We start from the raw sequence: 55,029 nt of genomic DNA on the forward strand, positions 1-55,029 counted from the left end.
GAATGCCCGGCGCAAGCAGCGCGTGAGGATGGCGTTGCGCCGCTCCGGAGGCGGTCGTCCGCGTCTGTCGGTGTTCCGCTCGTCGAAGCACATCTATGCCCAGGTCATCGACGACCAGAAGGGCGAGACGCTGGCTTCGGCCTCGTCGCTGGAAAAGGCGATGCGCGACAGCGGCAAGACCGGCGCGAACATTGATGCGGCGAAGGCCGTAGGCAAGCTGCTCGCCGAGCGCGCCGTGAAGAACGGCGTCAAGGAGGTCGTGTTCGACCGCAGCGGCTATCTCTATCACGGCCGCGTCAAGGCGCTCGCGGATGCTGCGCGCGAAAGCGGATTGAGCTTCTAAGGTTTACACGAGGACAGGGGCGCTAGGCCTCTCAAGGATTGGAAAACACCATGGCAGGTGAACGCGAACGCGGCGGACGCGACCGGAAAGATCGCGAGGAGCGTGACAGCGAGTTCGTCGACAAGCTCGTCCACATCAACCGTGTGGCGAAGGTGGTCAAGGGCGGCAAGCGCTTCGGCTTTGCGGCGCTGGTCGTCATCGGCGACCAGAAGGGCCGGGCCGGGTTCGGCCACGGCAAGGCCCGCGAAGTGCCGGAGGCGATCCGGAAAGCAACCGACGCCGCCAAGCGCAACCTGACGCGCGTGGCGCTGCGCGAAGGCCGCACGCTGCATCACGACATTGCCGGCCGCCACGGCGCGGGCCGTGTCTACCTGCGCGCCGCGCCGGCCGGTACCGGCATCATCGCCGGCGGCCCGATGCGCGCCGTGTTCGAGACGCTCGGCGTCCAGGACGTGGTGGCGAAGTCGATCGGCTCGTCGAACCCCTACAACATGGTTCGCGCGACCTTCGATGCGCTGAAGCACCAGGATTCGCCGCGCTCGGTTGCGGCTCGCCGCAATATCAAGGTCTCGACCTTGCAGTCGCGCCGGGTCGGCGGCGACGCCGAAGCGGCTGCTGATTAAACAATCCGCGCTTATCGGCGCGCTACGGAGTTTTAGACGATGGCCAAGGCCGCAAAGACGATCAAGGTCGAGCAGACCGGCAGCCCGATCCGCCGCCACCATTCGCAGCGTGCGACGCTGGTCGGGCTGAATCTCAACAAGATCGGCCGCGTGACCGAACTTCAGGACACCCCTGAAGTTCGCGGCATGATCGCCAAGGTTCAGCATCTCGTTCGCGTCGTCGGCGAGAAGTAAGAGATAAGGAATCACACCATGAAGCTCAGCGATATCGCCGACAACGCCGGCTCCCGCAAAAAGCGGATGCGCGTCGGCCGTGGCATCGGCTCGGGCAAGGGCAAGACTTCGGGCCGCGGCGGCAAGGGCCAGACCGCGCGTTCGGGCGTGCGCATCAAGGGCTTCGAGGGCGGCCAGATGCCGCTGCATCGCCGCCTGCCGAAGCGTGGCTTCAACAACATCTTCCGTCTCGAATTCGTCGAGATCAATCTCGATCGGCTTCAGGAGGCGATCGACGCCAAGCTGCTCGACGCCAAGGACACGGTTACGGCTGAATCGCTGGTGAAGGCCGGCGTGCTGCGGCGTTCCCGGGACGGCGTGCGGCTGCTCGGCCGCGGCGAACTCAAGGCCAAGCTCAATATCGAAGTCCACGGCGCGTCCAAGTCGGCGATCGCTGCGGTCGAGAAGGCCGGCGGTTCGGTGAAGATCCTGGCGCCGGTGGTCAACGACGAAGGCGAGGCGGCGTAACATCTGCGTCATCGCTCGCGCCGGCGTCGCCAAATCGCCGGGCTGGCAATGGACTTATCGCCGCGGAACACCAAATAATGCTGCGCGTCCGGCCTGATCGGGGCGGACGCGGGGCTAAAGGCGGCGGGAGAAAGCCTTAAAGATGGTTTCAGCAGCAGAACAACTGGCGTCCAACATCAACTTCGGCGCCTTCGCCAAGGCCGATGAGCTGAAGAAGCGAATCTGGTTCACGCTCGGCGCGCTGCTGGTCTACCGCCTCGGCACCTACATTCCGCTGCCCGGCATCGATCCCAACATCTGGGATCAGGTGTTCAAGTCGCAGGCGGGCGGCATTCTCGGCATGTTCAACATGTTCGCCGGCGGTGGCATCCACCGCATGGCGATCTTTGCACTGAACATCATGCCGTATATTTCGGCCTCGATCATTATCCAGCTCCTGACCACGGTCTCGCCGCAGCTCGAGGCGCTGAAGAAGGAAGGCGAGGCGGGCCGCAAGACGCTGAACCAGTACACGCGCTATCTCACCGTGATTCTGGCCGCGTTCCAGTCTTACGGCATCGCGGTCGGCCTTGAAGGCGCCGGCAATGTCGTCACCGACCCCGGCATGTTCTTCCGCCTCTCGACCGCGATTACGCTGACCGGCGGCACCATGTTCCTGATGTGGCTCGGCGAGCAGATCACCTCGCGCGGCATCGGCAACGGCATCTCGCTCGTGATTTTGTCCGGCATCGTCGCGGAGCTTCCGTCGGCACTCGCCAACATGCTGGAACTCGGCCGTCAGGGCGCGCTGTCCACCGGTCTCATTCTGGTCGTGATCATCATGGCGGTCGCCGTGATCGCCTTCATCGTATTCATGGAGCGCGCGCAGCGGCGGCTCCTGATCCAGTATCCGAAGCGCCAGGTCGGCAACAAGATGTTCGAAGGCCAGTCCTCGCATCTGCCGCTGAAGCTGAATACGTCGGGCGTCATTCCGCCGATCTTTGCCTCCTCGCTGTTGCTGCTGCCGACCACGGTCGCCAATTTCAACGCCGGTCATGGACCCGAGTGGCTGCAATGGATCACGACCCAGCTCGGCCACGGCCGTCCGCTGTTTTTGATTCTTTATCTCGCGCTGATCGTGTTCTTCGCGTTCTTCTACACGGCGATCGTGTTCAACCCGACCGAGACCGCCGACAACCTCAAGAAGCACGGCGGGTTCATTCCGGGCATCCGTCCGGGCGAGCGCACCGCCGAATATATCGATTACGTGCTGTCGCGCATCACGGTGCTGGGTGCGGTCTACCTCGCGATCGTCTGTCTGATTCCGGAGATCCTGATTTCCTACGCCTCGGTGCCGTTCTACTTCGGCGGAACGTCGCTTCTGATCGTAGTCAGCGTGACCATGGATACGGTGGCGCAAATCCAGGGATATCTGCTGGCCCATCAATATGAAGGGCTTATCCGAAAGTCGAAACTGCGCGGTCGCCGGCGCTAAGCGCTTTTTTGCGCTGCGTTGCGACGGACGCAGACCTTGCGTGATTGATTTTGAATCGCGGCTGTGCCGTGATGCACGCCGGAAAGCACGATCCGTCGTCGTAGGTTTGCGTTTCCACAAGCCGGGTGCCGGATTCTCCTGCAACAGATGCTAAAGACGTTTGGGCAGAATCAGGCTCGAACAAGGACGAGGTGCGGCGCGCGGTTCACTTTCAGGAATCCGCCGGGCTTCAAGGGGGGCGAAACAAACGATGAGAATAATTCTTCTTGGGCCGCCGGGCTCCGGCAAGGGAACGCAAGCCCAGCGGTTGATCCACCGCTATGGCATCCTTCAGCTTTCCACGGGCGAGATGCTGCGTGCCGCCGTTGCCGCCCAGACGCCGGTGGGGCTGAAGGCCAAGGACATCATGGCGGGCGGCGGGCTCGTGCCGGACGAGATCGTCATCGGCATCATTTCCGACCGGCTGGATCAGCCGGACGCCGCCAGGGGGTTTATCCTCGATGGCTTCCCGCGCACCGTGCCGCAAGCCGAGGCGCTGGACGATCTGCTCCGGAAAAAGCGGCTCAAGCTCGACGCTGTGATCGAATTGCGAGTCAATGAGAGCGCGCTGCTGCAACGGGTCGAGACCCGGGTGGCCGAAATGAGGGCGCGCGGCGAAGAGGTACGGGTCGACGATACGGCGGAAGTTCTGGTCAAGCGGCTGGCAAGCTACCGGGCGTTGACCGAGCCCCTGATTCACTACTATTCCGAGCGCCGCAAGTTGCTGACCGTTGATGGCATGATGACCATCGAGCACGTCACCCACGAAATCGACCGCATTCTGCACGCCATCGGCGCGGTGGAACCCAAAAATGACCGTCAGGTTTCCAAAAAGCCGGCCAGGCCGGCGGCGAAGCGAACGTCAAAATCGGCCAAAAAGCCCTCGGGCGGAGCCAGGAAGGCCGTCAAAGCGGGTCCCAAGGCTGCCAGGAAGGCCCCCAAGAAGGCCGGTGCCAAAAAAGCGGTCAAAAAACCTGCCGCCAGGGCGGTCTCGGGGGCCCGGAAACGGGCTGTCATGGGCGCGCGCAAGGCTGCCAGAAAGGTTGCGAAAAAGGCTGGGAAACGGCGGGCTTAAGGCTTGGAGGCGGTTGACGAAACCCGCTTCAATCCTTTAATAAGCCCGCATCCAAGTCGGATAGTTCTTAACGATGCCAGGCCCCAATGATGGTGGGGGAGGGCGTCGTGTTCGCGTTTGTGAACACCTGCCCGAGACGGAGCATGATCGGCGAAAGCGGCAAACCGGTTTTCGCGACAAAGATCACGCACCAATGAAGACATGGCGCGATTGCGCTTTCGAAAGAGAAATGGCCGCGTCTTGCTTTGAAGCACAGCGGCGACAGGAGAGAAGTTCGTGGCCCGTATTGCCGGTGTGAATATCCCGACCAACAAGCGCGTGCTGATCGCGCTTCAATACATCCATGGCATCGGCCAGAAGAATGCGGCCGACATCATCGAGAAGGTCAAGATTCCCGTTGACCGTCGTGTCAGCCAGTTGACCGACCAGGAAGTGCTGCAAATCCGCGAAGTGATCGACCGCGACTATCTGGTCGAGGGTGATCTTCGTCGCGAAGTCGGCATGAACATCAAGCGTCTGATGGACCTCGGCTGCTATCGCGGCCTGCGTCATCGCCGCGGACTGCCGGTGCGTGGTCAGCGCACCCACACCAATGCGCGCACGCGCAAGGGACCGGCCAAGTCGATCGCCGGCAAGAAGAAGTAAGTTTGCAAATTGGCAGGGAGCGGGCTGCGAATAGTTATTCGCCTTTCGCTCCTTGAGGTGTAGCCGCTGGCGTTACGGCGGCGTTGATATCGTCAGGAAAGGTCTTAAGTAATGGGCAAGGATGCCACCCGCGTACGTCGCCGTGAGCGCAAGAACATCGCCTCCGGCGTGGCGCACGTGAATTCGTCGTTCAACAACACCACCATCACCATCACCGATGCGCAGGGCAACACCATTGCCTGGTCGTCGGCGGGTACGATGGGTTTCAAGGGTTCGCGCAAGTCGACCCCTTACGCCGCGCAGGTCGCCGCAGAAGACGTCTCCAAGAAGGCGCAGGAACACGGCATGCGCACGCTGGAAGTTGAAGTTGCCGGCCCCGGTTCGGGCCGTGAATCGGCGCTTCGTGCGCTGCAGGCAGCGGGCTTCACCGTGACCTCGATCCGCGACGTCACGACGATCCCGCACAATGGTTGCCGTCCGCGCAAGCGCCGGCGGGTTTGATGATTTGAAGGCGCGGGCGGTTTTCGCCCGCGATGTTTTTGAGAGTTTGCAAGCCGCGGACTATTCCGCGAGATCTCCAACGCCAGTGACCTCCCCCAGTCAACTGGCCCATGGGTGAAAACAGTGACGATCCAGAAAAATTGGCAAGAACTGATCCGGCCGAACAAGCTCCAGGTGACTGCGGGTCATGATGCGACCCGCTTTGCGACCCTGGTGGCCGAACCGCTCGAGCGCGGCTTCGGTCAGACGCTCGGCAACGCGCTTCGCCGCATCCTGTTGTCTTCGCTTCAGGGCGCAGCGGTGCAGTCGGTGCATATCGACGGCGTGCTGCACGAGTTCTCCTCGATCGCAGGCGTCCGTGAAGACGTCACCGACATCGTGCTCAACATCAAGGACATCTCGATCAAGATGCAGGGCGAAGGCCCCAAGCGCATGGTCGTGAAGAAGCAGGGTCCGGGCGCTGTGACCGCCGGCGACATCCAGACGGTCGGCGACATCACCGTGCTCAACCCCGATCTTCAGATCTGTACGCTCGATGACGGCGCGGAAATCCGCATGGAGTTTACGGTCTCTTCGGGCAAGGGTTATGTCGCTGCCGAGCGCAACCGCCCCGAAGACGCGCCGATCGGCCTGATCCCGGTCGACAGCCTGTTTTCGCCGGTGCGCAAGGTCTCCTACAAGGTCGAGAACACCCGTGAGGGCCAGATTCTCGACTACGACAAGCTCACCATGTCGATCGAGACCAACGGCGCGATTTCGCCGGAGGACGCGGTGGCCTATGCCGCGCGCATCCTGCAAGACCAGCTCAACGTGTTCGTCAACTTCGAAGAGCCGCGCAAGGAAGTTACCCAGGAGATCATCCCGGATCTCGCCTTCAACCCAGCCTTCCTCAAGAAGGTGGACGAGCTTGAACTGTCGGTTCGCTCTGCCAACTGCCTGAAGAACGACAACATCGTCTACATCGGCGATCTCGTGCAGAAGTCGGAAGCCGAAATGCTCCGCACGCCGAACTTCGGCCGCAAGTCGCTCAACGAAATCAAGGAAGTGTTGGCCCAGATGGGTCTGCACCTCGGCATGGAAGTGCCGGGCTGGCCGCCGGAGAATATCGACGAGCTCGCCAAGCGCTTCGAGGATCACTACTGAGCAAGACGAGCGCGGTCTGACGACCGCGCTTTTTTACGGGCGAACGCAGGCGGCCCACCTGAGCACATGTCGGACGAACCGTCGCGACAACTGAAGAGAAGGAATTAGTTTCATGCGTCACGGCAAGGTTCACCGCAAGCTCAACCGCACCGCCGAGCATCGCCGCGCGATGTTCGCCAATATGGCGGCCGCGCTGATCAAGCACGAGCAGATCGTCACCACGCTGCCAAAGGCCAAGGAATTGCGCCCGATCGTCGAGAAGCTCGTCACGCTCGGCAAGAAGGGCGGGCTTTCCATGCGCCGCCAGGCCATTTCCGAAATGCGCGACCTCGATCAGGTCAAGAAGCTGTTCGACGTGCTGGCGAAGCGCTATGCGGACCGCCACGGCGGTTACACCCGCATCATCAAGGCCGGCTTCCGCTACGGCGACAACGCCGCGATGGCCGTGATCGAGTTCGTCGATCGCGACGTCGACGCCAAGGGCCTTGACTCGGGCCCGGTGCAGGAAAAGGAAGCCGAGGCGGCGTAACGCGCCCGGCTCAGACTCGGTTCAAAAACGGCGCCTTCGGGCGCCGTTTTTATTGGCAGCCAGTCGTCGCGCGCCGATTGCCGTTGGGGACCTTGCGCCCAATATCTTCATGTAGAGCTTTTAGTTTTGACGCGTTTTCTTCACGCGAACCGGTACCCACTTCGCTCGAAAACGTTTTGGATGGATGGAGACGCCCCATGAAAATCGATCTTTCCGGAAAGACGGCGCTGATCACGGGTTCGACGGCCGGCATCGGCTATGCGGTCGCCAAGGGGCTTGCGGCATCGGGCGCGAGCGTCGTGGTCAACGGGCGCAGCAAGGCGAGGGTCGATGAGGCCGTGGCGAAGCTGACCAAAGCCGTCCCGGGCGGCAAGGTCCGCGACATCGCCGCCGATGTCTCGAGCGCCGCAGGCTGCAAGGAATTGATCGCGGCGCTCCCTGACGTCGACATCCTCATCAACAATGCCGGTATCTTCGAGCCGAAGGATTTCTTTGAAATTCCAGACGAGGACTGGAGCCGCTTCTTCGAGGTCAATGTGATGTCGGGTGTGCGGCTGTCGCGCGCTTACCTGCAAGGCATGCTCAAGCGCAACTGGGGCCGCATCGTTTTTATCTCGTCCGAGTCCGGGTTGAACATTCCGACCGAAATGATCCACTACGGCACCACCAAGACCGCGCAGCTCGCCATCTCGCGCGGGCTGGCCAAGCTGACGCGCGGCACCGGCGTCACCGTCAACTCGGTCCTGCCGGGGCCGACGATGTCCGAGGGCGTGGAAACCTTCGTGAAAGACCTGGCCAAACAGAACGGCCAGTCGGAAGCGGAAGCAGCTAGCCAGTTCGTCAAGCAGCACCGCCCGGCTTCGCTGCTGCAACGCTTCGCGAGCACCGACGAGATCGCCAATATGGTGGTCTATGTCGCCTCAAAAGAGGCCTCCGCTACCAACGGCGCGGCGCTCCGTGCCGAGGGCGGAATCGTCGATACCATCGCCTGAAAGATCGCGTTACCTCCGGCTGGTCCGCCGCCTTTTTTCGCGAGGCCAGTGTCTTTTCCGGTTCGCCATCGACCGCTATGCTGGACCAAACGGGGAAAGCCAATGGCGAAATCGCGCATCATCGTCTTTTCATTGCTGCTGGCGCTGCCGGTGCTCTGGGCGGCCGCTCCCGCGCGGGCCGACCAGGCCTTTCAACGCCTGATGCCGCTGCTGATCGACCTAGACGGCCGGCAGGGCAAGAAGCCGGACGGCATGTCGATGGAGATGCCCGGCGGCGGCATGACCACCGCGACGCGTGAGTATCAAAAAGGTTCGGCGAAGGCGAATGCCGCAGTGATGACGGGGCACGCCGGGACCCATACCGCGTGATGCATCGATAAGGCAGTCTGGTTGACCGCCCTCGAAATTATTAGAGCTTGTGGTTATGGGTCCCCGCTTTCGCGGGGACGACGGAAGTGGTGCTGAAACTCACCATCCCTCCATCACGATCTTGCCGCGCGACTTGCCGCTCTCCAGGAGCGCGTGCGCCCGCTTGAGGTTGGCCGCGTTGATCACCCCAAAACTCTCGCCAAGCGTCGTCCGCAGCACGCCCTTGTCGACGAGGTCGGCGACGTCGTTGAGCAGGTTGTGCTGGCCGATCATGTCCGGCGTCTGGAACGACGAGCGGGTGAACATCGATTCCCAATGCACTGAAATCGATTTGCCCTTGAAGGCCGCGACATTGAATTCGGCGGGATCGTCGATCAGGCCGTAGCGGCCCTGTGGCGCCATGACGTCGGCGAGTTGCTTGTAGTACTGTTCGGTATTGGTGAGGCTTGCGACCAAAGCGAGCGGCGGGAATTTCAGCTTCTCGATCTGCTCCTTCAGCGGCAGCGCATGGTCGATGACGGCATGCGCGCCAAGATCGAGGCACCATTTCTGCGATTCCGGCCGCGAGGCGGTCGCGATAACCGTAAGCCCGGTCAGCCGGCGCGCGAGCTGGATCATGATCGAGCCGACGCCACCGGCGCCGCCGATCACCAGCAGCGTGCGCGGATCGACGCTTTTGCCCGGAACTGCGCCGAGACGATCGAACAGCAGCTCCCAGGCGGTGAGCGAGGTCAGCGGCAGGGCAGCGGCCTGGGCAAAGGAGAGGGACTTCGGCTTGGCCCCGACGATCCGCTCATCGACCAGATGAAATTCCGAATTGGTGCCCTGGCGCTGGATCGAGCCGGCGTAAAAGACCTCGTCGCCAGGCTTGAACAGCGTCACCTCGGGCCCGACTGCGTCGACGACGCCGGCGGCGTCGTACCCTAAGATCTTGAATTCGCCCTCCGGCGGGGCGGCGCGCTTGCGGACCTTGTAATCGACGGGGTTGGCGGAAATCGCCTTCACCGCGACGCGGATGTCGCGGCCCTTGGGCTCGGGCTTTGCCGCCTCGAAATCGATCAGGGCGTCTGCTGCGTCGACGGGGAGGGATTTTTTGTATCCGACGGCTTTCATGGTCACGCGCTCCTCAAGTTCATTAGCGCCTACTTGTCCCGCTGGCACGATCTTGGCAAGTACTGTAATTTCGGGGATATAGTCCCTGTTTGGATACTAATGGACGAATCCAGCATGAAACGACGCAATTTTGGTCGCCGGCCGGGGTGCGCCGTCGAAGCCACCCTCGACCTGATCGACGGCAAATGGAAAGGGGTGATCCTCTTTCATCTGCAAAACGGCACGCAACGTTTTGGTGAGTTGCGGCGGCGGATGCCGGGGATTACCCAGCGGATGTTGACTAAGCAGCTCCGTGCGCTCGAGGATGACGGGCTGATCATTCGCAAGGTGTATGCCGAAGTGCCGCCGCGGGTTGATTATCGGCTGTCGGAGATCGGTGAGAGCTTGCGGCCCGTGATCGATACGCTGAAGGCCTGGGGCGAGAGCCATCAGAGCAGGCTGTCTTGTGCGCCGGAGCACAAGATCGCGGAAGCGGCGGCCTGACGGCGTCGCGTTCCAATCGTTGCTTATGAATTTCTGGGAATTTTGCATGATCTCGCCCCGTCTGCTGCCTGCTCTCTTGATCTCCGTATTGTTCGCTGGCGGTGCGCTGGCGCAGGAGCGGCGGGTCCCGTCCTCGGCGGCGGAGCTGAGGCTCTCTTACGCGCCGATCGTGCAGCGGGTGCAGCCGGCGGTGGTCAATGTCTATGCCGCCAAGGTCGTCCAGAATCACAACCCGCTGCTGGATGATCCGATCTTCCGCCGTTTCTTCGGCGTGCCCGGCCAGCAGCCCGAGCAGATGCAGCGCTCGCTCGGCTCCGGCGTCATGGTCGATTCGTCCGGCCTCGTCGTGACCAACAACCACGTCATCGAAGGCGCGGATCAGGTGAAGGTCTCGCTGTCCGACAAGCGCGAGTTCGAGGCCGAGATCGTCCTGAAGGATTCCCGCAGCGATCTGGCGGTGCTGCATCTGAAGGACGTCCACGAAAAATTCCCGACGCTGGATTTTGCCAATTCCGACGAATTGCAGGTCGGCGACGTAGTGCTCGCGATCGGCAATCCCTTCGGCGTCGGGCAGACCGTCACCCACGGCATCATTTCGGCCTTGGCGCGCACGCAGGTCGGCATCACCGACTATCAGTTCTTCATCCAGACCGATGCGGCGATCAATCCCGGCAATTCGGGCGGCGCGCTGGTCGACATGACCGGCAAGCTTGCCGGCATCAATACAGCAATCTTCTCGCGCTCCGGCGGCTCGCAAGGCATCGGTTTTGCGATTCCGGCCAACATGGTGCGCGTGGTGGTGGCCTCGGCGCGGAGCGGCGGCAAGGCGGTGAAGCGGCCGTGGTTGGGCGCGCGGTTGCAGGCGGTGACGCCGGAAATCGCCGAGACGCTCGGCCTGAAGCGGCCGAGCGGGGCGCTCGTGGCGAACGTGGTTTCCGGCAGTCCCGCGGCGCGCGCCGGGCTCAAACTCTCCGATCTGATCGTTGGCGTCGAAGGGCAGGCGATCGATGACCCCAACGCGTTCGACTATCGCTTTGCGACCCGTCCGCTCGGTGGCACGGCCGAGATCGAGATCCAGCGCGGCGGCCGGTCCGCCAAACTCTCGGTGCCGCTCGAGACCGCGCCCGACGGTGGCCGCGACGAAATCGTGCTGACCACCCGCTCGCCGTTCCAGGGCGCCAAGGTTGCCAACATCTCGCCGGCGGTTGCCGACGAGTTGCATCTGGATTCCGATACCGAGGGCGTGGTGGTCACCGACATTGCCGACGACTCGACCGCGGCCGGCGTCGGCTTCCAGAAGGGCGACATCATCGTGTCCGTGAACAGCCAGAAGATTGCCAGGACCAGCGACCTCGAAAAGGTCACGCGCGCCGGCTCGCGGCTCTGGCGGATCCAGATGATGCGCGGCGGCCAGCAGATCAACGCCACGCTCGGCGGATGAGCCGAAAACCCAAACAGGAAGGCGCAAGCCTCTTCGCCGCGGCGGGGCTCGCGCAGGATGCGCCGCATCCCTTGCCGGACCGGATGCGGCCGCGCTCGCTCGGCGAGGTCGTCGGGCAGGATCACATCCTGGGACCGGACGGCGCGCTGACGCGGATGCTGGAGACGCGCACGCTCGGCTCGCTGGTTTTCTGGGGCCCGCCCGGCACCGGCAAGACCACCGTGGCGCGGTTGTTGGCGGACGCAACCGAACTGCATTTCGAGCAGATCTCTGCGGTGTTCTCCGGCGTCGCCGATCTGAAAAAGGCGTTCGATGCCGCGCGCGCGCGGCGCGAGACCGGCACGGGGACGCTGCTCTTTGTCGACGAGGTCCACCGTTTCAATCGCGCGCAGCAGGATTCGTTTCTGCCGGTCATGGAGGATGGCACCGTCGTAATGGTCGGCGCCACCACCGAAAATCCGTCGTTCGAGCTCAATGCGGCGTTGTTGTCGCGCGCCCGCGTGCTGGTGTTCCATTCGCTTGACGCGAACGCGATCGAAAAGCTGTTCGTCCATGCCGAGAAGATCGAGGAGCGAAAACTGCCGCTCGATGCGGAGGCGCGTGCCGTGCTGGTGCGGATGGCTGATGGTGACGGCCGCGCCGCGCTGACGCTCGCCGAGGAAGTCTGGCGTTCGGCGCGCGGCGGCGAAATCTTCGATGCGGCGCAACTGCAAACGATCCTGCAACGCCGCGCCCCCATTTACGACAAGTCGGCCGACGGCCATTACAACCTGATCTCGGCGCTGCATAAATCGGTGCGCGGCTCGGATCCCGATGCCGCGCTTTATTATCTCGCGCGCATGCTTGATGCGGGCGAAGACCCGCTGTTCCTGGCGCGGCGGGTGGTGCGGATGGCGGTGGAAGACATCGGGCTTGCCGATCCGCAGGCGCTTGTGATCTGCAACGCCGCCAAGGACGCCTTCGATTTTCTCGGATCGCCCGAGGGCGAACTCGCGATCGCGCAAGCCGTGATCTACCTCGCTACCGCGCCGAAATCGAATGCCGCCTACCGAGCGTTTGGGGCTGCGATGCGAACCGCGAAGGAAGGCGGCTCACTGTTGCCGCCAAAGCACATCCTGAATTCGCCGACCAAATTGATGAAGCAGGAAGGTTACGGCGACGGCTACGCGTACGACCACGATGCGCCTGACGCGTTCTCCGGACAGGATTATTTCCCCGACGCGCTCGGACGGCAGACGTTTTACGATCCGCCCGAACGCGGCTTCGAACGCGAAATCCGCAAGCGGCTGGACTATTGGGCGAAGCTGCGGCGCGAGCGAGGAAACGGCTGACATCTTTTTCGGATAGTCCTATGGTATGCCATTAAAGTTGGGGGCATCCCATGGACAATCTATGGTTGATGACGGCTATTGTCGTGGTGCCGCTTGTCGCCGGCCTCTGTCTGATCGGCGTGCTGGCGCGGGGAATCTACAACAATCCCAACATTCCCAATGGCGCAGCGATCGTGCTCGGTGTCGCGGCTTTGCTCTGTGTCGCCCCGACCATCGTCAACTTGACGATCAAGAACGGCAATACGGAAATCAGCTTCGTCAAGGAGCAGTTGCAGACCCAGACGCAGCAGATCAAGAGCGATTTCGGTGCGCAGGGCGGCAAGCTCAATGGCCAGATCGAGGAACTGCGCCGCCGCGTGAGCGCGCTCGAAAAGGCTGGCGGCACCGCCGCGACTGCGGCCGCGGCAGCGGCACCAAGCCCGAACAGCAACAAGGTCGTCGTTTTGCTCTATACGGAGGACCGCAAGGATGTCGCCGTGCAGATGCAGACTTATCTGCTCCAGCAGGGCTATAGCGCCAACGCCGTCTATACCGATTTCACGGAGTTGAGCGACGCCAGCCATCTTGCCGCGGGCTCGGTGGCGGTCGTGTCGGCTGACAGCAATGGCACGTTGCGCAAGGAAGTCGAGAACGTGCTGAAGACGAAATTCCCGCAGCAGATGCAGAACGCGACAGATTCCGGCTTGGCGAAAATGGTCGGAACCTCTATCCAGGTGCGGCTGTTCTAGTGCTCTATTTCCCAGCCTTGACGAATTCCAGGATCTGATCTGTCAGACGCGTATCCGCGGTGTTGATCGAATAGACTTCCGACATATGGTTGTGCTGCGGCAGCATCACGGTGCGCGCGCAGCCTGAGGGCCGCTTGCAAGTTGCTTCCTTGAAAAGCTCGAGCTGCTTCACGAAACCTTGCAAATCGAGATCCGAACTCACCGCCATCAGCGGGAGGGTGGTCTTCAGGAGCCCCGGCAGTGAGGACTCGCTCGCGTAGTGCGATGCGTCGCCGCCGAAATAGGCCTTCTCGGGATCGTTGAGCGGCGCTGCGGTCAGGTCATAGAGCGCAGAGACCATGATCGCGCCCCTCACACCGCCGTTCTTCACCTTGTAGAATTCCGGATGCGACACGTAGCTTGCAACATGCATGGCGCCGGCGGAATGACCCATCAGATAGATGCGCTGGGGGTCGCCGCCACGCTCGGCAATTTCCTTCGAGACCCATTCGACGGCGGATGCGACATCCTCGGCGCCCGCCGGCCAGGGAAACTGCGGCGCCAGGCGGTAGGTCATGTTGACGCCGATGAAGCCGTTCTTCACCGCCCACAACATGATGTTGTCGTAGAATGGGCTCTCGGGCGTCCGCCGCTTGTTGCCGCCGATGAAAGCGCCGCCGTGGACGAAGATCAGCACCGGCCGGCCGGATGTCACGTTCTGCGGCATGAAGATGTCGAGCAGGTTTCGCGCGGCTGGGCCGTATTTCAGGTCGCGCTCGATCCGGACCCCGAAATAAGGCTCGGTCGGCTGCAAGGGAGCGTAGAGCTTGGCGGTGGCCTCCGGGTCAATGACCCGGCCGAGCTCGGCGAGTTTTTTGGCGATATCCGCCGGCATCGGGCTTTCGGCCGCCGATACGCCTGTGGCGGCGACCGCCGCAACCACGGCCAAAGCCCATTTCGCTCGCATTCCAAAACGCTCCTGACCGTCCCAAGCGAGCGCAACATGGCTGATCCCGCTGCACATTAGTATTCATTTCGCCGTGACGATTCGCGGCATTTGCGCTACCCAAGGCTTAGTTCTGGAGCCGTCACCATCATGAGCCGCCGTACCCGAAAACCGCTGCCGAAACGCAATGCCGCTGACCGCCCGAAGGGCGAGCGGCCGTTCCGCGGGGCCGAAGGGCGGCCACACGGACACCGGCCGGGCAACAAGCCCGCCAAGCGTTTTGCGGTATCGGCGCCGCGCGCGCCGAAACCCGCACCGGCCGCTGAACAGCCCAAAGATGAAGCAGCGCTACTGCCCACAAAGGTGCAGACCGTGCCGGTCACGGCCGATGAGAACAACATGCGCGTCGATCGTTTTCTCGAGGCGCGTTTTCCCGGCCTGTCGTTCTCGCATATTCAGCGCATCGTTCGTAAAGGCGAGTTGCGCGTCAACGGCAAGCGCGCCGACAGCAAGGATCGCCTCGAAGAGGGGCAGAGCGTCCGCATTCCGCCCCTGAAGCTCGATGTGCCACGCCCGACGGCGCACTTGTCGGAGGCGGGCGCGAAGACGCTCGCCGCGCTGAAGGAGATGACGATTTACGAAGACGACGACGTGCTGGTGCTGAACAAGCCAGCGGGGCTGGCGGTGCAGGGCGGCTCCGGCACCACGCGGCATGTCGATCAGATGCTGGAAGTGATGCGCGACGCCAAGGGGCAGAAGCCGCGGCTGGTACATCGGCTCGACAAGGAAACCTCGGGCTGTCTGCTGGTCGCGAAGACGCGCTTCGCGGCGAGTGCGTTGACCGGTTCGTTCCGCCATCGCTCGGCGCGCAAGATCTATTGGGCGCTGGTTGCCGGCGTGCCGAAGCCGAAGCAGGGCCGCATCTCGACCTATCTCGCCAAGGAAGAGAGCGAGGAAGATTCGATCATGCGGATCGCCGAACATGGCGATGAGGGCGCAAGCCACGCCGTTACTTATTATGCGGTCGTGGAGACGTCGGCGCAAAAGCTTGCCTGGGTGTCGCTGAAGCCGGTGACCGGGCGAACGCATCAACTCCGTGCTCACATGGCCCATATCGATCACGCCATCGTTGGCGATCCCAAATACTTCAACAAGGAAAACTGGGAGCTGCCGGGCGGTTTGCAGAACCGGCTGCATCTTCTGGCGCGCCGGATCGTCATTCCGCATCCGCGCGGCGGCGTGATCGATGCGACAGCGCCGCTGCCGCCGCATATGCTGCAGTCCTGGAACCTGCTCGGCCTTGAGGCCGACCGGTTCGATCCGATCGAGCACGCGCCGGAAGAATGAAAAGGCGTCGTGGTAGCGGTCACCACGATTCCATGTCGCGAGAAGCAAAAACTATCAAGGCACGGTCGCATATGCCGGATATGGTTTGGTCCGATCTCGTTACTCCCCAACGCTTCGAGGAGCCGTGCTTATGATCGGAAAGCTATTCCGCACCACGCTATTCCTTCTCGGCTTCAGCACCGCTGCCCATGCGCAGACGCTCGTCCTTGTGGGAGGGACGGTTTATTCGTCGCCGGATGGGGCTCCGCAACCGGATGCGGTAGTCGTGGTGACCGGCGGTGCCATCACCGCGATTGGGCCTCGCAGCAATGTTCAGATCCCGAATGATGTTCGCATCATTGATTGCGCCGGCAAGATCATTGTTGCCGGCTTCTGGAACAGCCACGTGCATTTCACGCAGGCGGTGTGGAGAAGCGCCGCTAGCGGGCCGGCCGAGCCTCTCACCGCGCACATGCAGGAGATGTTGACGCGATGGGGTTTTACCACCGTCTGGGATCTCGGCTCCGATCCGGCCGAAACGTTGCCGCTCCGCCGTCGCGTCAATGCGGGCGAAGTGCTCGGTCCTAACATTTTGCTGGCGGGCAGTATGTATCCCAAAGACGGTCATCCCATCTATCTCCCGGCCGAAATGATGCTTCCTGAAACCGACATACCCGATCAAGCCGGGCAATGGGCGCGGTCCTATCTGGATATGGGGCTGGACGGCGTGAAGCTGTTCACCGGGTCTTACAAGGGCGAGGACAAGCCGGTGGTCAACATGGAGGTGACCGTCGCCAAGGCCGCCGTCGATGTGGCGCATGCCCGGGGCAAGCCGGTTTTCGCCCATCCGCAGAACTGGACCGGTGTGGAGGTCGTGATCGAGGCCGGCGTGGACGTGATGGCGCATACCATCCCGTTAGGAGGCCCGGGATATCCGCCCGAAGAACTTGCGCGCTTCAAGCAGCAAGGCACGGCCTTGATTCCGACACTGTCACTTTTTGCAAAATTGCCGGTCCCGGCCATGATCGCGGAGCGACTGGTCAACGACAGCGTCGCCCAACTCAAGGACTTTTCGGACAATGGCGGGCCGGTGTTGTTTGGCACAGACGTCGGTTTCACCACCATCTACGACACCACGCTCGAATACGAGCTGATGCACCGAGCGCTTTCGGAGCGGCAAGTGCTGGCTTCGCTCACGACCAATCCGGCCACATATTTCAAGGCAGCCAAGAAGGGCAGGGTCGAAAAGGAATTTGACGCCGATCTCGTGGTTCTCGATGGCGATCCGCTGGCCGATGTTCGGAACCTGGCCAAGGTCGCTTACACCATTCGCGCCGGTGGAATCATATATCAAAAACCGTGAACGCTTGCGGCCGGTGTTATCAGCCGATCGTGCACGCGCCGGAAGAATGAACCATTTGCGCATTTTCCGAGACTAACTGAGCCGAAAGGTTGGCGACGGATACCCTCGCTGGCGACGAGGAGAGATCATGCGTTATCTTATTTTCGGGGTCGTTACCGGTGCGCGCTGTTGCGGACTGTCCAAGAGGCTTCATTGAAGCCACAAGTGCGAAAGCCGAATTGAAGGCGCTTGGCGTCAGCCCGTAACGCCGCGGGCGCAAGCCTGTCGTGTAATCCGGCATCGCTTCAATTCCGGTATTGCGCGAGAAACGCGCGCAAGGAATCGTGCGGGCTTTCGACGTCGTAGATCACCCAGCCGTCGGGACCGTTGATCAGGATGAAGTTCATGGTCATGCGGCGTCCCTGATTGTCGAAACCTGCGGTGACATAGGTTTTGTCGAACTGCTTGCGCAGGACGGAAATCGACACCGTGCCGAGTTTCCAGGACGCGCTTTGTACCAGGAAATCATAAGGCGCCTTGTTCGGCGCGCGCCAGGCCTCGCGCAGGCTGGAATCGAAGAACTGCTGTGCAGTGTCGGCATCGTGCGGCAGCCCGCTTGAGAGCGCGTCAGCGCGGTCGCCGTAATAGGCATAGACATTGCGCACCAGCGATTCCGGCGAGCGAAATCCGGCGTCCGCGCTGGAGATAGTCCCGGGCGCGAGCAGGGCAAGGGCTGCTATCAGTCTCGCGCGCATCTGGTAGCTTTCATTGCTGCGATAGCTGTCGTAATGAGGATATCATGCGCGAACTATTCGACGAAATCGCAGGCAAGGCCGAAGCCAATCCGATGGAAGCGGCGCGGCGTTCGGCGCGCGCGGTTCAGCGCAAGCGATTCTATGCCAGCGCCGGCACCGGCGAGGCGGAAGGCGGCTATATCGTCACGCTTGACGGCAAGCCGATCAAGACCCCGTCCGGCCGCACGGTGGTCGTGCCTTCGCGTTCGCTCGCGGAGATGATCGCGGTAGAGTGGAATGCGCAGGGCGAATTCATCGAGCCCCTGACGATGCCGTTGACGCGCTTTGCCAACAGCGTCGTGCAGGGCGTGACCGATAACGTCACGGCCGTCAGCGATGATGTCGCGAAGTATTTCGGCTCGGACCTGTTGTTTTATCGCGCCGGGCACCCGGAAGGGCTGGTGGCGCGCGAGGCCGAACATTGGGACCCGGTCTTGTTCTGGGCCGCCGAGACGCTGGGGGCGCATTTCATACTCGCCGAAGGCGTGATGCATGTCCGCCAGCCAGATGAGGCGATCGCTGCCGTGCGTGGCGCGTTGCCCGATGATCCCTGGGCCATCGCGGCCGTCCACGTGCTCACGACGTTGACGGGCTCTGCGCTGTTGGCGCTGGCGATGTTCCACGGGGTGATTGATCCCGAAAAGGCCTGGGCCGCCGCCCATGTCGACGAGGACTGGAACGCCGAGAAATGGGGCGTCGACGAGGAAATGGCGGCACGAAAAGCCGCAAAGTCAGTCGATTTCAACGCGGTCGCCGCCGTTCTTCGGGCGATTCATCAGAGCGATTGATGAGTTTCGGAAGGATGTCAGTTAACGCGAGGTTTACGACACGAAGTTAGCCTCTCGCCGGGCCGATATCCCGGTGAATCATGGCGATCACGATCAATCCAAATCTTCAGCCAGTGACGGCGACCGCGCCAAGCGCGCCGGTGAGCGCGATCGTGCTGCAAGCGGGGCAGGTGATCACGGCCGAGGTCCTGCAGGTTCTCGGCAACGACCAGGTCCAAATCTCCATTGGCAACCAGACCATCGAGGCGACCACGCAAGTGCCGCTTCAGGTCGGGCAGACCTTGCAATTGCAGGTCTCGCAAACGCCAAACGGCATCGGGCTTTCGATTGTCAATCAGCCGAGCACGGCCACGGGCCAGGCAGGCGCCAGTGGCGCGTCGGCCTCCGGTTCCGCGATCACGCTTTCGCCGTCGCTTGCCGCAAGCCTTGCAGCCAACCTGACGACGGGGGCGGTCGCGCCAACCAATCCGCTGACCCCGCTTGAGATATCAGCGGTATCGCTCGCGGCGCAGACAGCCGTGACGCAGCAGACCTCGCTCGCGCCATTGTTTGCCGATCTCAACGTTGCCGCCGGATTGCCGAGCCTGCCGACGCAGGTTCTTCAGGCCGCGGTACAGGTGCTGGCGCAGCAGACCCCGCTAACGCCAAATCTCACAGGCGAAGCCGTCCAGCAGGCGTTTCAGTCCTCCGGAATTTTCCTGGAAAGCTCGCTCGCATCGGGATCGGCGGTCACGTCGAGCGGCGTTCCCGATCTCAAGGCAGCCTTGATCGTGCTGCGTCAGGCGCTGACGTCCGCGCTTTCGGACGGGACGGCGACCACTGGCGTGGCGACGTCAACTTCCGCGCCAACGCTCCAAGCTGCACCGCCGCAGGCTGCCGCGACAACTGAAGCGGCGGCGCTCTCGGGCATATCTATTTCCGGCACAACGCCGTCGGAGACGGCCACGACGGGTTCGATCCCGACGCCTGCGCTGGCCAACACGGCTCAGCCCGCGACCGCGCTCGCTGCCGCCATTCTGGCGGAGACCGGCGAACTGCTGGTACAGGCCGGCACGTTGCCAACGACCACGGCCGAAGTCGCGCCGCAAGAAATTCTCTCGGCACTGTTGGCGACGCCATCAACCGCGGCGGCTGCGCCGGCGGCGTCGACGTCAAGCTCCGCATCCGCCATTGTGCAGCAAATTCTCGACCTTGCCGCCGGCAGCGCGACGCTGGCGCCGACGGCAACTTCAGCGGATGTGGCGCGCGCGGCAGCCTCAAGTGCCGCGCTCAATCTGTTGCAGGAAGTGCTGCAAGCTTCCCCCGTTGCTGCCGGCAGCGTGTCCAGTCTGGCTTTGCAAAACAGCCAGCTCCTGTCGCTAATTCCGGTCGTGACCGGCACGCGCACGCCAGCCAACGTCGACGAGCCGGACTTCGCCCGCACCAACATTCCGCCGCCGCCGCTCAACGGCGCGCTACCCTCGGCGCAGCCGGTGGCACCGGCGACGCTTGCGGGCCATCTGCCGGTCGAGGCGGCGTTGCAACATCTGCTTGACGACACGGACGGCGCGATCGCGCGGCAGACGCTGTTGCAGATTGCTTCGCTGCCCGGTCAGGCCGATGCCTCGGCTTCGCGAATTGATACGTCCACGCCGCGCTGGAACTTCGAAATCCCGTTTGCGACGCCACAGGGCACGGCGATGGCGCAATTCGAGATTTCGCGCGACGGCTCGGAGCGCGAGTCCACCGCCGCCAAAGCCACCTGGCGCGCGCGCTTCTCGCTCAACGTCGAACCCGCAGGCCCCGTACATGCGCTGGTGTCGCTGAACGGCGATCGCACGTCGGTGAAGATGTGGGCCGAGCGGCCCTCGACCGCCACGCAATTGCGGGCGGGGGTTTCGCAGCTCACGCAAGCCCTGAGCCGCGCCGAACTCACGCCCGGCGATATCGTGATCCGCGAGGGGGCGCCCCAGCAGCAGGCCCCGGCGCCGGCCGGGCATTTCCTGGATCGCGCGTCATGAGCGAGAGCCGGAAAAACCAGCTCGCGGTCGCGCTGCATTACGATCGCACCGGCGCGCCCCGCGTTGTCGCCAAGGGCAAAGGGACCCTTGGCGAGAAGATCATCGAGGTCGCCAAGGCCAACAACATTCCGATCGAGGAAAACGAGGTGCTGGCCGGCGCATTGTCCAATGTCGAGCTCGGCGAGGAAATTCCGGCCGAACTCTACAAGGCGGTCGCCGAAGTCCTGATCTTCGTGCTGCGGCTGTCCGGCCGGGTGCGCTAGTTTCATCGTTCGACCATGATAGGATCAGCATCGTCGCCGATGCGGGGCCGGCGCCGTTGCGAGATCAGTGAGGAGGACGCGTGGATGACGGATTCAAGCAGCAACTCCAACCCGCGGGCGCTCCACGAAATCGCGAACTTCCATGCCCATGTCTACTACGATCCGGCAACGCGCGCGGAAGCGGAACGGCTGCGGACCTGGATCGGTGAGCGATTTTCGGTGACGCTCGGCCGCTGGCACGATGCCAAAGTAGGGCCGCATGACCAATCGATGTACCAGGTTGCTTTTGCGTCGGAGGTGTTTCCAACGCTGGTGCCGTGGTTGATGCTCAACCATGGACGCCTGAGTATTCTGGTTCATCCGAACACAACCAACCCGCGCCGCGATCATCTCGACGATCCGATCTGGATCGGTCCGGCGCTCGCCGTCCATGGCGATGTCCTCCCCGAGGAGGCCGAGCAGGAAGAGGCGCTGGCGCCAAATACCAATCCGGTTCTCAAGCCATAGCCCTAACGACACGGCGCGATTCCTCCTCTGGCTTGTCTCGTGATGCTGAACTAAACTTCGGCGGCTTTTCCACGAGAACAACAAAACAAGCCGGAGGAAATCATGAAATCTGCCATTCTCACGTCGTCGATGATGCTGGCCGCGGCCGGCGGCTGGATTGCGGCGACGATGTTCGCACAGCCCGCCACCAGCAAGGAGCCGCGCTTTCCGCAGCTGACGATGGATCAGCTCAGCGCGGCGCAGAAGCCGCTCGGCGAAGAGATCATGAAGATTTCGAGCGTCGGCATCGGCGGTCCCTACAATCCGCTGATGCGCAGCCCCGTGCTCGGCCAGCGCCTGTTCGATCTGTTTCATTATCTTCGCTGGGAAACGTCGGTCCCGACCAAGCTCAATGAATTTGCGATCATCATCATCGGGCGGCAGTGGCGCTCGCAGGTCGAATGGTTTGCACACGCGCCGCTCGCGGCCAAGGCCGGCCTGTCCGCCGACATCATCGCCGAAGTCAAGGAAGGCAAGAAGCCGTCGAAAATGGCCGAGGACGAAGCTGTGGTCTATGACTTCGTCACCGAGCTGACGACGACGCAGAAGGTCTCCGACGAAACCTACGCGCGGGCCAAGAAGGTGTTCAACGATCAGCAGATCGTCGATCTCACGGCGGTGGCCGGCAACTACGTCATGGTCGCGATGATGCTGGCGATGGCGGAGGAGACTGTGCCGCCCGGCAAGGAGTCGCCGTTCAAGGTGGGGGAGAAATAAGGTCGCTGACCGGAGGCCTCGTGGTTCGAGACGCGCGAAGAGCGCGCTCCTCACCACGAGGGTTTCCCTCATCCTGAGGAGGCGCCAACGGGTCCGCGCGAAGCGCGGCCCGATGATAAACTCCGCGTCGTCTCGAAGGATGAGCTGGATTGAGCCGGCGTCTCAGCCCTTCGCTTCCTTGCCGATGCGGCCGAGATGGGTGAATCCGAATCCGGCTGCATATTTGAGCCCGTAGCCAAGCGAGCGATCGAAGCCGATATGCGCGAGCCAGATCAGAGCGAGCGACAGCACGAGCGGCGGGGCGAAGCCAAATCCGATCGTCAGCATCGCGAGCGGGATGACGGTGCAGTGCATCGTGTTATAGGCCCAGGCGCCGACCTTCGGGCCCGCCAGATAGCCGGCGAAGCTGAGGTCGGGCGACAGAAACAGCACCACATAGAGCCACCACGGGCCGCCCCAGAGGAAGTACAGCAGCGTCGTCCCGGCAAATAGGGCGAGCCCTTCCAGGCGGAGCAGGGTCTTGACGCCGCCCGATGCCGAGCCCCTCGTCTCCATGTTTGCGGTATCCGTCATCGCTTTCGTCCCCAATGGCAGCAATGCCATGATACGGACGCGGCGCGACGCTGCCAATCGGCGCGATAAGCTCCCCCAATGGCTGGAGATAAGCTCGAGGAGGGCGTTTCCTGCCGGCAAATCGGCGTGTTAGAACCGCCCTTTAAAGGCAAAAGCGGGCTGGAAGCGGCATGAAGGATATCCTGGACACCCTTGAAGAACGGCGCGCGGGCGCAAGGCTTGGTGGCGGCGAGAAGCGCATCGCGGCCCAGCACGCCCGCGGCAAGCTCACCGCGCGGGAGCGCATCGAGCTTCTGCTCGACAAGGGCAGTTTCGAGGAGTTCGACATGTTCGTCGAACACCGCTCGACCGAATTCGGCATGGAAAAGACCAAAGTGCCGGGCGACGGCGTCGTCACCGGCTGGGGCACCGTCAACGGCCGCAAGACCTTCGTCTTTGCCAAGGATTTTACCGTGTTCGGCGGCTCTCTCTCCGAAACCCATGCGCTGAAGATCACAAAACTGCAGGACATGGCGATGAAGGCGAGGGCGCCGATCATCGGGCTTTACGACGCCGGCGGCGCGCGCATCCAGGAAGGCGTCGCGGCCCTTGCAGGCTATTCCTATGTGTTCCGCCGCAACGTCATCGCCTCCGGCGTGATCCCGCAGATCTCCGTCATCATGGGCCCGTGCGCGGGCGGCGACGTCTATTCGCCGGCCATGACCGATTTCATCTTCATGGTGAAGAACACGAGCTATATGTTCGTCACCGGGCCGGACGTGGTGAAGACCGTCACCAACGAGGTCGTCACGGCGGAAGAGCTCGGCGGCGCGTCGGTGCATGCCACGCGCTCGTCGATCGCGGACGGCGCCTTCGAGAACGACGTCGAGGCACTGTTGCAGATGCGGCGGCTGATCGATTTCCTCCCCGCCAACAACAGTGACGGCGTGCCGGAATGGCCGAGCTTCGACGATATCGAGCGCGTCGATCTCTCGCTCGATACGCTGATCCCCGACAATCCCAACAAGCCCTACGACATGAAGGAACTGATCCTGAAGGTCGTGGACGAGGGCGATTTCTTCGAGATCTCGGAAGCGTTCGCCAAGAACATCGTCACCGGCTTCGGCCGCATCGCCGGCCGCACGGTCGGCTTTGTCGCCAACCAGCCGATGGTGCTGGCCGGCGTGCTCGACAGCGACGCCTCGCGCAAGGCCGCGCGCTTTGTGCGATTCTGCGACGCCTTCAATATCCCGATCGTGACGTTCGTGGACGTGCCCGGATTCCTGCCCGGCACCGCGCAGGAGTATGGCGGCCTGATCAAGCACGGCGCGAAGCTGTTGTTTGCCTACTCACAATGCACGGTGCCGCTGATCACCGTGATCACCCGCAAGGCCTATGGCGGCGCATTCGACGTCATGGCGTCCAAGGAAATCGGCGCCGACATGAATTACGCCTGGCCGACGGCGCAGATCGCGGTCATGGGCGCCAAGGGCGCGGTCGAGATCATCTTCCGCGCCGACTTGAACGACGCGGGCAAGATCGCCGAGCGCACCAAGGAATATGAAGACCGCTTCCTGTCGCCCTTCATCGCCGCCGAGCGCGGCTATATCGACGATGTCATCATGCCGCATTCGACCCGCCGCCGCCTCGCGCGTGCACTCGCCATGCTGCGCGACAAGCATGTCGAGATCCCGATCAAGAAGCACGACAATCTGCCGCTGTGAGAATCGAGCTCATAAAAAATGTTGCCATCGCTACATGACGATTTTCTGATTTCGTACGAGGTTCACTGCGAGGCGCGGCGCATCGTATTGCGTGCCCGGCGCGATACGCGACCAGATCCAAAGCCAGGCCCGGCGTTAGATCGGATCGTCTCGTTTGAAGGAGTGGAAGGTTACCGATTTTGGGACGATGCGTTTGGGAACATCATTTTCTCTTTAGCGGAAGTTCCGATCGACAAGATTTTGCTCAATCATCGCTCGGAGATCGAGGAGTCTCATCGCATGTCCGGAGCCCCGGGGCCGTGGGCTGGCGACCTTGATTCGGCAAGTGCGGTGCTCGGCGCCAAGGGTGTCAAAGGCTTCGAACTCTCGTCCTCCTACGGCCTGTCTGGATGGATACTCGCGAAAGAGGCGACAGAGAAATCGTAGGGCGGTTCGAACTTGCGCCGACGCTCCAAATTTAGTTTGAAACGCTCTCTTGTTGCTCAGCCAAAGTCCGATGACCGACGACGAAGAAGAGACCGACGAAATTTCTGCGCTCGAAGATCGGATCGAGGCGTTGGCCAAGACTGCCGAGCGATGCCGGAAGTTCATTCTGGTGTCCAAGATTGCGATCGTTTGCGGTGCCGTCCTGCTCCTCGTCGTTATCCTTGGGCTGTTCGGAACAGGAGAGACCGCGCTCGGGTCGATCGCGCTGGTGCTGGGTGGAATCGTCTCGCTCGGATCGAACATCAGCACCTTGCAACAGACCGAAGCCGCGATCCGCGACGCCGAGGCGCTTCGCGCTCAACTGATCGGTGGGTTCGAGCTTCGCCTGGTTCACGATGCGCCGACCAAGCTGATGTGACCGCAAAACCCGCGGCGAAAGGCGATCTTGCCGTGGTCGAATCATCAGCGTTTTGCCAGAGTGGAACCCGCGCTCCCTAAGCGCATGAGCTGTGCTGTCACTGGCGTCCCATTTTCATTCCAAGCAGGGAATCGACCATGTCGGATCAGACGAGTTCACCAACCTTGGCCAGGCCGGCGTTCTGGCGCCGCGGTTTGGCGGGTGTCCTTGATTTTTTCACTGTGTTTTTTGTCGGCGGTTATTTGATCGGCGCGCTCACCGGCGAGACGACAAAAGACGGCTTCAACCTGACGGGCCTGCCGGCGCTGGTGCTGTTCGCCGCGCTCGTGGGCTACTTCTATTTCGGCTGGAAAGTGTTGGGCGGCACGATCTGGCAGCGCATTTTCGGTGCACGCCCGGTGGCGTAGGCGCTGATCGGCGGCCGCAACCCTCTCCCCTTGCGGGAGAGGGTGCCTTCGATGCGCAGCAGCGGAGGCGGGTGAGGGGTTTGCTTCCTCACCGAAAGGCGGCCAATTTACCCCTCACCCCAACGATCCTGTGGCCGCTGACGGAGATGCCCTCTCCCGCAGGGGGAGAGGGCGCATCGGCTTGCACTGTACGCCGGGCGAACTCTCGCGGTCGATCTTACGAACGACAAGATATCCGGTAAGATGCTTTTCATTCGCCGACGATCGGGGACCTTCGCCCATGTCCACGCTGTTTGCCTTCCTGCATCACCTCTGTGCCTTTACGCTTGTCTCGGCGCTGGCGATCGAATTCGCCCTGATCCGGCAGGAACTGACGGTGGCGTCGGCGCGGCGGCTCCAGGTTACCGATCTCGTGCTCGGCATTGCCGCCGGCGCGTTGCTGGTCGTCGGACTGCTCAGGGTGTTCTTCTTCGAGAAGGGCGCGGCCTATTACTGGCACAGCCATGCGTTTCTGACCAAGTTCGGCCTGTTCGTGATCGTCGGTCTGCTGTCGATCATTCCGACCAGGGAATTTCTTTCCTGGAGCGGCGCGATCAGGGCGGGCGAGGCGCCTGTGATTGAGGCAGCGCGGCGCAGGCGCGTCACGATGGTCATCCATATCGAGCTCGCCGCTGTTGTCATCATCTTGTTGTGCGCCGCGATCATGGCGCGCGGCGGTTGGGTTTAGCCCCGTATCTTCAAAGTTTCATCGCGCCGTCACCGTTCGCGAAGCGCTTGAATCTTTTTGCGTCTTCATCGACACGGCCTGCAACGGTTCAGCGAACATTCATCTTGCGGTGGCGAGACTGCATGTCTTCTCTCTCTCACCTCATGAAAGGGGTTTGAATTCATGAAACTCGGGAATCTCTTGAATTTCAGTGCTGGGTTGATCGCGGGCGCGATCCTGCTTGGCGCAAGCGCGCAGGCTGCACCCGTACCGCCAATCTCGGCCCAGGCGGCAACCGTGACTGCACCGGCGAACGTTGAGCCGGCAGTCGTGTCGCAGAACGAAGTCGATCAGATCAAGCCGGTACAGGTACGCTGGCATCACCGTCACTGGCACCACCGCCGTTGGCACCATCATCGTTGGCACCACCGGCATTGGCATCACCGTCACTGGCGCCACCACCATCGTCATTGGTGAGACCTGGGTTCAGCTGATTGAAGTCCTTTTGATCGCGTAACTCACAGGAGGGAATGCCATGAGAATTCTTGCTGTGTCCCTGTTTGCGATCGGCATCGGCTTTGCATCCGTGCTTGCATCCGTGTCGGTTTCCAACGCCATGCCGGTGGCGCCGCTCGATCAGGCGGTAGCGTCCGACGCCTCGACCATTCCGGTGGCGGGTGGCTGCGGACCGGGCTGGCACCGCGGTCCCTATGGCGGCTGCCGTCCGATGTACAACTGCCCTCCGGGCTGGCATTCCGGACCGTTCGGCCGCCGTTGCTTCCGCAACTGGTGAAATCTAGTGGTCCAATTCTAACATTCGCATCCCGTTTCAGCAGCCACTTTTGCGAATGTTAGAATTACAGGACCACTAGCAAATATCCGTTTCTAGTGGAGTTTAGGATTTGACATTCGCTTGAAGAACCCGCGGCTGGGTAGGTAGCGAATGTCAAATCCACTCTACTAAGAGGCGGGAATTTTTCCCGCCTCTTTTGTTTTCAGCGCACGCCAACAAAAACCCCGCCGTGTGACTCCGGCGGGGTTTTCGTATTCACAAAACGCAAGGCGATCAGATCGAATTGGTCACTTCGCCAGGAAGGGCAGCATCAGCGCGTTGAATTTGTCCGGCGCATCGAGAAACACGAGATGCCCGGCATTTTCGATCACTTCGGTGCTGCCATGGGCCATCTTCGCCGCCAGCGCTTTGGCAAGCTCGGCGTTCTGCCCCATCTTCGCCCGCAGCGCTTCCGGCGCATTCGGCCGGCCCGGCGCGTTGTGATCGTCGGCGCCCATGATGAACAGCGTCGGCGCCGTGATGAGCGGAATCTCGTGAACGATCGGCTCGCGGTAGATCATTTGACCCGAGGACACGAACGCGCGCAGCCAGCGCGCATAATCCGCAGCACCCTTGATGTTGAAGCGGGCGTCGATGAAGGGCGTGATCGCCTCGGGCGGAATGTTTGGCGAGTAATTGTTCTCGAGCTGCTTACGGTAACCGTCGGCGGTGAGCTTGTCCTCGTTTTCGAGGATTTTCTCCGTCGTGGTCGGCGGCACATACATCCGGTAGTCTTCGAGGCCGATCGGGGCGGCCAGCACCAGATGGTTGAGGCGGTCGGGATAGGCGCGGGCGATGCGCACCGCAAGCATGCCACCGAGCGAATGCGCCACGATATCGGTTTTCGCGATTCCGAGATGGTCGAGCAGTGTGATCGTGTTGCGCGCGAGGTTGTCGAAATGAAGCTCACCAACCGGCTTGGAGGATTTTCCAAAGCCGATCTGGTCGGGCACGATCACGCGATAGCCGGCCTCGTTAAGCACCTTGATCTCGGGCGCCCAATAGCTCGACGGAAAATTGCGGCCATGCAGCAGCACCACGACGCGGCCGTTGGCCTGGGCGGGCGCGATGTCCATATAGGCCATCCTCAGCTGCTCGCCGTCATTGACGAGCGGCAACAGGTTGACCGGGTAGGGATAGGGGAAGCCTTCGAGACCGATGCCGTACGGCTCGCGAATGTCGGCAGCGTGCGCCGGCGTCAGCGATAGGGCGAGGAGGGCGGCAAGGGACGCCGTCACGACGAGACGTTTCATCGAATTCTCCGAGATCAGTCGTTATTGAGCTTCGCCGAACAGGGCGGCAAAACGCTTCTCGCCCTGCCGGGTGAACTGCACGACGCGGCTGCCGGTTTCTCGGTCCGCCGAGGCCCATTTCAGCTCGGTGAAGCGCCGCATCAGGGCTGCGCCCAGCGTGCCCGCGAGATGATGACGCCGTTCGCTCCAGTCGAGGCAGGCCTTGCAGACCGGGCGGCGCGGATGGGCAAGCGACTGCGGATCGATTTGCAGCGACTTTTCGAGGAAGCGCTCGCCCTCCGCCGTCAGTTCGATGTCGTGCTTGTGCTGGCGCACGAATTTCCGCTGCCGCAGGCTGTCCAGCATCTGCACGCCGAGGTCGCCGGCGAGATGGTCGTAGCAGATCCGGGCGCGCCGCAGCGCCGGGTCCTTCGGTCCAGTGCGCACCCGCAGGTGGCCGGCGCGGGCGGCAAGCGCGGCCAGGCCCTCCAGCACGCCGCCGACATCGGGGTCGGCGAGGCGATAATAGCGGTGGCGACCCTGTTTTTCCTGTTCGATCAGGCCGCCGGTTTCGAGCTTCGACAGATGCGAGCTTGCGGTCTGCGGCGTGATGCCGGCCTCATGCGACAACTCGCTGGCCGTGAGTGCACGGCCACTCAACAGCGCGGTGAGCATGTTGGCGCGGGCGGGGTCGCCGACGAGGGAGGCGACCATGGCGATATCGGGTCCTGCTTTCATTGTTCGATGGTAGCCGAAGCATTGGCGCTGATCAAGCGGCTATCGTTTTGGGACATCAAGACCGAGTGAGGTTCCCATGACGATCACCGTTTTTATTCGCTACCAGATCGATCCGTTCAAGCGCACGATGTTCGAGGAATATGCCAGGCGCTGGCTCTCCATCATCCCGAAATGCGGCGGCGACCTGCTCGGTTACTGGATGCCGCATGAAGGAACCAACAACGTCGCCTTCGGCCTGATCTCGTTCGAAAGCCTCGCGGCGTACGAGCAATATCGCGCGCGGCTGCGCGGCGACAAAGAGGGGATGGAGAATTTCGGCCATGCCGAGGAACAGAAATTCATCCTCGCCGAGGAACGCACCTTCCTGCGCAAGGTCGAAGCGTAGCTGGTCGTGGCTTGCCAAGTGGCAGTATCGTGACAGCATGGTGGTTTGTCGTGACTGGCGCGGGTCGCCGCGGAGGCATAGTCTCTCGCTGAAATAAGCACGAACAACGAAAGGAGAAACGCCGATGCCGGTTTCATTGGCTGACAAGCGCGCGACGTTCCGCAAGCTGCACGAGAGCGGCTGCTTTCCGATTCCCAACCCCTTCGACATCGGTTCGGCGAAGGCGCTGGCGCAGATGGGTTTCAAGGCGCTGGCCTCGACCAGCGCCGGCTTTGCCTGGACCATCGGCAAGGCCGACAACCATGTGACGGTCGACGACGTCTGCGATCACCTCACTGCGCTCTGCGCGTCCGTCGATCTTCCCGTCAACGCCGACTTTGAAAACGGCTTCGCGCATGAGGCCGACAAGGTCGCCGTCAACGTTACGCGCGGCGCCAGGACCGGCGTGGCGGGGCTGTCGATCGAGGATTCGACCGGCGACGCCGCAAAGCCACTCTATGAGCGCGCGCACGCGGTCGAGCGCATCAGGGCGGCGCGCGCCGCGATCGATGCCGACAAAAGCGGTGTGCTGCTGACCGGCCGCTGCGAAGCGTTTCTGTGGGGCCAGGATGACCTTGCCATGGTGATTGACCGGCTCTGCGCCTATGCGGAGGCCGGCGCCGATTGCCTCTATGCGCCGGGCATCAAGACCAGGGAGCAGATTACGGCGATCGTGAAGGCGGTTGCGCCAAAACCGGTCAACCTCCTGATTGGCGCGTCCGGCCTTTCGGTGAAGGAGGCGGCCGATCTCGGCGTGCGCCGGATCAGCGTCGGCGGTTCGCTGGCGCGCACCGCCTGGGCCGGCTTCATGCGCGCGGCGAAGGAAATTGCCGAGCAGGGCACTTTCACCGAACTCGCCAAGGGCTATCCCGGCGGCGAACTGAACAAGATGTTCCGGTGATCGCGCCGGCGTTGTCGGCTCGAAAGAACGAGGCGGCCTCCGATCGAGGCCGCCTCACTGCGTCAGGTTAATCGTATCCGATTACTTGCTGCTATTCGCCGGAGCGGCCGCATTGTTGGTGGGTGCGCTCGGCGGATTTGGCGCAGGCGCCGCAGAGCCGGTGGTCGTACCCGGCCGATTGTTGGTGCGCGGGGTCACGTCACGCATGCCCGGAGGGGCCGCGGGCGGTGAAGTCTCGGCCGACCGCTGCGTGTTGGCAGGCGTCGGTGTCGTCGCGGCATTTTGCTGGGTCATCGGCATGTTGTTCAGCCCGTAGAACACGAGCCCGAGCACGATCGCAATACCGACCGCAAACATCGCAATCCTGCCGTTGCTGGCGGGGCCCTCGGCGAGTTCGGCATCGGGCTGCAAGTCATTGTCGATTTCAACCGGCGAGCGCCGCTCGCCGATATTGGTTCGGATCGGATTCCTGAGATGATCGCGATCATAGGGATCGTCGGGATTGAGTTCGGTGGCCATGGCCGGATTCCTCCGTTTCGTTTCCGCGACAACGGCGAGGTGTCGGCGCCGGTTCCGGGAACTTTCGATGTTTCCCCAGCGAACGATATCGCTGACAATGGAACCTCGAGACCGGCATGAGTCGTGAGGGGAACATGTGGGGCCTGCCGCCCAGCGATAGCGTGCTGCATATCCTTTCGCTGGTGGCGCTGGCGGCGCAGGCGATGAGCGCTGCGCTGGCCGCCGGGCGGCGCAGCATGGACTGGGTCGGCGTCTGCCTGCTCGGCTGCGTCACCGCGCTCGGCGGCGGCACCATCCGCGACGTCGTGCTCGGGCATTATCCGCTGCCATGGGTGGAAAATCCGTCCTATCTCGCGATCACGGCGATTGCCGCGTTTGCGACCGTACTGATCGCCCGCACGGTGCATCGGCTCACCCTGGCCTTTCTGGTGCTGGACGCCATCGGTCTCGTGGTTTTCACCATGGCCGGCTGCGACGTGGCCTGGCAGATGAACGAACCGCTGGCGATCGTGATCGTCTCCGGGATGATCACGGGCTGCGCGGGCGGCGTCTTGCGCGATGTTCTCTGCAACGACGTGCCGCTGCTGTTTCGCTCCGAACTCTACGCCAGCGTCTCCGTCGTCACCGGCTTGTTCTACGCCACCGCCTTCGGGCTGAAACTCAACGACGAGCTCTGGACGGTGCTGACCTTCGTGCTCGGCCTGACGTTCCGGCTGCTCGCGATCCGCTACAAATGGGAAATGCCGAAATTCGTGTTCAACGGCGAAGAGAAGTGACGACGCGCAACCGCCACCGAACCTCACCATGAGGATGAGCTATTTCCGCGCCTTGGCGACATCCGCCGCGCTCACCGCGGGGGCGGCGTTGCCCCAGGCGTTGCGGATATAGGTGATGACGTCGGCGACGTCCTGATCGGACATTTTAGCGTATCCGGGCATCGAGCCGGTGTTGGGAGCGCGGCGCGTCGTGATCGTCTCGGCGCCATCCAATATGATACGTATCGTGCTCAGGGCATCGGCGGATTGCAGGTTGGCGTTGCCGGGCAAGGGCGGATAGATCCGCAGCGCGCCACTGCCGTCGAGTTCGTGGCAGGCGACGCACGATCCCTTGTAGAGTTTTTCGCCGTTGGCCATTTGCGCGGCCGACGGCGGCGTGCTTGCCGCCTCGGGCGGGCCAGCCGCGATATCCTTCAGGTACACCGCAATGGCGCGAACGTCCGTATCGCTCATGCGCGAGGTGGAATTGAGCACCACCTGCGCCATCGGACCGCCGGCGTGGCTATGCGCATTGCGCCCGGTCCCGAGATATTCGGCGATATCCTCCACGCTCCATGATTTCAGGCCGCCGCGCTCGGCGCCATCGAGGCGCGGGGCAAACCAGCCATCGACCCGGCTGCCGGTGAAGCGCGCGTGCTGGCGTTCGGCGCCGAGAAAGCTTTTAGGCGTATGGCACGCGCCGCAATGGCCGAGGCCCTCGACCAGATAGCCGCCGCGATTCCACTCGGCGCTCTTGTTCTGGTCGGGTTCGAAAATGCCGGGCCGGAAGAACGCGAAATTCCACAGCCGCATCAGCACGCGATAATTCAGCGGCCAATGCAGCGCGGTGGGCGGCGGCGTGTTGTTGACCGGAGCAACCGTGGCGAGATAGGCGCGGATCGCGAACACATCGTCGCGGGTGACTTTCGTGAAATGCGGGTAAGGGAAGGCCGGATATTCGGCAGCGCCGTCCGGCCGCTCGCCATAGCGCATGGCGCGCAGAAACGCCTCGTCGGTCCAGCGGCCAATCCCGGTATTGAGATCGGGTGTCAGGTTGGCCGAATAGACAGCGCCGAACGGGGTGTCGATCCGCTTTCCGCCCGCGAACGGTTTTGCGGGATCGGCGGTATGGCAGCTACCGCAATCGCCGACTTCCGTCAGCGCCTTGCCCTTGGCGATGGTTTCCGGCGACGGCGGCGCGGGAAGCTGCGCCCGGGCGGCGTTGGATGCAGTGCACAAGATAGCCGCGACCAGAATCGCAGCTGCGTTATGTTGCCAGTGGCGTGTCAAACGATGTCCCATAGCGACCAGTATAGCGCGAAATTGCCTCAGTGCGCCTCACGTCGTTTCGTCACGGCATTCCCGGGCGACACAAGGCGAAAACGGGATGGGGCCGGGCGGGCAGTAAATTGCGTTTTGTGTCGGCGGGTCTTTCAGGGCCAGATTTCTGATGCGGCGGGCTTAAATTCCGAATTACACTGGCTTTTGTCGGCCGCGCGACTAGCTAGAAGCCTAAGAAGAGCCGGGGCGTTGAGAGGGTGGAATGGGAATAAACCAGGGTCCGATCAGTCTCGATCAAAAATATACGCAAGGGTCCGGCCACGTCTTTCTGACAGGTATACAGGCACTGGTCCGCCTGCCGATGGCACAGATCCGCCGTGATCGCGCCAACGGGCTGAACACCGCCGGTTTCATCAGCGGCTATCGCGGTTCCCCGCTCGGCGGTTACGACCAGCAGCTTTTCGCCGCCCGCAAGCACCTCGAACAGTACAACATCAAGTTCCAGCCCGGGGTGAACGAAGACCTCGCGGCGACCGCGATCTGGGGGTCGCAGCAGCTCAACCTGTCCAAGGGCGCCAACTACGACGGCGTCGTCGGCATCTGGTACGGCAAGGGTCCGGGCGTCGACCGTTGCGGCGACGTGTTCCGCCACGGCAATGCGGCCGGTTCGGCGAAAAACGGCGGTGTGCTTTGTCTTGCCGGTGACGACCATGGCGCGAAATCGTCCACCGTCCCGCATCAGTCCGACCACGCCTTCGTCTCCGCGCTGATGCCGTATCTCTACCCCTCCAGCATCCACGAAATGATCGAGATGGGCCTGCTCGGGATCGCGATGTCGCGCTATTCCGGCTGCTGGGTCGGCATGAAGGTGATCACCGAGACGGTGGAGACCACCGCCGAGATCGACCTGACGGACGAGATGAAGCCCTTCATCATCCCGCCCGATTTCGAGTTGCCGCCGGGCGGGCTGAACCTGCGCTGGCCCGACGACCGTTTCGATCAGGACCGGCGGTTGCAGGACTATAAAGGCTTTGCCGCCATCGCCTTTGCCCGCGCCAACAAGGTCAACCGCATCACGATGGATTCGCCGAACGCGCGCTTCGGCATCATGGCCTCCGGCAAGAGCTACGAGGACATCCGCCAGGCCTTGCGCGAGCTCGGCGTCACGCCCGAAGTCGCCGCCAAGATTGGTCTGCGCCTTTACAAGATCGGCATGCCCTGGCCGCTCGAGCCGCAGGGGGTGCGCGAATTCGCGGTTGGACTTGAAGAGATCTTCATCATCGAAGAGCGCCGCGAGATCGTCGAGAACCAGGTCAAGCAGGAGCTGTTCAACTGGCGCGACGACGTGCGTCCGCGCATCGTCGGCAAGATGGACGAGCACGACAAGCGCTTTCTACCGTTCGCCGAGGAATTGAGTGTCGCGTCACTTGCGAGTTCGCTGACCGAGCGGCTGCTGCGCCTCAATCTCAATCCCGAAATCGCCGAAATGCTGCGCGCCAAGGCCGACTGGTTCAACGGCCGGCAGGCGACCCAGATGCAGGCGGTCTCGCCAGTCACGCGCACGCCGTATTTCTGCTCGGGCTGCCCGCACAACACCTCGACCAAGGTGCCGGAAGGCAGCCGCGCCTTTGCCGGCATCGGCTGCCATTTCATGGCGCTGTGGATGGACCGCTCGACCGAAACCTTCACCCATATGGGTGGCGAGGGCGTGCCGTGGGTGGGCGTTGCGCCCTTCACCAACGAACAGCACGTTTTTGCCAATCTCGGCGACGGCACCTATTTCCACTCCGGCAGCCTGGCGATCCGGCAGGCCGTCGCGTCCGGCGCCAACATCACCTACAAGATCCTCTATAACGACGCGACCGCCATGACCGGCGGCCAGCATGTCGACGGAGAGTTGTCGCCGCAGCAGATCACCTTCCAGCTTCACGCCGAAGGCATCCGCGAGATCTACCTGGTCTCCGAAAATCCGCAGCTCTATCCGTCGTCTGCGATCGCGCCGGATACCAAGGTCGCCCATCGCGACGAACTCGACGCGGTGATGAAGGCCTGCCGCGAGGTCAAGGGCGCTTCCGCAATCGTGTTCGTGCAGACCTGCGCGGCGGAAAAGCGCCGCCGCCGCAAACGCGGCACCATGGAAGACCCGCAGCGGCGGCTCCTGATCAATCCGGCAGTCTGCGAGGGCTGCGGCGATTGCTCGGTGCAGTCGAACTGCATCTCGGTCGAGCCGCTGGAGACCGAGTTCGGGCGCAAGCGCACCATCAACCAATCGGCCTGCAACAAGGACTATTCGTGTCTGAAGGGCTTTTGCCCGTCCTTTGTCACCGTCGATGGCGGGGCGTTGCGCCGCCGCGCGCCGGCGGGGATCGGCGATCTCGGCGAACTGCCCGAACCGATCTCCAAGCCGTCGCTCGATCGGCCCTATAACGTCGCGGTCGGCGGCGTCGGCGGCACCGGCGTGCTGACCATCGGCGCGCTGCTCGGCATGGCCGCGCACATCGAAGGCAAGGCCAGCATGATCCTCGACATGTCGGGCCTGGCGCAAAAGGGCGGCGCGGTGTTGAGCCATGTCCGGCTTTCCGAACATACCGCCGACGTCACCTGTTCGCGCATCGTCACCGGCACCGCCGATCTCGTGATCGCGGCGGATGAAGTTGTCGCCGCGTCGAAAGAGACCATGACGCTGTGTGAGAGCAGCCGCACCGTCGGCGTCATCAACAGCCACGTCATTCCGACCGCCGATTTCATCCTCAACCGCGACTTCAATTTCCAGAGCCGCAAGGTCAACCACGTGCTGGAAACCGCGTTGCGCAAGGATTCCGCATTCGTCGACTTCACCAAACCTGCGGAAACGCTGCTGGGCGACGCCATCGCCACCAACATGATGATGATGGGCTATGCCTACCAGAAAGGCCTGCTGCCGCTGACCGCCGAAGCCATCGAACAGGCCATTGAAGTCAACGGCGTCGCGATCAAGATGAACACGCAAGCTTTCCGGCTCGGCCGTCTTGCCGCCGCCGATCCCGCCCGGATCGCCGCGATGATGAAGGGGCACGACGAGGACGACGCGCCAAATACGCTCGATGCGATGTCACTCGATGAGATCATCGTCCATCGCAGCGCCCATCTGACGGCTTACCAGAACGATAAGCTTGCCGCGCGATACCAGGCGCTGGTTACGCAGGTGCGCGATGCGGTGCGCGAGCGCGGCTTAGGCGAGGCATTGCCGCGGGCGGTTGCCGTCAACTACGCCAAGCTGCTCGCCTACAAGGACGAGTACGAAGTCGCGCGCCTGTTCAGCGACGGCCATTTCGAGCAGCGGCTTCGCGACCAGTTCGACGGCGATTTCAAGATCAGCTTCAACCTTGCGCCTCCGATCCTCGGCGGCGGCAAGGACGCGCTGGGACGACCGAAGAAGCGCGCCTTCGGCGCCTGGATGTTGCCGGTGTTCCGGACGCTTGCCAAGATGCGCGGCCTGCGCGGCACGGCCTTCGATATCTTCGGCTACAGCGCCGATCGCAGGCTCGAACGCGATCTGATCGCGGGCTACGAGAAGGACGTCGCAACCGTGCTCGGCCTGTTGTCGGAGGCAACCCACGATACGGCCGTCGAGCTCCTGTCGCTGCCGGACCGCATCCGCGGCTATGGCCCGGTCAAGGAAAAGGCGGTCAAGGACGCGCAGGTGCGTTACGCGCAGCTTGCGGCCGATCTCGCCAATCCGCCGTCAGCCCCGCGCCAAATCGCGGCGGAGTAGGCGTCGGCTGACGGAATCGATCGGTGTTGCGTCGTAGTCCATTTTGGCCGCTTGTAAGCCTCGCCGCGTATCTCGCCGCCCAGCTTCCCGCGGTGGCCGAGGCGCCTGTTCGGGTATTGGCGACGGGCGTTTTCGCGACGAGCTTGCGGTCATTGGCCGAGCCCTTCGAGGCGGCAAGCGGTTACAAAATCCAGGTGTCGATCGCCAATGCCGGCGAGGTCGCTTCCCGCGTCGCAGCCGGTGAGGCCACAGATCTCGTGATGTCGTCGTCCGCGGGCATCACGACGCTCGCCCGGCAAAATGCACTGGCTCCAAACGACGTCGTGATCGGCAAGATGCGGCTTGGCGTCGCCGTCCGTTCTGGCGCCGCGGTGCCGGACCTTGCCTCGACCGAGGCGTTCCGGACGCTGCTGTTGTCCGCAACAACAATTGCCTATATCGATCCGAACGGCGGCGGCACCTCCGGACCGTTTTTCGAGAAGATGTTCGCGTCGCTTGGCGTTGCTGACGCCGTTCATGCCAAGGCCGTGCTTTGCAAGACCGGATCGGAAATCGTCAGTGCGGTTGCCTCGGGACGGGCCGCCGTCGGCATGACCCAGGCGAGCGAGATCGTCGGCGCCAGCGGCGTTATCTTCGCGGGCTATCTGCCGGATGCGCAGAACCTTACGACCGCGTACGCCGCCTCCATTGCGACGCGGGCGAGCAACCCGAAGGGTGCTTCCGCATTTCTGGAGTTTATCGCGGGTCCGACCGGATCGGATCGTCTGCGCCGGGCCGGCTGGGATATCGAGCGATGAGGATCGTTGATGGCTGATCTGATTTACCGCCGGGCGACCGAAAAAGATGTGCCGGCCATCGTTGCCCTACTGGCGGATGACGTTCTGGGCGCGTCCAGGGAAGCGGTGGGAGCGGAGAGCACGCCGAAATACCTGAACGCGTTTCGCGCCATCGATGCAGACGCGAACCAGTTCCTGCTGGTCGTCGAAAGCAGTGGCCAGATCGTAGGCACCCTTCAGCTCACCTTCATCGCGGGACTGTCCCGTGGCGGACTAAAGCGAGGCCTGATCGAAGCCGTCCGGATCTCGCGCGATCGGCGCGGCGAGAAGATCGGCGAAGCGATGATCGCCTGGGCGATCGAAAAATGCCGGCACGAGCAGTGCGGGGTCGTTCAGCTGACCACCGACAAGTCGCGAACGGACGCGCACCGCTTCTACGACCGGCTGGGCTTCGAGCCGTCTCACATCGGCTACAAGATGATGCTCGCCTGACTTTCTCCTCCGCAGCGCAGCACGGCTTTACGTTAGTTGGCCGCGGATACGCGCCAGCGCTTTCAACTTCCGAACGGCGAGCATAGAGTCGCGTATGCGCCCCGCTTGCGGCGGTGCAGCGAAAACCAAAGAAATACAAAGAAGAATGCAAAGGGAGAGAACGATGCAGCCATCAGGCGCGACGGCCCTGTTTGCGGGCGCGGTAGCGGTTTTTCTTGGGGCCCCGGCCCATGCCCAATCGGCAGATCCGATCAGGATCGGTGTCATCGCCGAGGTGCAATCGATCGCGGGCGCGGCGACGCCGGGTGGCGCGCAGATTGCCGCCGACGAGATCAACGCCAAGGGCGGCGTACTCGGGCGCAGGATAGAGATCGTGACCTATGACAACAAGAGCTCGTCGGCGGATTCGGTCCGTGCTTTCCAGCGCGCGGTCAGCGAGGACAAGGTCTCCGCGGTCATCGCCAGCTATATCAGCGAAGTCGTGCTGGCGCTCGAGCCCTGGGCGGCTCGTTTAAAGATGCCGCTGATCACGCCGGGCGCGGCGTCGAACGAAATCACGAAAGCGATCCACAACGACTACGAGAAGAACAAGTACACCTTCCACGGCTATCTGACCTCGGCGGCGCAGGCGCAGCTCGTCTGCGATGCCGCCAAGGATCTCCTGGTCGATAGTCTGAAATTGAAGAGCGTCGCGATCATGAGCGAGGACGCCGCCTGGACCAAGCCGCTCGACATCGGCTACGAGGCCTGCCTGCCGAAGGCCGGCATGAAGGTCGTCGAGCACATCCGCTTCTCGCCCGACACGACCGACTTCACGCCGATCTTCAACAACATCGAAAGCAAGAAGCCCGATGTGATCGTCACCGGCATCTCCCATGTCGGCGTGCAGCCGACCGTGCAATGGAAGAATCAGCAGGTGCCGATCGCGATGTTCGGCATCAGCGCACAGGCCTTCAGCCCGACCTTCTGGAACGACACCAACGGCGCCGCCGACGGCATTCCCACGCTTGCGGTCGCAACCTCCGACGTCGCCGTGACCTCGAAGACCAAGCCGTTCGCCAAAGCCTTCAAGGCCAAGTACGGCACGACGCCGGCCTATACCGGCTATACCGCCTATGACGAGGTCTACATCATCACCGAGGCGATCCAGCGCGCCGGCTCGACAGATCCCGACAAGATGGTCACGGAGATGGAGAAGACGAAGTTCGAAGGCACGATCGGCAACATCGAGTTCTACGGCAAGGACGACGAGTTCACCCACGGCATCAAGTCCGGCCCCGGCTACGTCACGGGCTTGGTGTTCCAGTGGCAGAACGGCAGGCAGGTTGCGGTGTGGCCGGCCAAGATCGCCGAAGGCAAGCTCGAGTTCCCGAAGTTCGTGAAGCTGTCGCAGTAATCTATTTCGACTCGATCCGCCACGAGCCGTCCCAATTCTCGGGCGGCGGATTTTGTTTCAGGACGGCGACGCGCGCGAGCAGCGCCATCGAGGGCGCGTCGCCGGGCGCGGCCTCGATCGCTGCGGTGAACGCGGCATGGGCTTCGTCCCAGCGCCGCGCGCGATAGGCCGAGAGACCTGCGGCGTAGCGCTCGCAGAGCTGTTGTTGCTGCGGGGTGCGGGCGTCTTTCCTGCCCATGACCTCGTAGACCGTCTGCGGCTGGCTCTGGCCGGTGACCACCACGCGATCGATCTCGCGGAGGTCGAAATCGGCCACGCCCAGGTTCGCGGTTGCTTCCGAGATCAGGCAGCGGCTGCCATAGACCTTGTTGGCGCTCTCCAGTCTTGAAGCCAGGTTCACGGTGTCGCCCATCACCGTGAAGCTCATCATGTATTCCGAGCCGATAGAGCCGACCAGTGCCTCGCCGGTTGCGATCCCGATCCGCAGATCGCAGTCGGACGGTATCACGCGCACGCCCAGCAGCTCCGGCAATTCCTTCCGCAATCCTTCAAGGCGGCCGATCATGTCAATGGCGGCGGAGCAGGCTCCCTTCGCTTGATCGGCTTCGTCGATGAAGGGCGGACCCCAATAGGCCATGATGCCGTCACCGATATACTTGTCGATGACGCCCTGATGCGCATGGATCGGCTCCGACATCGTCGACAGATAGCGGTTCATGATCTTGACCAGGCCCTGCGGCGTGACGCCCTCGCTCAGCGCCGTGAAACCCTTCATGTCGCAGAACAGCACCGTCATGACCCGCCGCTGGCCTTCGGAAACGGCGGCTGCGGTTTCGCCGAGCAGACGCTCGGCAATCCTGGGGTCGATATAGCGGCCAAACGTCTCGCGGACGCGCTGGTTCTGGCGCAGCCGTTCGATCATGCGGTTGAACGCCGCCGAGAGCTGGCCGATTTCGTCGCGCGACGTCACGCTGATCGACCGGTCGAGCCGGCCGGCCTCGACCTCGCGCGTACCCTCCAGCAGCCGCAGCACCGGGCCGGTAATGCCGCTGCCCACCATCATCGCGAACACGAAGCCGAGCACCGCCGCGATGCCGGTGACGATCGCCGATATCCAGATCGTCTGCCGTTGTTCGCGTATGACGGTGGTCGCGCTGGCCTCGACCTGGTTCATCATATCGGCGCGGATACCGGCGAGCTTGCGGTCGAATTCCTCGCGCAGCGCATCGGCGGCCGCAAACGACGATTTCGCTTCGTCGAAATGGCGCGCGTCGAGTTGCTTCAGCAGGATTGCGCCCTGTTGATCGAGGCGCTCGCGAAGGTCGTTGACGGCGGTGTCGATGCGGTCGTCGAGACGGCCGAGCGCGGCGTTGTCGGAGGGGGTCGAGGTGTCGGCGATGATCGCCGCGATCTGGTCGCGCGCGGCCTGCGCGTCGCGGGCGATCTCGGGATTGGCCGATTCAAAGGTCTTCAGATGCGCCGCATAGCCGGCTTCGTCCGGCGGGTTCGACATCTTGGCAATGACCATCTGCCGCACCGCCAGCCCGCGCTCGAGCGACTTCACGTTGGCCCGCACGAGGTCGCCATAGGCGGGGACGTAGCGATTGGTGAGTTCGTCCAGCAGATGGCCGACACGAGCGGCCATGACCATCGACAGCGCCGATGTGATCACCGCGAGCACGATCAGCCCGGCGGCGATGCCGACAATCTTCTGTCTGATGGATGTTCGAAACATGCCCCTCAACCCGGTTCAGCAGGGGTGCAGAATGGCGAATTTTAGCCGCCGGCGAAAGCCGTTTGGCGCTCCTGCCCCCCGGGCACAGATCGTGAAATGCCGGCCCTTTATTCCAGCGGAATGTCGAATCCACTCCACTAGCGACAGCGCGGTGCTTGCACTAAGCTTTCCGGACTTAAACCAAGAAATCCGGGAGGAAATCACCGTGCGATCGTTTAGGGTTCAATATGCCGCCGCTGCGGCCGCCGCTTGTTTCGCCGTCGCCAGTCCGGCGAACGCCCAATTGCTGAGCCACAAGGATCTGTCGTCTTCCATCGCTTTCACCATCGCCCAAACCACCATCGAAACCTGCAAGACCAATGGTTATGCGGTTTCGGTCACCGTGGTCGGCCGCAACGGCGAGATCATCTTGCAGGTGCGCGGAGACAATACCGGCCCGCACACCATCGAGAACAGCTTTCGCAAGGCTTACACGGCGCGGACCTTTCGGTCTCCGTCGGGCGACCTCGTCAATCGCCTGAAAGCCGAGCCGACGCTCGGACTGATCCATCTCAACAACGTCATCGCCAACCAGGGCGCGCTGCCGATCAAGGTGGGTGACGAGGTGATTGGTGCGGCCGGCGCATCCGGAGCGCCCGGCGGCGAAAAGGACGAGGCTTGCGTTAAAGCCGGGCTCGACAAGGTTGCGGATCAGCTCAAGTAAGCGGATCGGCGATTGCCGGCTCCTCGGCGATGAGGTCTATCCAAAAAATAAAGGCCCCCATTGCGGGGGCCTTTGACGTCGAGGTCCGAGTTTTCCCTAGACTGCGTCCTTGGCGGCCTTGACCGGCCGTGCGCGCACGATCTTGCGGGCAGGCTTCGCCTTGAACATCATTTCTTCACCCGTGAACGGGTTGGTGCCCTTACGTGCCTTGGTGGCGGGCTTCTTGACCACGACGAACTTCGCCCAGCCCGGCAGCAGGAAAACGCCAGACTTCTTCAGTTCCTTGTGGCCGACATCCGTCAGCGTATCCATGACGTTCTTCACGTCGCGCTTGGAAAGTTCGGTGGTCGTCGCGATTTTTTCGACGAGCTGTGACTTCGACATTTGAGTGGCCATTGTGTCTCCTTTGATTCGGACCGCTTCGACTATAACGCTCCTTGCGCTGGGCAAGAGGCTTCTACACAGTTTTTCTCGGGGTTTTTTGCGATTTTTTGCCGCCGACCCCGGTTTTTCCAGTGTTTTTGCGCTGATGGGGCAGGAAAATCACACTTGATCTGCGCGTCGCTTCCGTCATGGCCGCTGACGCCTCTGATTCCGGGGCTGCGCCGCGATGCGAAAAACCCTGAAAAAATAGCCTTTGAAGCCACTTCAGGGCGATGGTCCGTGTCCGTCAGAGGGTTCTGCGCTTAAGCGCAAGCGATCGAGCGTGCATTCGTGCGGCCGGGTCCTATTGCGATTTGAGATGTGAAAAGGTTAGCTACAACCTTGAATGGGACGAGAGCTGATGTGCTTTCGCGCGAGGGCTAATGTTAAACGTTCGCTGCCTAAAACATTTCACCGTCGTTTTTATTGCTGTCTTGCCGTCGTGTGAAGCGCTGGCCCAGGGGCAGAAGCCTTTTGATTCAGCAAAAATCAGGGACTACGTGCGCGGTTTCGTTGGGCCTACGTCAACAGCAAACCCGCCTCTATTGCCGCTATGGGCGCCGACATTCAGACAACAGGTGGATCGTTGTTGGAAAAAACCTGACGGCGGATCTGAACTACCGGATGTACAGGCAGAATTTACAATTCGCTTGAATTCCGACGGCACCCTCAACGGCCCCCCGATTCCAAGTGTGTTCAATGGGCCTATGACGTCTTATTATCAGGCTTATCAGGAAAGTGCCCAGCGAGCTCTAATCGAATGTCAGCCATATCAGCTGCCCGTCGATCAATTCGATCAGTGGAAGAAGTTTAATCCGGTATTTAGCAACGCGAAAAGTAGCGCACAGCGGCCGGTTTCACCGGATACCCCTCGCTAAGTTCACCCTTGCTCCGTCGGGCAAATCACCATTAGAAGCCGGCGCGTCTCGACCCCACAAGAGCAACTGTGTCGAGATAGACTAGGGCCTTGGCGCGATAAAGGTTCGCGCGATCAGGCGGGTACGTAGCGAGCAGCATCCCATTTCTGGTGGCGAGCGATCATGACGTTGAGAATGCAGATCAGCTTGCGCATGCAGGCTACGAGGGCCACCTTCGGCTCCTTTCCCTTGGCGATCAGGCGGCGATAGAAGGCCTTGGCGACTGGATTGTTCTGCGTGGCAGCGCCGAGGCAAGGCATGTAGATGGCGTTGCGGATCCAGCGGCGGCCGCCCTTGATGTGGCGCTCGCCCCGGCGCTTTCCACTGTCATCGTCGTAAGGAGCGATGCCTACCAAAGCCGCGGCGATCTTATCGTTCACTTGCCCGAGTTCTGGCATCCCTGCAGCGAGGATCGCGGAGGTCGTTTCGGCGAAGCCCGGCACGCTCTCGATAATCTCGGCACGCTCGGCAAGGTGCGGTGTAGCCTTGACCTTGGCTGCGATCGCGAGCTCGAGCTTTTCAATTTCGGTCGCCAGACTCTTCAAGACGCGGGCCTGTGCTTTCTGAACCGGTCCCGGCGCGGCATGTGCACTTTGGCTTTGCAATCGGACCTTCAGCTCAACGAGCGCTAGGCGTGCTTTCACCAGGGCCGCCAGTTCCTCTTGGGCAGCATCATGTGTCTGGCTCGGCGTCTCGCCGAACGTCTCGGCAAACCAGGCGATCATCTCAGCATCGATCGTATCATTCTTGGCAAGCCGTCCGGCCGATTGAGCGAAGTGACGAACCCGCTTTGGGTCCACGATCCGTACCTCGATGCCGGCATCGAGCAGCACCTTGCGCCATTCACGCTCGTAACCGCCGCTCGCCTCCATCACCGCCTTGCCTACCTGGTGCCTGCGAAGCCAGGCCACCAGTTTGCGGCGACCTTGGGCGGTGTTCGGACAGGTCTGCCGCAACGCCAATGCTCGAATGACAGGTCCACCTTGTCCTTGGCGACGTCGATGCCCACGACAGCGAGATCATTTTGTGCCATCATCCACTCCCTTCCTTGCTCGGTTCGGGCTCCAAGCCCATGCAACTGTTCGGGTTGAGGAAGACACCGGAGCTGTCCCTCGCTCTAATACAGGCTTTGCCGCCTTTGGGGCGTAACGGGCTCAGTTCCAGCAACGGGCGGTTTTGATCCAACCGCCCGTTCGCATGTTCTGCCAGATTTCCTGGACACAAGGGGCGTATCGCGATCGTCACGGACGTTGGGTGCGGGATGCGATGGACGCGATTGGCGCATCAGACGAATGCGCCTGTCGCGGACGGTGAAGTCGTGTGGTCCTGGCCTCTCGACGCTGAGGTCAAGCTGGCAACGATGCTTCGGCATCGCGCTGGCGACGGTGACAAAAAGCCCGATCGCCGGGGAGAGCACGAAGGAACCCGTTAAAACCATTCGCGCAGGGAGTGCCGGATCGTTGCGGCGGACCTGTGGTGACTACGCTCGTATGCTTTCTTTATTTGCATACGAGGCTGCGGGCGAGCCGAGCGCCCGGCATTCCCTGCGCCCTCCGTTTTCGGGAGGGGCATGATCGTACAAAATCCGGGCATGGAATGCCGCGGGAAGGCGAAGCTGCGTCTGATTGATCGACGTCGTCCCGGACAAGCCAAGCGCGATCCGGGACCCACAACCACCGGCGCTTATTGTTATGCAGGACGTCTGCCACTCGGGCTTTACTTGATGGACTCCGCGGTATGGGTCCCCGCGTTCGCGGGGACGACTGGCCACCGACATTGGATCATTGCGCTATGCGATAGCGCCTCGCCCGGTGGAATAATCGCCGCTTGCCAAGGCGGTCCCGGCAGGCCAAGAAACTTTTCAGGGAAAAACGTCAGCGGAGAAGGACGTGACCATCAAAGGCAAGGCCTATATCGCCGGTATATTCGAGCATCCGACCCGGCACGCCCCCGACAAGTCGACGCCCCAACTTCATGCCGAAATCGCCAAGGGGGCGCTCGAGGATGCGGGGCTGACCAAGGCCGATATCGATGGCTATTTCTGCGCCGGCGATGCGCCGGGCGGGGTAATGGCCATGGTCGATTATCTCGGCCTGAAAGTACGCCATTTCGATTCCACCGATACGGGTGGCTGCTCCTACCTCGTTCACCTCGGCCACGCCGCGGAGGCGATCGCCGCCGGCAAGTGCTCGATTGCATTGGTCACGCTCGCCGGCAAGCCGCGCACCGGTCCGATGCCGCCGCGCGCCAGCGGCGCCGAGGTCGACTTCGAGGCCGCGTATGGCGGCACCACACATAATGTCTATGGCATGTGCGCCATGCGGCACATGCATGAATTTGGCACCACCAGCGAGCAACTCGCCTGGATCAAGGTCGCGGCGTCCCACCACGCCCAATACAATCCGCACGCCATGTTGCCTGAGGTCGTGACGGTCGAGGACGTGCTCAACTCGCCGATGATTGCCGATCCGCTGCACCGGATGGATTGCTGCGTCGTCACCGATGGCGGCGGCGGATTTATCGTCACCACGGAAGCGATTGCAAAGAGCCTGAAGAAGCCGCTGGTACGCATGATCGGCCACGGCGAGGCGCTGAAGGGGCCGCGTGGCGGCCATTCGTTGAACCTCACCTATTCCGCCGGTGTGTGGTCGGGGCCGAAGGCCTTCGAGGAAGCCGGCGTCACGCCCAAGGACATCAAATACGCCTCGATCTACGACAGCTTCACCATCACGGTTCTGATGCAGCTCGAGGACCTCGGCTTCTGCAAGAAGGGCGAGGGCGGCAAGTTCGTCGCCGACGGCAATCTCATCTCGGGCGTCGGCAAGCTCCCGTTCAACACCGACGGCGGCGGCCTGTGCAGCAACCATCCCGTCAATCGCGGCGGCATGACCAAGATTCTCGAGGCGGTGCGCCAGTTGCGCGGCGAAGCGCATCCGAAGGTTCAGGTGCCGAACTGCGACCTCGCCATTGCCCATGGCACCGGCGGCTTGCTCGGCGTTCGCCACGCCGCCTCAACCTGCATTCTGGAGCGCGTGTGATGGCTGATGCGAAGAAGTATCCGACACCGATCACCAATCCCGAGACGGTTCATTTCTGGGAGCAGACCGCCAAGGGCAAGCTGATGATCAAGCGCTGCACCGCCTGCGGCGAGGCGCATTATTTCCCGCGCTCGATCTGCCCGTTCTGTTTTTCCGACAAGACGGTGTGGGAAGAAAGCTCGGGCGAGGGCGAGATCTACACCTTCAGCCGGATGCGCAAATCGGCCAGCGGCCCTTACGCGATCGGCTACGTGACTCTGAAAGAGGGGCCGTCGCTGCTGACGAACTTCGTCGATTGCGACATGGAGAAATTGAAGATCGGCCAGAAGGTGAAAGTCGTGTTCAAGGCGACCGACGGCGCGCCGCTGCCGTTCTTTACGGTGGTGTGAGGCCACATGCCGATCAACTACGAAGAGCTGATGGCGCTGAAGAATCTCGATCAGCGCTTTTCGTACGGCGACCGCGAGGTGATGCTCTACGCCTACGGCATCGGCATGGGCGCCGATCCCATGGACGAGAAGGAGCTTGCCTTCGTCAACGAGGCCGCCGCGGTCGCGCGTCCGCTCAAGGTGGTGCCGACCTTCGCGTCGGTGGCGGCCTGGGGCGCGAGCCCCGGCGAGATGAATCTCAATCGCGTGATGGTGGTCGATGGCGAGCGCGACATCACCTTCCATCGACCGTTGCCGGTGGAGCAAAAATTGCTGGTCGATTCACGCGTGCTTGCGGTGTTCGACAAGGGCAAGGACAAGGGCGCGGTGATCCGGCACCAGACCGTGCTCAAGAACGAGAAGGGCGAGGCGCTTGCAACGCTCGTTGCCTCGCGCTTTGCCCGTGGAGACGGTGGCTTTGGCGGGCCTTCCGACGGCGCGCCCGAACCGCACAAGGTACCGACGCGAGCGCCGGACCGGTCTGTCGATATTTCGACGCGTCCCGATCAGGCGCTGGTCTACCGGCTCTGCGGCGACCGCAATCCCTTGCATTCCGATCCCGAATTTGCCCGGCGCGCCGGTTTCTCGCTGCCGATCCTGCACGGCATGTGCACCTTCGGCATCACCTGCCGCGGCATCCTGCAGACCTATGCCGATTACGATCCGACGGCGTTCAAGCAGCACGCTGCGCGGTTTTCTTCGCCGGTCTATCCCGGCGAAACCGTGACGCTCGATCTCTGGAAGGACGGCAACGTCATTTCATTCGAGGCGCGGGTGAAGGCGCGCGAGGCCGTCGTGATCCGCAGCGGCAAGACGGTGTTGGGATAGAGAGGATTTCGTGCCCCGGCTCTGCGATACAGCGTTTCACGCTGCATCGCGTCCGGGACAAGAGACGGAGGAAAAACCATGGGATTACTCGACGGCAAGGTGGCGCTGATCACCGGCGCGGGCGGCGGATTGGGCGAAGCCTATGCCAAACTGTTTGCGCGCGAGGGCGCGGCAATCGTCGTCAACGACCTCGGCGGCCCCCGCGACGGTTCAGGCGCGGATCTGTCGATGGCGCAGAAGGTCGTCAACGCAATCAAGGCTGAAGGCGGCCGCGCGGTCGCCAACGGCGCCGACATTTCGACGATGGCGGGCGGGCAGTCCGTGCTCGATGACGCCATCAAGCATTTCGGCCGGGCCGATATTCTCGTCAACAATGCCGGCATTCTGGTCGACCAGAGTTTTGCCAAGGCCACCGAAGCCGCCTTTGACAAAGTGCTCAAGGTGCATCTGAAGGGCACCTTCTGCACGACGCTCCCCGTGTTCAAATGGATGCGCGAGAACGGCGGTGGTGTCATCGTCAACACGTCCTCGACCTCCGGCCTGATCGGCAATTTCGGCCAGTATAATTACGGCGCGGCCAAGGGCGGTATCTGGGGCCTGTCGAACGTGCTCACGATCGAAGGGCGCAAATACAATATCCGGGTCTGGACACTGGCGCCGGCTGCGATGACCCGCATGACCGAGGACCTGGCGCGTTACAAGGAGAACCCGAGCGCGGCGCTGACGCCTGATGGCGTGGCCCCCACCGTGCTATATATGGTCAGCGACCTCTCGGGCGACCAGACCGGCAAGGTGCTTGGCGTGTCCGGTGCGCGTGGCATACGCGAAATGCGGATGATGGAAATGGAAGGCTGGAAGCCGCCGTTCACGGGCTGGAAGGCTGAGGATATCGTGACCCACGCCAAGGATATTTTCTTCTCAGAGGAAGATCTGAAGAAATCGCTGCGGCGGACTTGAACACAAGGAAGAAGGCAAGATGACAAAACTCACCCACGAAGCCAAAGGCACGTTCGCGATTGCACCGACGCCGTTTCACGACGATGGCCGGATCGACGAGAAATCCATCGACCGGCTGACGGACTTCTACGCCGAGATCGGCTGCGACGGCGTCACTGTGCTCGGCATCATGGGCGAAGCGCCGAAGCTTGAGGGGGCTGAGTCCGAGGAAGTTGCAAAACGCTTCATCAAGCGCGCCAAGAACATGCAGGTCATCGTCGGCGTTTCCGCGCCCGGCTTTGCCGCCATGCGTTCGCTGGCGCGTGCCTCGATGGATGCGGGCGCGGCCGGTGTCATGATCGCGCCGCTGCCGACCTTGCGTACGGATGATCAGATCACCGGCTACTTCAAGCAGGCGGTGGAAGCGGTCGGCACCGATATTCCCTGGTGTTTGCAGGACTATCCGCTGACGCTGAACGTGATCTTCACGCCCGGCGTGATCCGCAAGATCGTGATGGATAATCCCTCCTGCGTGATGCTCAAGCATGAGGATTGGCCGGGGCTGGAAAAGATTTCCACGCTGCGCGGCTTCCAGAAGGATGGCTCATTGCGGCCGCTTTCGATCCTGACCGGCAATGGTGCGACGTTCCTTGATTTCGAGATGGAGCGCGGCGCCGACGGCGCCATGACCGGCTACGCCTTCCCGGAAATGCTGATCGACGTCGTTCGCCTGTCGAAGGAAGGCAAGCGCGATGCCGCGCACGATCTGTTCGACGCGCATCTGCCGCTAATCCGTTACGAGCAGCAGCCGGCGATCGGGCTGGCGGTGCGCAAGCACGTGCTGCAAAAGCGCGGCATCATTGCCTCCAGCGCGCAGCGCAAGCCGGGTTCGAGCATTTCGGCGATCGCCAAGTCGGAAGTGGACTATCTGCTGTCGCGCGTCGCACGCGTCGATCGCCGGGCACACTTGCAGCCGCAATCGAGCGCCGCGGGCTGAACTCGTGACTGAAGTTGCCGCCGCGCGTCCGGCCTCGACCATCCTCCTCTTGCGCGATGGTCTTCAAGGAGAAATCGAGGTCTTCATGATGGTGCGCCATCATGAGATCGAGTTCTCGTCCGGCGCGCTGGTATTTCCCGGCGGTGGCGTCGATGCCGGAGATCGCGAGATCATCGCGCGGTCCGAACTTTACGCGGGCGGTGAGGGCTGTGACGCCGATGGCTTGAGTTTCCGGATCGCGGCGATCCGCGAGACATTTGAGGAAAGCGGCATTCTGTTGGCGCGCCCGCGTGGGTCGAAAGATCTGGTCGAAGCGAAGCTGGCCGCCGACATCGCGGCGCGCTACCGCACGGCGGTAGCCGAGCGCAAGACCACGTTTCTCGATGTACTGGGCGAAAGCGGCATGGTGCTCGCGCTCGACGAACTCGTGCCGTATGCGCGCTGGATCACGCCGGAAGCCATGCCGAAGCGGTACGACACCTGGTTCTTCCTAGCGGCTGCGCCGCCGGATCAGCTCGGTGCGCATGACGGCCGCGAATCCACCGACTCGCTCTGGCTGTCGCCGCGCGAGGCGGTCGCGGGCGGCGAAAGCGGACGGTTCAAGCTGCCGTTTCCGACCACGCGCAACCTGATCAAGCTCGGCAAACAGCCTGACGTGAGGGCGGCGATCGCGGATGCGAAGAAGAACTCGGTGGTCACGGTCATGCCGGTGCTGACGCGCCTGAACGGCAGCCGTCAGCTCCGCATCCCGCTTGAAGCCGGCTACGACGGCGAATTGTTCGAGATGTGAGCAGGTGAGTGCGTCGCTCTCACAATTCGACTGGTAACGAAGCATTGCTGCGCTCTCTCCGGTTATGGCTTTGCTCCGACATCAAACGGAGCTTTTGCCGTGACCGAGGCGTCGAACGTAGAGACGACAACGATCAAGAAGGGCGCGCGCGAGGCGGCGCTTGGGTTCGAACTGGCGCTGCTGCTATTGCTGGCAACGCTCTGGGGCGGCTCGTACACCTTCATCAAGCTCGGCGTCGCGACCATTCCGCCGATCACGCTGATTGCGGGGCGGACGCTGATCGCGGGGCTGCTGCTGCTCATCATCATGCGCTGGCGCAGGGTTCGGTTGCCGGCGGATGGTCCGACCTGGCGGCGCTTCCTGTTCCAGGCCTGCCTCAACAGCGTCATTCCGTGGACGCTGATTGCCTGGGCCGAGCGCTCCGTCGATGCGGGGCTGGCGACCATCCTCAATTCGACCTCGCCGATCTTCACATTTTTCCTGACGATCGCGATCGCCCATCAGGACAGGCCGACCTTCCGCAAGCTGTTTGGCGTGGTCGCGGGCATGGCGGGGATCTGCCTGATCATCGGCACGCAGGCGCTGCATGGTCTTGGCGAGCAACTCGTGGCGCAGATCGCCATTGTGACGGCGACCGTATGCTACGCCGGCGGCGCGGTGTTCAGCCGCGGCTTCAAGGGGCTTGACCCGATGGCGCCCGCCGCAGGCTCCCTGCTGTGCGGCGCGGCAGTCCTTTTGCCGGTCAGTCTGATCGTCGAGCGGCCGTGGACCATCGTGCCGTCGACCACGTCGGTGCTGGCGCTATTGGGACTGGCCATATTTTCCACCGCCATCGCCTTCGTGATCTACTTCCGCCTGATCCAGACCTTGGGCTCCGTGGGCACCACCGCTCAGGCTTATCTGCGCGTTCCGATCGGCGTGGCGCTTGGCGTGCTGTTGCTCGGGGAGACCCTGTCGCCGAACGCCTGGATCGGGCTCGCATGCGTGGTGATCGGTGTCGCCGCGATGACCATCCCCGCGCGAAAGCCGGCCGGTTCCGCCTGAGGCCAAGCTTGCCCGGTAGGGCGATTGCCGGCATCCTGACCGCAAGCGGCAGCTTTCAATGCCGCGGGCAGGGCAGGACGCGCGATGAGGAAGCGCCTCGGCGCAATGATGGCGGCTTGGCTGTTGGCCGCGGTCTGCTGCGCCACGGCGAGCGCGCAGGAGAATTTTCCGAACCGGCCGATCCGCCTGATCAACCCCTATTCGGTCGGCAGCGTCGCCGATGTGTTCGGCCGCATCGTCACCCAGCATATGGCGGAGCAATGGAAAGCCTCCATCATTGTGGAATCGAAATCCGGCGCCAACGGATCGATCGCCGCCGAAGATGTCGCCCGCGCCGAAGGCGATGGATACACGTGGTTGTTGGTAACTACGTTTTTCACGACCAGCCCGTCGCTCAACCTGGTGATGCGCTGGGATCCGGTGCGCGATTTCACGCCGATCGGAATGATCTGTCAGGCGCCGAACGTCTTCATCGTTCCCTCGTCCTTAGCCGTGAAGAACGTCGCGGAGTTCATCGCGCTTGCCAAGTCGAAGCCGGGGGTTCTGAACTACGGCCATCCCGGCAAGGGGTCGACCGGCCATCTCGGTTTTGAGCTGTTCAAGCGGCTGGCGGGGATCGAGGTCAATCCGATCGGCTATCGCGGTTATCCGCAAATGACAGCCGACATCGCCGGCGGTCTGCTCAATTCGTCGTTTTTCTCGACCAACCAGGCGCTGGCGCTGACGCAAACCGGCAATATCCGGATCATCGCCTCGATCGGCGGCGGCCGCTCGAAGTATTTTCCGGACGTGCCGACGATGGCCGAGCAGGGGTTTGCCGAAGCGCAGGTGACGCCCTGGTTTGGCATTGTAGTACCGTCAAAAACCCCAGCATGGATCATTGCCAAGATCAGTCAGGCGTTGGAGGCGGCGGTGGCCGCGCCTGACGTGCGCGAGAAGCTCGATTTGGCGGGTTGTTCGGCGAAAAGCGCGCCGCTTAGCGAATTTGCGGCCGTGATCAAGTCCGACATCGCCCTGTGGGCCAAGGTCGTGAAGGACGCCGGCATTCCAGCGGACTAAATCCTTGCGGGAAGTGTGAAGTAGCCGGTTTTCCCCGGGGGCTAAAATCGTCGTATAATGCGGTATTTAGCCGGCCATGCTGCCGCTACTTAAGAGCCTTTGCTTCTATGTTCAGACGTACAAAGTCGGTTTCGTTTTCGATCGGGCAGCTGACCTTCGGCAGTTTCGCGTTGTTGCTCGCCATGATCGCGATGACCAGCATCGCCAGCGTCGTCGCTATCCGCCACATCGATGCGACCTTCGCCGAATTGCAACACCTGCAAAGCCTGGGCGAAGCCGCCGAGGAGATCGACCGCCGGACCAAGGAATTGCGGCTGGCGGCGCGTGATTTCGTCACCGATCCGGCGGCGTCCGGCCGTGTCAAGGAGGCGGCGACGTCGCTGAGCACGCTGTTGAAGAACACGCGGCTTCAGCTCGCGCCCGAGCAGCGCGAGATGATCGACGGCGTCTCGCAGCGCCTTGTCAACTATGAGGAGGGTATCGAGCGGATCACCGCCTTGATTTCCCGCCGCGCAGAACTTGTTTTGGCGTTGCCGCCGGTGCGGGGTCGGTTCGAGCAGGCGATTTCGGATATTCCGGATCGGGCGGTCGCACGCCAGCTGTTTCGCGCGCAAAACCAGGTCACGGCAGCGCTGTTGGCGCACGATCCGGCCGCAACGGAGCAGTCGGCGCGCCTCATGAAGTCGGTCGTCATCGACGATCCCACGCTTCGGGGCGCGACCGATGCCTACGCCGACGCCGTCCTTTCGATTTCCAGCACCGAAGGCCAGATCGCCCGGCTCGACCGAGAGGTGCTCGGCACCGAAGGGCAGATGATCAGCCGGGTCACCGATCTGTTGCGCGATCTCGGCGACCGGCGAGGGCGGGTGCTGGCGCGTGACTTCGCCCGCACGCTCGCGAGCGACAAATGGCAAAGCATTTTGCTCGGGTTCGCCGGCGTGTTGATTGGCCTCGCGGCCGCCTTGTTCGTGGTGCGGCAAACCGTTCGTCCGCTCAAGGCAATTGCGACCGCGATCCGCGCGCTCGCCGGCGGCGAGAAGGATACGTCCATTCCCGCGACCGAAGTAAAGAACGAGATCGGCGACATCGCACGCGCCGCCGAAGTATTCCGCCGCTCGCTGGTCGATGCGGACGCGGCACGCGAAGCGGCGATCCGCGCGCTCGCCGAGCAGCGCCTTGCCGAGGAAAGCTATCGCAAGCTGTTCGAAGGCTCGGTCGAAGGAATCTACGTGACGACGCCGGGCGGAGAGATTCTCAACGCCAACCCGTCGCTGGCTCGGATGATGGGCTATGGCTCGCCGGAAGCGCTCATTCGCGGCATCAGCGACATTTCCCACGGTGTCTACCTCGATGCGCGCGCGCGCCAGCAATATCAGCAACTGATGCAACGCGACGGCCTGGTGCGCGATTTTGAATATCAGGTGCGGCGGCGCGACGGGTCGATCCTGTGGCTCTCCGACAGCGCGGGCGCCGTTCGCGACGACAGCGGCGCGATCGTCCGCTACGAGGGGACCGTCCGCGACATCACCAACCAGAAGCGCGCGGAAGAAGCGATCGCGGAAGGACGGCGGCTGTTGCAACTCGTGATCGACACCGTTCCCGCGGTCATCAACGTCAAGGACAAGGATCTGCGTTACGTCCTGATGAACCGCTACATGTCGGGCATCTTCGGGATCGAGCCCCGCGATGCGATCGGCCGGACAACGACGGACCTGATGTCGCGCTATGGCGCGCAGAAGACCGACGAAAACGACAGACGGGTCTTGGCGACCGGGAAGGAGCTCGGCTTCTACGAAGACGAATATCGGGATTCCTCCGGCAACCTTCGTTATTGGCTGGTCAACAAGCTGCCGCTGCTTGACGCCGAGGGTCGCGTCGAGAGCATCGTGACGGTTGCGCTCGACATTGCCGAGCGCAAGCGCAGCGAACAGGAGATGCGCGAGGCCAAGGATGCCGCCGAAGCAGCCCTGCGCAATCTGCGCGAGACCCAGAATTCGCTGATCGAAGCGGAAAAGCTCGCGGCGCTCGGCCGTCTGGTGGCCGGCGTCGCCCACGAGGTCAACAATCCCGTCGGCATCAGCCTGACCGTGGCCTCCTCGCTGGAGCGCAAGACGGCCTCCTTCACGGCTGAAGTCGCGCGCGGCGATCTCCGCCGCTCGAGCCTGACGGATTTTCTGGAGGCTGCGCGCGATGCATCGGGTCAGCTAGTCGCCAACCTCAACCGCGCGGCCGAGCTGATCACGTCCTTCAAACAGGTCGCGGCCGACCGCAACTATTCGGACCAGCGGACGTTCGACCTCGGCGATCTTACCGAGCAGGTGGTGATGAGCTTGCGGCCCGGTCTTCGCAAGCACCGGCTTTCGCTCAACGTGGAGTGCGAGCCCAACCTCACCATGAATTCCTACCCCGGTCCCTACGGGCAGGTGCTCACCAACCTGTTTCTCAATGCGGTCGCACATGCCTTTCCGGATGGCCGGGCAGGGACGGTCGACATCAAGGTGCGGGCGGCGGGTGCGGATCATGTCGA

General features: G+C 62.6%; 60 protein-coding genes (2 of these 60 only partly in view). 48 read left to right on the plus strand and 12 right to left on the minus strand.

The features are described 5' to 3' along the window. From rplR to BUA38_RS29865, 12 genes are all read left to right on the plus strand, one after another. A protein-coding gene (rplR, locus tag BUA38_RS29810; protein ID WP_072823625.1) for a 50S ribosomal protein L18 crosses the window boundary here: on the plus strand, positions 1-343 show its 3' portion. 20 nt of this gene lie to the left of the window's left edge; 343 of the gene's 363 nt are visible here — the last part of the coding sequence; its start codon lies off the left edge, out of view; its stop codon occupies positions 341-343. A 50-nt stretch (positions 344-393) separates the two neighbouring features. Then, positions 394-966, plus strand: coding sequence for a 30S ribosomal protein S5 (gene rpsE, locus BUA38_RS29815; protein WP_072826538.1), 573 nt, complete (start codon positions 394-396; stop codon positions 964-966). A gap of 39 nt (positions 967-1,005) precedes the next feature. Next, complete coding sequence (gene rpmD / locus BUA38_RS29820; RefSeq protein ID WP_072823627.1) at positions 1,006-1,200, plus strand: 50S ribosomal protein L30; 195 nt, start codon at positions 1,006-1,008, stop codon at positions 1,198-1,200. Between the two features lie 18 nt (positions 1,201-1,218). Further along, positions 1,219-1,707: a 50S ribosomal protein L15 gene (gene rplO, locus BUA38_RS29825; RefSeq protein WP_072823629.1), complete on the plus strand. Its 489-nt coding sequence runs from the start codon at positions 1,219-1,221 to the stop codon at positions 1,705-1,707. 142 nt (positions 1,708-1,849) lie between these two features. Next, positions 1,850-3,181 carry a preprotein translocase subunit SecY gene (secY, locus tag BUA38_RS29830; RefSeq protein ID WP_072823631.1) on the plus strand — a complete coding sequence of 444 codons (1,332 nt, stop codon included), beginning with the start codon at positions 1,850-1,852 and terminating at the stop codon, positions 3,179-3,181. 250 nt (positions 3,182-3,431) lie between these two features. Next, complete coding sequence (locus BUA38_RS29835; protein ID WP_072823633.1) at positions 3,432-4,295, plus strand: adenylate kinase; 864 nt, start codon at positions 3,432-3,434, stop codon at positions 4,293-4,295. Positions 4,296-4,571: 276 nt separating this feature from the next. After that, positions 4,572-4,940 (plus strand): 30S ribosomal protein S13, encoded by a 369-nt coding sequence (rpsM, locus tag BUA38_RS29840; protein ID WP_072823635.1) that lies wholly within the window; start codon positions 4,572-4,574, stop codon positions 4,938-4,940. A 111-nt stretch (positions 4,941-5,051) separates the two neighbouring features. Further along, positions 5,052-5,441, plus strand: coding sequence for a 30S ribosomal protein S11 (gene rpsK, locus BUA38_RS29845; protein WP_072823637.1), 390 nt, complete (start codon positions 5,052-5,054; stop codon positions 5,439-5,441). Positions 5,442-5,555: 114 nt separating this feature from the next. Further along, positions 5,556-6,584 carry a DNA-directed RNA polymerase subunit alpha gene (locus BUA38_RS29850; protein ID WP_172806114.1) on the plus strand — a complete coding sequence of 343 codons (1,029 nt, stop codon included), beginning with the start codon at positions 5,556-5,558 and terminating at the stop codon, positions 6,582-6,584. A gap of 112 nt (positions 6,585-6,696) precedes the next feature. Continuing rightward, positions 6,697-7,113 carry a 50S ribosomal protein L17 gene (gene rplQ / locus BUA38_RS29855; RefSeq protein ID WP_072823641.1) on the plus strand — a complete coding sequence of 139 codons (417 nt, stop codon included), beginning with the start codon at positions 6,697-6,699 and terminating at the stop codon, positions 7,111-7,113. Between the two features lie 197 nt (positions 7,114-7,310). Further along, complete coding sequence (locus BUA38_RS29860; RefSeq protein ID WP_072823643.1) at positions 7,311-8,105, plus strand: SDR family NAD(P)-dependent oxidoreductase; 795 nt, start codon at positions 7,311-7,313, stop codon at positions 8,103-8,105. A gap of 102 nt (positions 8,106-8,207) precedes the next feature. Then, on the plus strand, positions 8,208-8,474 hold the full coding sequence (locus BUA38_RS29865) for a hypothetical protein (RefSeq protein ID WP_072823645.1): 267 nt from the start codon (positions 8,208-8,210) through the stop codon (positions 8,472-8,474). 99 nt (positions 8,475-8,573) lie between these two features. Here the strand turns inward: BUA38_RS29865 and BUA38_RS29870 are convergent, their stop codons facing one another. Beyond that, positions 8,574-9,587 carry a zinc-binding alcohol dehydrogenase family protein gene (locus tag BUA38_RS29870; protein ID WP_072823646.1) on the minus strand — a complete coding sequence of 338 codons (1,014 nt, stop codon included), beginning with the start codon at positions 9,585-9,587 and terminating at the stop codon, positions 8,574-8,576. A gap of 114 nt (positions 9,588-9,701) precedes the next feature. Between BUA38_RS29870 and BUA38_RS29875 the strand changes: the two genes are divergently transcribed. From BUA38_RS29875 to BUA38_RS29890, 4 genes are read left to right on the plus strand one after another with little or no spacing between them, the layout of a single operon-like run. After that, positions 9,702-10,070, plus strand: a complete 369-nt coding sequence (locus tag BUA38_RS29875) for a winged helix-turn-helix transcriptional regulator (RefSeq protein WP_072826539.1) — start codon at positions 9,702-9,704, stop codon at positions 10,068-10,070. A gap of 46 nt (positions 10,071-10,116) precedes the next feature. Beyond that, on the plus strand, positions 10,117-11,511 hold the full coding sequence (locus BUA38_RS29880; protein WP_072826540.1) for a DegQ family serine endoprotease: 1,395 nt from the start codon (positions 10,117-10,119) through the stop codon (positions 11,509-11,511). Next, positions 11,508-12,842: a replication-associated recombination protein A gene (locus tag BUA38_RS29885; protein WP_072823648.1), complete on the plus strand. Its 1,335-nt coding sequence runs from the start codon at positions 11,508-11,510 to the stop codon at positions 12,840-12,842. Before BUA38_RS29880 ends, BUA38_RS29885 begins: the two co-directional genes overlap by 4 nt. 50 nt (positions 12,843-12,892) lie before the next feature. Beyond that, positions 12,893-13,570 (plus strand): hypothetical protein, encoded by a 678-nt coding sequence (locus tag BUA38_RS29890; RefSeq protein ID WP_072823650.1) that lies wholly within the window; start codon positions 12,893-12,895, stop codon positions 13,568-13,570. Positions 13,571-13,574: 4 nt separating this feature from the next. Here the strand turns inward: BUA38_RS29890 and BUA38_RS29895 are convergent, their stop codons facing one another. Then, entirely contained in the window at positions 13,575-14,516 is a 942-nt protein-coding gene (locus BUA38_RS29895; protein WP_072826541.1) for an alpha/beta hydrolase, read from the minus strand. 129 nt (positions 14,517-14,645) lie between these two features. On the opposite strand from BUA38_RS29895, the gene BUA38_RS29900 reads away from it, so the two are divergent. Next, on the plus strand, positions 14,646-15,842 hold the full coding sequence (locus tag BUA38_RS29900; protein ID WP_072823652.1) for an RluA family pseudouridine synthase: 1,197 nt from the start codon (positions 14,646-14,648) through the stop codon (positions 15,840-15,842). A 130-nt stretch (positions 15,843-15,972) separates the two neighbouring features. Then, a complete protein-coding gene (locus BUA38_RS29905) occupies positions 15,973-17,184 on the plus strand; it encodes an amidohydrolase family protein (protein WP_072823654.1) in 1,212 nt (403 codons plus the stop codon). Between the two features lie 284 nt (positions 17,185-17,468). On the opposite strand, the gene BUA38_RS29910 is transcribed toward BUA38_RS29905, so the two are convergent. After that, positions 17,469-17,918, minus strand: a complete 450-nt coding sequence (locus BUA38_RS29910; protein WP_072823656.1) for a hypothetical protein — start codon at positions 17,916-17,918, stop codon at positions 17,469-17,471. Positions 17,919-17,962: 44 nt separating this feature from the next. Between BUA38_RS29910 and BUA38_RS29915 the strand changes: the two genes are divergently transcribed. From BUA38_RS29915 to BUA38_RS29935, 5 genes are all read left to right on the plus strand, one after another. Beyond that, a complete protein-coding gene (locus BUA38_RS29915) occupies positions 17,963-18,745 on the plus strand; it encodes an ATP12 family chaperone protein (protein ID WP_072823658.1) in 783 nt (260 codons plus the stop codon). 80 nt (positions 18,746-18,825) lie between these two features. Continuing rightward, positions 18,826-20,745: a flagellar hook-length control protein FliK gene (locus BUA38_RS29920; RefSeq protein WP_072823660.1), complete on the plus strand. Its 1,920-nt coding sequence runs from the start codon at positions 18,826-18,828 to the stop codon at positions 20,743-20,745. Then, positions 20,742-21,008, plus strand: a complete 267-nt coding sequence (locus tag BUA38_RS29925) for an EscU/YscU/HrcU family type III secretion system export apparatus switch protein (protein WP_072823662.1) — start codon at positions 20,742-20,744, stop codon at positions 21,006-21,008. Before BUA38_RS29920 ends, BUA38_RS29925 begins: the two co-directional genes overlap by 4 nt. An 84-nt stretch (positions 21,009-21,092) precedes the next feature. Beyond that, positions 21,093-21,515 (plus strand): DOPA 4,5-dioxygenase family protein, encoded by a 423-nt coding sequence (locus BUA38_RS29930; protein ID WP_072823664.1) that lies wholly within the window; start codon positions 21,093-21,095, stop codon positions 21,513-21,515. A 102-nt stretch (positions 21,516-21,617) separates the two neighbouring features. Further along, on the plus strand, positions 21,618-22,271 hold the full coding sequence (locus tag BUA38_RS29935; RefSeq protein ID WP_072823666.1) for a carboxymuconolactone decarboxylase family protein: 654 nt from the start codon (positions 21,618-21,620) through the stop codon (positions 22,269-22,271). A 162-nt stretch (positions 22,272-22,433) separates the two neighbouring features. Here the strand turns inward: BUA38_RS29935 and BUA38_RS29940 are convergent, their stop codons facing one another. Next, positions 22,434-22,844, minus strand: coding sequence for a DUF4260 domain-containing protein (locus BUA38_RS29940; RefSeq protein WP_072823668.1), 411 nt, complete (start codon positions 22,842-22,844; stop codon positions 22,434-22,436). Positions 22,845-23,014: 170 nt separating this feature from the next. On the opposite strand from BUA38_RS29940, the gene BUA38_RS29945 reads away from it, so the two are divergent. The 7 genes from BUA38_RS29945 (at position 23,015) to BUA38_RS29975 (ending at position 27,297) form a co-directional block, all read left to right on the plus strand. Then, entirely contained in the window at positions 23,015-24,547 is a 1,533-nt protein-coding gene (locus tag BUA38_RS29945) for an acyl-CoA carboxylase subunit beta (RefSeq protein ID WP_072823670.1), read from the plus strand. A gap of 18 nt (positions 24,548-24,565) precedes the next feature. Next, positions 24,566-24,973, plus strand: a complete 408-nt coding sequence (locus tag BUA38_RS29950; RefSeq protein WP_072823672.1) for a hypothetical protein — start codon at positions 24,566-24,568, stop codon at positions 24,971-24,973. Between the two features lie 70 nt (positions 24,974-25,043). Continuing rightward, positions 25,044-25,391, plus strand: coding sequence for a hypothetical protein (locus BUA38_RS29955; RefSeq protein ID WP_072826542.1), 348 nt, complete (start codon positions 25,044-25,046; stop codon positions 25,389-25,391). A gap of 137 nt (positions 25,392-25,528) precedes the next feature. Then, positions 25,529-25,798, plus strand: a complete 270-nt coding sequence (locus tag BUA38_RS29960) for an RDD family protein (protein WP_072823674.1) — start codon at positions 25,529-25,531, stop codon at positions 25,796-25,798. A gap of 280 nt (positions 25,799-26,078) precedes the next feature. Further along, entirely contained in the window at positions 26,079-26,525 is a 447-nt protein-coding gene (locus tag BUA38_RS29965) for a DUF2214 family protein (protein WP_072823676.1), read from the plus strand. Between the two features lie 162 nt (positions 26,526-26,687). Further along, positions 26,688-26,981, plus strand: a complete 294-nt coding sequence (locus BUA38_RS37240; protein WP_072823678.1) for a hypothetical protein — start codon at positions 26,688-26,690, stop codon at positions 26,979-26,981. 58 nt (positions 26,982-27,039) lie between these two features. Continuing rightward, complete coding sequence (locus BUA38_RS29975; RefSeq protein ID WP_072823680.1) at positions 27,040-27,297, plus strand: GCG_CRPN prefix-to-repeats domain-containing protein; 258 nt, start codon at positions 27,040-27,042, stop codon at positions 27,295-27,297. Positions 27,298-27,584: 287 nt separating this feature from the next. On the opposite strand, the gene BUA38_RS29980 is transcribed toward BUA38_RS29975, so the two are convergent. Further along, positions 27,585-28,589, minus strand: a complete 1,005-nt coding sequence (locus BUA38_RS29980) for an alpha/beta fold hydrolase (protein ID WP_072823682.1) — start codon at positions 28,587-28,589, stop codon at positions 27,585-27,587. A gap of 21 nt (positions 28,590-28,610) precedes the next feature. Beyond that, positions 28,611-29,306, minus strand: a complete 696-nt coding sequence (locus BUA38_RS29985; protein WP_072823684.1) for an ArsR/SmtB family transcription factor — start codon at positions 29,304-29,306, stop codon at positions 28,611-28,613. Positions 29,307-29,382: 76 nt separating this feature from the next. Here BUA38_RS29985 and BUA38_RS29990 point away from each other — a divergent pair, with 76 nt between their 5' ends. Further along, positions 29,383-29,691 carry an NIPSNAP family protein gene (locus tag BUA38_RS29990; RefSeq protein ID WP_072823686.1) on the plus strand — a complete coding sequence of 103 codons (309 nt, stop codon included), beginning with the start codon at positions 29,383-29,385 and terminating at the stop codon, positions 29,689-29,691. Positions 29,692-29,815: 124 nt separating this feature from the next. Further along, on the plus strand, positions 29,816-30,631 hold the full coding sequence (locus BUA38_RS29995) for an isocitrate lyase/PEP mutase family protein (protein WP_072823688.1): 816 nt from the start codon (positions 29,816-29,818) through the stop codon (positions 30,629-30,631). Between the two features lie 81 nt (positions 30,632-30,712). Here the strand turns inward: BUA38_RS29995 and BUA38_RS30000 are convergent, their stop codons facing one another. Continuing rightward, entirely contained in the window at positions 30,713-31,150 is a 438-nt protein-coding gene (locus tag BUA38_RS30000; protein ID WP_072823690.1) for a hypothetical protein, read from the minus strand. A gap of 134 nt (positions 31,151-31,284) precedes the next feature. Between BUA38_RS30000 and BUA38_RS30005 the strand changes: the two genes are divergently transcribed. Continuing rightward, positions 31,285-31,926 carry a trimeric intracellular cation channel family protein gene (locus BUA38_RS30005; protein ID WP_072823692.1) on the plus strand — a complete coding sequence of 214 codons (642 nt, stop codon included), beginning with the start codon at positions 31,285-31,287 and terminating at the stop codon, positions 31,924-31,926. Positions 31,927-31,965: 39 nt separating this feature from the next. Here the strand turns inward: BUA38_RS30005 and BUA38_RS30010 are convergent, their stop codons facing one another. Continuing rightward, a complete protein-coding gene (locus BUA38_RS30010; protein WP_083587835.1) occupies positions 31,966-33,207 on the minus strand; it encodes a cytochrome c in 1,242 nt (413 codons plus the stop codon). Positions 33,208-33,448: 241 nt separating this feature from the next. Between BUA38_RS30010 and BUA38_RS30015 the strand changes: the two genes are divergently transcribed. The 4 genes from BUA38_RS30015 to BUA38_RS30030 all read left to right on the plus strand — a co-directional run bounded on the left by BUA38_RS30015 (position 33,449) and on the right by BUA38_RS30030 (position 39,604). After that, positions 33,449-36,940, plus strand: coding sequence for an indolepyruvate ferredoxin oxidoreductase family protein (locus BUA38_RS30015; protein ID WP_072823694.1), 3,492 nt, complete (start codon positions 33,449-33,451; stop codon positions 36,938-36,940). A 23-nt stretch (positions 36,941-36,963) separates the two neighbouring features. Next, positions 36,964-37,737, plus strand: coding sequence for a molybdate ABC transporter substrate-binding protein (locus tag BUA38_RS30020; RefSeq protein WP_083587836.1), 774 nt, complete (start codon positions 36,964-36,966; stop codon positions 37,735-37,737). A 9-nt stretch (positions 37,738-37,746) separates the two neighbouring features. Next, on the plus strand, positions 37,747-38,208 hold the full coding sequence (locus tag BUA38_RS30025) for a GNAT family N-acetyltransferase (protein ID WP_072823698.1): 462 nt from the start codon (positions 37,747-37,749) through the stop codon (positions 38,206-38,208). A 163-nt stretch (positions 38,209-38,371) separates the two neighbouring features. Next, positions 38,372-39,604: an ABC transporter substrate-binding protein gene (locus BUA38_RS30030; RefSeq protein ID WP_072823700.1), complete on the plus strand. Its 1,233-nt coding sequence runs from the start codon at positions 38,372-38,374 to the stop codon at positions 39,602-39,604. Position 39,605: 1 nt separating this feature from the next. On the opposite strand, the gene BUA38_RS30035 is transcribed toward BUA38_RS30030, so the two are convergent. Further along, positions 39,606-41,339, minus strand: coding sequence for an adenylate/guanylate cyclase domain-containing protein (locus BUA38_RS30035; protein ID WP_072823702.1), 1,734 nt, complete (start codon positions 41,337-41,339; stop codon positions 39,606-39,608). On the opposite strand from BUA38_RS30035, the gene BUA38_RS30040 reads away from it, so the two are divergent. Beyond that, the gene (locus tag BUA38_RS30040; RefSeq protein ID WP_244553100.1) at positions 41,248-42,042 is read left to right on the plus strand and encodes a GlcG/HbpS family heme-binding protein; all 795 of its coding nucleotides are present in this window, start codon (positions 41,248-41,250) and stop codon (positions 42,040-42,042) included. The two genes, BUA38_RS30035 and BUA38_RS30040, sit on opposite strands and share 92 nt — an antisense overlap. Before the next feature lie 96 nt (positions 42,043-42,138). Here BUA38_RS30040 and BUA38_RS30045 read toward each other — a convergent pair whose 3' ends face one another. Continuing rightward, on the minus strand, positions 42,139-42,438 hold the full coding sequence (locus BUA38_RS30045) for an HU family DNA-binding protein (RefSeq protein WP_072823706.1): 300 nt from the start codon (positions 42,436-42,438) through the stop codon (positions 42,139-42,141). Positions 42,439-42,848: 410 nt separating this feature from the next. Here BUA38_RS30045 and BUA38_RS37245 point away from each other — a divergent pair, with 410 nt between their 5' ends. After that, a complete protein-coding gene (locus BUA38_RS37245; protein ID WP_156898799.1) occupies positions 42,849-43,343 on the plus strand; it encodes a cell envelope integrity protein TolA in 495 nt (164 codons plus the stop codon). A 113-nt stretch (positions 43,344-43,456) separates the two neighbouring features. On the opposite strand, the gene BUA38_RS30050 is transcribed toward BUA38_RS37245, so the two are convergent. Continuing rightward, a complete protein-coding gene (locus tag BUA38_RS30050; protein ID WP_244553101.1) occupies positions 43,457-44,293 on the minus strand; it encodes an IS110 family transposase in 837 nt (278 codons plus the stop codon). Then, positions 44,266-44,418 (minus strand): hypothetical protein, encoded by a 153-nt coding sequence (locus BUA38_RS38340; protein WP_244553102.1) that lies wholly within the window; start codon positions 44,416-44,418, stop codon positions 44,266-44,268. Before BUA38_RS38340 ends, BUA38_RS30050 begins: the two co-directional genes overlap by 28 nt. Before the next feature lie 853 nt (positions 44,419-45,271). Between BUA38_RS38340 and BUA38_RS30055 the strand changes: the two genes are divergently transcribed. The 9 genes from BUA38_RS30055 to BUA38_RS30095 form a co-directional block, all read left to right on the plus strand. Then, positions 45,272-46,420: a thiolase domain-containing protein gene (locus tag BUA38_RS30055; protein ID WP_072823708.1), complete on the plus strand. Its 1,149-nt coding sequence runs from the start codon at positions 45,272-45,274 to the stop codon at positions 46,418-46,420. After that, positions 46,420-46,809 carry a Zn-ribbon domain-containing OB-fold protein gene (locus BUA38_RS30060; RefSeq protein WP_072823710.1) on the plus strand — a complete coding sequence of 130 codons (390 nt, stop codon included), beginning with the start codon at positions 46,420-46,422 and terminating at the stop codon, positions 46,807-46,809. The genes BUA38_RS30055 and BUA38_RS30060 overlap by 1 nt, the downstream gene beginning before the upstream one ends. Positions 46,810-46,815: 6 nt before the next feature. After that, positions 46,816-47,676, plus strand: coding sequence for a MaoC/PaaZ C-terminal domain-containing protein (locus BUA38_RS30065; RefSeq protein ID WP_072823712.1), 861 nt, complete (start codon positions 46,816-46,818; stop codon positions 47,674-47,676). 78 nt (positions 47,677-47,754) lie between these two features. Then, entirely contained in the window at positions 47,755-48,633 is an 879-nt protein-coding gene (locus BUA38_RS30070) for an SDR family oxidoreductase (protein ID WP_072823714.1), read from the plus strand. A 19-nt stretch (positions 48,634-48,652) separates the two neighbouring features. Continuing rightward, positions 48,653-49,609, plus strand: coding sequence for a dihydrodipicolinate synthase family protein (locus tag BUA38_RS30075; protein ID WP_072823716.1), 957 nt, complete (start codon positions 48,653-48,655; stop codon positions 49,607-49,609). A 4-nt stretch (positions 49,610-49,613) separates the two neighbouring features. Further along, the gene (locus BUA38_RS30080) at positions 49,614-50,399 is read left to right on the plus strand and encodes an NUDIX hydrolase (protein WP_072823718.1); all 786 of its coding nucleotides are present in this window, start codon (positions 49,614-49,616) and stop codon (positions 50,397-50,399) included. A gap of 99 nt (positions 50,400-50,498) precedes the next feature. Beyond that, positions 50,499-51,443 carry a DMT family transporter gene (locus BUA38_RS30085; protein WP_172806115.1) on the plus strand — a complete coding sequence of 315 codons (945 nt, stop codon included), beginning with the start codon at positions 50,499-50,501 and terminating at the stop codon, positions 51,441-51,443. An 84-nt stretch (positions 51,444-51,527) separates the two neighbouring features. After that, entirely contained in the window at positions 51,528-52,502 is a 975-nt protein-coding gene (locus BUA38_RS30090; protein ID WP_072823720.1) for a Bug family tripartite tricarboxylate transporter substrate binding protein, read from the plus strand. Positions 52,503-52,609: 107 nt separating this feature from the next. Continuing rightward, positions 52,610-55,029: the 5' portion of a PAS domain S-box protein gene (locus tag BUA38_RS30095; RefSeq protein WP_072823722.1), read on the plus strand. The gene runs 253 nt beyond the window's last position; only the first 2,420 of its 2,673 coding nucleotides appear in the window; the start codon lies at positions 52,610-52,612; the stop codon falls past the right edge of the window.

Origin of the sequence: Bradyrhizobium erythrophlei, from assembly GCF_900142985.1 — a bacterium.
Taxonomy (GTDB): Bacteria; Pseudomonadota; Alphaproteobacteria; order Rhizobiales; family Xanthobacteraceae; genus Bradyrhizobium; species Bradyrhizobium erythrophlei_B.

Coding starts and splice junctions, on each gene's coding strand:
- BUA38_RS30040 (WP_244553100.1), top strand. CDS start 41,248: ATGACCATCGACAGCGCCGATGTGATCACCGCGAGCACGATCAGCCCG.
- BUA38_RS30030 (WP_072823700.1), top strand. CDS start 38,372: ATGCAGCCATCAGGCGCGACGGCCCTGTTTGCGGGCGCGGTAGCGGTT.
- BUA38_RS29910 (WP_072823656.1), bottom strand. CDS start 17,918: ATGCGCGCGAGACTGATAGCAGCCCTTGCCCTGCTCGCGCCCGGGACT.
- BUA38_RS29835 (WP_072823633.1), top strand. CDS start 3,432: ATGAGAATAATTCTTCTTGGGCCGCCGGGCTCCGGCAAGGGAACGCAA.
- BUA38_RS29945 (WP_072823670.1), top strand. CDS start 23,015: ATGAAGGATATCCTGGACACCCTTGAAGAACGGCGCGCGGGCGCAAGG.
- BUA38_RS29875 (WP_072826539.1), top strand. CDS start 9,702: ATGAAACGACGCAATTTTGGTCGCCGGCCGGGGTGCGCCGTCGAAGCC.
- BUA38_RS30035 (WP_072823702.1), bottom strand. CDS start 41,339: ATGTTTCGAACATCCATCAGACAGAAGATTGTCGGCATCGCCGCCGGG.
- BUA38_RS30070 (WP_072823714.1), top strand. CDS start 47,755: ATGGGATTACTCGACGGCAAGGTGGCGCTGATCACCGGCGCGGGCGGC.
- BUA38_RS30015 (WP_072823694.1), top strand. CDS start 33,449: ATGGGAATAAACCAGGGTCCGATCAGTCTCGATCAAAAATATACGCAA.
- BUA38_RS29980 (WP_072823682.1), bottom strand. CDS start 28,589: ATGAAACGTCTCGTCGTGACGGCGTCCCTTGCCGCCCTCCTCGCCCTA.
- BUA38_RS29895 (WP_072826541.1), bottom strand. CDS start 14,516: ATGCGAGCGAAATGGGCTTTGGCCGTGGTTGCGGCGGTCGCCGCCACA.
- BUA38_RS30005 (WP_072823692.1), top strand. CDS start 31,285: ATGTGGGGCCTGCCGCCCAGCGATAGCGTGCTGCATATCCTTTCGCTG.
- rpsK (WP_072823637.1), top strand. CDS start 5,052: ATGGGCAAGGATGCCACCCGCGTACGTCGCCGTGAGCGCAAGAACATC.
- BUA38_RS29865 (WP_072823645.1), top strand. CDS start 8,208: ATGGCGAAATCGCGCATCATCGTCTTTTCATTGCTGCTGGCGCTGCCG.
- BUA38_RS29935 (WP_072823666.1), top strand. CDS start 21,618: ATGAAATCTGCCATTCTCACGTCGTCGATGATGCTGGCCGCGGCCGGC.
- BUA38_RS29960 (WP_072823674.1), top strand. CDS start 25,529: ATGTCGGATCAGACGAGTTCACCAACCTTGGCCAGGCCGGCGTTCTGG.
- rplQ (WP_072823641.1), top strand. CDS start 6,697: ATGCGTCACGGCAAGGTTCACCGCAAGCTCAACCGCACCGCCGAGCAT.
- BUA38_RS29905 (WP_072823654.1), top strand. CDS start 15,973: ATGATCGGAAAGCTATTCCGCACCACGCTATTCCTTCTCGGCTTCAGC.
- BUA38_RS29975 (WP_072823680.1), top strand. CDS start 27,040: ATGAGAATTCTTGCTGTGTCCCTGTTTGCGATCGGCATCGGCTTTGCA.
- BUA38_RS29940 (WP_072823668.1), bottom strand. CDS start 22,844: ATGACGGATACCGCAAACATGGAGACGAGGGGCTCGGCATCGGGCGGC.
- BUA38_RS29985 (WP_072823684.1), bottom strand. CDS start 29,306: ATGAAAGCAGGACCCGATATCGCCATGGTCGCCTCCCTCGTCGGCGAC.
- rpsE (WP_072826538.1), top strand. CDS start 394: ATGGCAGGTGAACGCGAACGCGGCGGACGCGACCGGAAAGATCGCGAG.
- BUA38_RS29955 (WP_072826542.1), top strand. CDS start 25,044: ATGACCGACGACGAAGAAGAGACCGACGAAATTTCTGCGCTCGAAGAT.
- BUA38_RS29920 (WP_072823660.1), top strand. CDS start 18,826: ATGGCGATCACGATCAATCCAAATCTTCAGCCAGTGACGGCGACCGCG.
- BUA38_RS29880 (WP_072826540.1), top strand. CDS start 10,117: ATGATCTCGCCCCGTCTGCTGCCTGCTCTCTTGATCTCCGTATTGTTC.
- BUA38_RS29860 (WP_072823643.1), top strand. CDS start 7,311: ATGAAAATCGATCTTTCCGGAAAGACGGCGCTGATCACGGGTTCGACG.
- BUA38_RS30025 (WP_072823698.1), top strand. CDS start 37,747: ATGGCTGATCTGATTTACCGCCGGGCGACCGAAAAAGATGTGCCGGCC.
- BUA38_RS30090 (WP_072823720.1), top strand. CDS start 51,528: ATGAGGAAGCGCCTCGGCGCAATGATGGCGGCTTGGCTGTTGGCCGCG.
- BUA38_RS29915 (WP_072823658.1), top strand. CDS start 17,963: ATGCGCGAACTATTCGACGAAATCGCAGGCAAGGCCGAAGCCAATCCG.
- BUA38_RS37240 (WP_072823678.1), top strand. CDS start 26,688: ATGAAACTCGGGAATCTCTTGAATTTCAGTGCTGGGTTGATCGCGGGC.
- rplO (WP_072823629.1), top strand. CDS start 1,219: ATGAAGCTCAGCGATATCGCCGACAACGCCGGCTCCCGCAAAAAGCGG.
- BUA38_RS29870 (WP_072823646.1), bottom strand. CDS start 9,587: ATGAAAGCCGTCGGATACAAAAAATCCCTCCCCGTCGACGCAGCAGAC.
- BUA38_RS38340 (WP_244553102.1), bottom strand. CDS start 44,418: ATGATGGCACAAAATGATCTCGCTGTCGTGGGCATCGACGTCGCCAAG.
- BUA38_RS29995 (WP_072823688.1), top strand. CDS start 29,816: ATGCCGGTTTCATTGGCTGACAAGCGCGCGACGTTCCGCAAGCTGCAC.
- BUA38_RS30065 (WP_072823712.1), top strand. CDS start 46,816: ATGCCGATCAACTACGAAGAGCTGATGGCGCTGAAGAATCTCGATCAG.
- BUA38_RS29965 (WP_072823676.1), top strand. CDS start 26,079: ATGTCCACGCTGTTTGCCTTCCTGCATCACCTCTGTGCCTTTACGCTT.
- BUA38_RS30010 (WP_083587835.1), bottom strand. CDS start 33,207: ATGGGACATCGTTTGACACGCCACTGGCAACATAACGCAGCTGCGATT.
- secY (WP_072823631.1), top strand. CDS start 1,850: ATGGTTTCAGCAGCAGAACAACTGGCGTCCAACATCAACTTCGGCGCC.
- BUA38_RS30045 (WP_072823706.1), bottom strand. CDS start 42,438: ATGGCCACTCAAATGTCGAAGTCACAGCTCGTCGAAAAAATCGCGACG.
- BUA38_RS29925 (WP_072823662.1), top strand. CDS start 20,742: ATGAGCGAGAGCCGGAAAAACCAGCTCGCGGTCGCGCTGCATTACGAT.
- rpmD (WP_072823627.1), top strand. CDS start 1,006: ATGGCCAAGGCCGCAAAGACGATCAAGGTCGAGCAGACCGGCAGCCCG.
- BUA38_RS30075 (WP_072823716.1), top strand. CDS start 48,653: ATGACAAAACTCACCCACGAAGCCAAAGGCACGTTCGCGATTGCACCG.
- BUA38_RS29990 (WP_072823686.1), top strand. CDS start 29,383: ATGACGATCACCGTTTTTATTCGCTACCAGATCGATCCGTTCAAGCGC.
- BUA38_RS29900 (WP_072823652.1), top strand. CDS start 14,646: ATGAGCCGCCGTACCCGAAAACCGCTGCCGAAACGCAATGCCGCTGAC.
- BUA38_RS29885 (WP_072823648.1), top strand. CDS start 11,508: ATGAGCCGAAAACCCAAACAGGAAGGCGCAAGCCTCTTCGCCGCGGCG.
- BUA38_RS29890 (WP_072823650.1), top strand. CDS start 12,893: ATGGACAATCTATGGTTGATGACGGCTATTGTCGTGGTGCCGCTTGTC.
- BUA38_RS29930 (WP_072823664.1), top strand. CDS start 21,093: ATGACGGATTCAAGCAGCAACTCCAACCCGCGGGCGCTCCACGAAATC.
- BUA38_RS37245 (WP_156898799.1), top strand. CDS start 42,849: ATGTTAAACGTTCGCTGCCTAAAACATTTCACCGTCGTTTTTATTGCT.
- BUA38_RS30000 (WP_072823690.1), bottom strand. CDS start 31,150: ATGGCCACCGAACTCAATCCCGACGATCCCTATGATCGCGATCATCTC.
- BUA38_RS29950 (WP_072823672.1), top strand. CDS start 24,566: ATGTTGCCATCGCTACATGACGATTTTCTGATTTCGTACGAGGTTCAC.
- BUA38_RS30060 (WP_072823710.1), top strand. CDS start 46,420: ATGGCTGATGCGAAGAAGTATCCGACACCGATCACCAATCCCGAGACG.